The sequence below is a fragment of the Longispora urticae genome (assembly GCF_053902585.1).
Window position 1 is genome coordinate 226,843 of record NZ_JAQZSH010000022.1, and the last position, 55,561, is coordinate 282,403.

Genomic DNA, 55,561 nt, shown 5'->3' on the forward strand with positions numbered 1-55,561 from the left:
CTGTACCGAGGCCAACCGCAGGGTGCGACGAACCCCCGTAGGCAAGGCGTTCGTGTCAACCTTCTTCTCCGGGTTCGACATGGGCCTGTCGTACCACAACCCCGACCGGCCCCCGCAGTGCTTCGAAACCATGGTCCGAGACTCCGGGATACCTGAGCTACTTCACCGCCAGTGGCGTTGGAGTTCCTACCGGATGGCCGTACGGGGCCACAAGCACATCACCCGAGCCCTGAGGGCGAACACGCCCAGGAAGCCGGCCAGGGTCAAGGTCAACGCGAGGAGGCAGCGCCGTGGTTGACGTTGACGTGGATGAGCTACGCCGCCTCATCCTTGCGCCCTTCCCGCCAAAAGAAGGGTGGGTCGTCGTCCCGTGCGGAGACGAGAAAATTCCGCTTTGGTGCGCCGACCAGCCAAGCGCCCTCGACCTGTGGGAGGGCCTGAAGGAAGCCAGGCCCGACGCCCGCATGGGCCTAGTGAAAAACGGCCTCTACTTTGACGCCACCCCAGGAGCCAAAAACTACATCTGCCCGTACTGCGGCAAGGCTTCAGCGCACCCTGAGGACCTAGCTAACCGCTACTGCGGCAAGTGCCACACGTTCGAGGACGGCCTAACCCCGCTCCGCCGATTTGTGGACGAAGCCCGGGAGTGTGAGGCGTGACCGAGAAGACTAGACAGGTTCAGCGGAAACAGATCACCCTTGACCTGCCAGTAGAGACACGTGGTCCCCTGGCGAGCTTCCTTAAGGGCCTAGCCCTGCGGCGAATCTACGACCAGGTACCGACATCCCACTGCAAGGGCCTGTGTCACGAGACGTGCAACAACATTCCTGCCCAGGCGATCGAAACTGAGCGGATCTTCAAGAAGCACGGCATTCAACTCCAGCCCATGGGACAATGCCCGGCGCTGACCGAAGACAAGAAGTGCGGCGTGTACGAAGACAGGCCCTTGGTGTGCCGCCTATGGGGGTCATCCACGTACGACACGCTCAGATGCCCCCACGGGTGTGAGCCTGATGAGTGGCTCACGCGGGAAGACTGTTTCCTGCTGCTGTCTGCCGTGCAGTACCTCGACGGGAAACTCACCCTCGCAGAGTTTGAGCACGTCAACGCGAACATGCTCAAGAAGAAGCGGGAGGAGGAGAACTTCACCAGCCCGCAAGAGTTCCTCGACAAGTTTGCCGAGCAGGTGAAGGACATGCCTGGAGTTGAACGGCGGGCGCTGGGGAAGTTCCTGCAACAGCAAATGCCGAAGAAGTGACCCCCCTAGGGTCGGCTTCGCCTCCCCTACCCCCCCAGCCTCGACCGCCTCCAGCGGGGAGAGGACTAGCCGGCTTCTCTCTAACCCCCCTGACCCCCCACAGTAGTACCCCACCCCGTGGTCAAGGAGGAAATAGATGGGATTAAACAACCTGCGCGACGGTACCGACACCGAGCCCCGATCGCTCACCTTCTGGTCGCGCTCAGGGCCAGGAGACGGCTTTCCCAGCCGGGTCGTGTTCGTCGGCATCAGCCCCAGCGGGAAGTACATGGTCAGTGCCGCCGACCAGCAGGAGGCCGAAAACCCGAAAGGCAAGCCGCCCTTCCCCATGCGGAAAGAGCTGTTCCACAAGTTGTACACAGCTGAACATGACATAGCCACACCGGCCGAGCTTGAAGAAGAGCCCTTCTGGCCACCGCTGAACACCGGGGGACAGCAATGATCCGAGTACTCATCGGGATCGACACCGTAGCCGAAGCCGAATGGCACCCCCACGCCTACATCTCAACCCACAAGTGCGACGGGTGCGGTGGTACCCAATACCTACCGGACCCGCATCGGGGAGTGCTCAACAAGTTTGAGCTGGCCCTGTGGTGCACCTACTGCGTCATCACGTACGGCGGGGTTGAGGAAATGAAGCAGTACCACATGGAACGGGCCTGCCCCGACTGCGCTCACGCGCTCATGCACGCCGCCGGGATATGCGAAACCAGCGATTCCCTCAACTAGCGTGTCGGCACCCTACCGCCCAGCCAAGGCGTAGGGTGCCTCACCTATCCATCGACGTGAGGGAGGAACGTGGGGGGCTGGCAAGTACTGAGAGCAGACGGCACAAGCACGACGGTACTCAAAGAAGACGGCAGTACGGAGCGGGTACACATGGCACCAGTCAAGGAACCTCAGGCGGCGCTGTTCCAGGCGCCACCCGAACAGAAGAAGAGAACCACCACCGCCGAGCGAAACAAGGAAGCGCTTGATCGGGCGGCAGGGTTCACGATCACAGACCTACTCGAACTCGGCCAGAGGCCCAAGGCGTTCACGTCTGCGGAAGTCGCAACGTTCGTTCTCGCCAAGCAGAAGCACCCGCAACAGATCCGAGTCAACATCACCCCGGAACTCGCGGCGCTACTGCTGAAGAAGACGAAGAAGAACCGGCCCATGAAACTGCGGTACGTGGCCGGGCTTGTGCGAGTCCACGTCGAGGAGGGGCACAAGCTCATCCATGCGGGTGTAGCCCTCGACGTCAAGGGAAACCTGACCGACGGCCAGCACCGGCTACAGATGATTGTCGACGCGGACAAGGCCGCCGAGATGTTCATTGCGGTCGGCATGCCCTTGTCGGCGTTCAGCGTGACGAACATTGCCTTGGCCTGGTCCTTGGCGGATCACCTCGACGCAGCCGACGAACAGAACTGCCTACAGCTCGCCAGTGCCCTACGACTCCTGTGGGTCTACGGGCAAGAAATGGCCGGGGAAGACCCGCGCAAGCCCAGCATTGACGAAGCGCTACTCCTCCTCGCCGCCAACCCCGACATCCGGGATTCCGTCGTCAGGGGTGCCGCCGTATCGGGCCGGGCAACCTGCTATGCCACTGCCGCCCCGCTCTCCGTCATGTCCCACCTGATCTACACGGAACACGGGGACATTGAGCTGTGGCAGCGGTTCATGGATGGGGTTCAGGGCATCGGGGTAGAAGCCGGCTCGCCCATGGCCACCCTGAACAACGCACTGAGGAAGGCAATGCGGTACTACGAAGGTTCCGGCAAGGAGCGGCTGGGGCTCTCGCCCCGGGAAGTCCTGGCCTGGCTGATCCTCGCGTGGAACGCCACGATCCTGGAGAAGCCCTTCCGAACCATCCGGTGGGAGCGGGCTGACGCCATACCCCGCATCGTCGGCAGGCCCGGCAAGCAGTAGAAGGGTAGGGAGAGCCCTGCCGACCCAATAACGGCAGGCCCCTCCCTACACTCACCAGGATGACAAACCTGAGCGCGGTGGTCCAGGAAGCCCCCCCGGTAGTTGCTGCGTCAACGGGCCTGTCAGGGGGCACGGTGGTAGTAGCCGTCATCGTGGCCGTCTTCCTGGCCTCCGCCGCGCTCTTCGCCTACGGCTGGTGGGTGAAACGTCGGGGTTAGTTGAGCCTCGACCACAGGGTGTGTAACATCACTGTCCGTGGGGCTGGCCTCATTGGTAAGTCGCAAGCTAGCCCAGTCACCTGGGAGTCGAGTTTCCAGCCCCACACCCTTAGGCAGAGCCGGAAGCACTGCCTAGCTCCCCGAGTAGTCGGGGGTGTACCGGTTCACAAGACTGTCAGGCATCCAGTCGGGCAGTGTTCTCCGCACACGCGGAGGTAGCACGACGCAGGGCGGCCAGGGTACCGGCCAACCTGAGGATCGCAACAAACACGCGATATGTTCCGCACCTCTGTCTACCGGCAGAGTTGGCCCCGAGATACGCGGGGCACAAGAGCTAGGCCCCCAGCCTCTACCGGTTGGGGGCCTGCTTCTATTTATGGGCAAAACTGGACATAGGTAGCTATCGACAGATCCAAATTTGACATCCAGGGATGTCTCTGAGTTTCATATAGTGAACCATAAACGATCTACGTTTCCGCAGGTCACAGCTAATGCCGATACAACACCGGTATGCGGAAACGCCTCCGCCTTCGCCTCCCCGCCCTCAGCGGGCCAAGACGTTAGATCAAGATCTCACTACGTCCCGGGCTTGCGCCCGAACAGGTGCACGGGAGTGCCGACCTCGGTCATGCTCCACAGCGCCTTCGAGTCCTCCGCCAGCATGTTCACGCAGCCGTGCGAGCCGAACGCGTCGTGGATGTAGCTCGGCGTGTCGTGGAAGCCCATGCCGTCGGTGAAGTGCTGGAACCGGAGCAGGTTCACCTTGTACGGCACCGACCACTCCGGGTTGTTCTTCCGGGTCAGCTCGAACTGGCCGGCCGGCGTCTGGAACCCGCCGCCCATCCCGGTCCGCACGACGGTCGGGCCGAGGACGACCGCGCCGTCCCGCATAGCCCAGACGGTCTGCTGGGTCAGGTCGACGCAGATCGTGAGACCCGCGCCCGCCTTGCACAGCGCCGGGTCGAACGCGGCGATCCGGCGGGCCACCTTCGCGGTCAGCGGGCCGGGCCGGCCCGAGGTCGGCCGGATGTCGTACCGGGTCTGGAACGCCCTGATCGCGGCGCAGTCCCCATCGGACTGGAAGCCGTCGGCGTCGATCGCGCCGTAGCCCCCGATCCGGACGAGGATGTCCTCGACCTCCTTCTGGTGCTCACCGACCTCACAGCTGCCGGTGTTGCCGCGCACGGGCGGCTCGGACGGGGCGGGTGACGGACTGGCCGACGGCCCGGCGGACGGGCTCACGGGGGGCTCGGAGCCCTCGGCTGCCTTCACCGCCACGTCCTGGAACCGCGGGGTGGCCTGGGCGGGGCTCAGCGCGTACGCCGTCGCCGTCCCGAGCAGCACCGCGGTGAGGGCGCCGGCGAGGATGGCCAGCGCTCTCGTTCGTACACCCATTGTGTTTTCCTCCCCGTTGTGGGTCTGCACCAATATGACGCTAAGCGGTGCCCCACTGGTTGCCGCGGAGTCCGAATTCTTTCGGCGGATTCGCGACTGACCACGTTACCCGGGCCCCGCAAGGTCCCCCGGGGCTGTGACAGACTGACCGGACAGGTGAACTAAGGAGTCAGCATGGGTAACGCCCACCAGCCGGCGCACGCGCAGCAGCCCGGTCGCAAGTCCGCGGTCGTCAAGGACGGGCACCTGCCCCTCAACGAGCTCCTGTTCGACCGTGCCGGGGCCCCGTCGCCGTTCGGGGAGGACGTGGAGTTCCCGCTGCCGGTGGACGGCCTGTCCTACACCCACCCGCACGAGGGCTCGGCTCCCACCCACTAGTGGTGACCCGCCCGCTGGTCGGATTCGACCTGGACATGACCCTGATCGACAGCCGGCGCGGCATCGGCGCGGTCTACCACCAGCTCAACGCGCGGTACGGGCTGAGCATCGACGTGGACCTCGTCGTCGGCCGCCTCGGCCCGCCCCTGCAGTGGGAGCTGGCGCACTGGGTGCCCGAGGACCGGGTCGAGGAGATGGTGACCGCGTACCGGTCGCTGTACCCGGAGTACGCGATCCCGGCCGTCGACCTGCTGCCCGGCGCCCGCGAGGTCCTGGAAGCCACCACCCCGGTGGTCATCACGGCCAAGAACGCGCCCCAGGCCCGCCTGCACCTGGAGTACTTCGGGCTCCAGGTCACCCATGTCGTCGGCCTCGCGTGGGGCGACGGGAAGGCCGACGCGCTCCGCGAGCACCGCCCGGTCGCGTACGTGGGCGACCACACCGCCGACATGGCGGCCGCCCGCAGCGCCGGGGTGCCCGCGATCGGGGTCACCACGGGGCACTGCACGGCGGACGAACTCCGCGCGGCGGGCGCTGACCTGGTGCTACGAGATCTCACTTGGCTGGACGCGGCGACCCTGGATAGCCTTAAGGGCCCTGTTATCCGCAAATGAAGTGTGAGGTCCCGCTGTGCCCACCGGTCGCGTGAAGTGGTACGACGAGGGCAAGGGATTCGGGTTCCTCACCCGGGACGAGGGCGGCGACGTCTTCGTGCACAAGGCAGCCCTGCCGTCCGGTGTCGCCGCGCTGACCCCCGGCCAGAAGGTCGAGTTCGGGATCGTGGAGAGCCGCCGGGGCGACCAGGCGCTGCAGGTGAAGATCCTGGAGTCGCCGGTCTCGCTGACTGAGCTGCGCCGCCGGTCGCCGGAGGAGCTGCACAGCCTCATCGAGGACATGATCAAGGTGCTGGAGTCCAAGGTCCAGCCGGACCTCCAGCGCGGGCGGTACCCGGACAAGAAGTCGGCGGCCAAGTTCGCCGAGGTCGTGCACGCCGTGGCCAACGAGCTGGCGGTCGGCTCGGGGAGCTGAAGCTCCCCTAGCGCACCGAACACTCCGGGATCAGACCGGCGGCCGAGGCCCTGCCCAACAGGGCCTCGATCGCCGCGTACCCCTCTTCCCCGAGGTCCTCGGTGAACTCGTTCACGTACAGGTCGATGTGCTGGGCGGCCACGTCCGGGGACAGCTCCTGGGCGTGCGCCATCACGTAGTCCTGGCTCGCCGCCGGGTACGCCCACGCGTGCCGCACCGACGCGCGCACCCACTCGGCCGCCCGCTCCGGGTCCACCCGGTCCCGGTGCGCCAGGATCGCGCCCAGCGGGATCGGCAGCCCGGTCTCGCCCTCCCACCACTCACCGAGGTCGGCGAGGGCCACCAGGCCGTGCTCCTGGTAGGTGAAGCGCGCCTCGTGGATGACGAGTCCGGCGTCCCACCTCCCGGCGGCCACCCCGGGCATGATCTCGTGGAAGGGCACGACCGTGATCTGGTACTCCGTCTGCGCCCACAACCGGAACAGCAGGTACGCCGTCGTCCGGTCGCCCGGCACCGCCACCGTGCGCGGGGTCACGCCGGGCCGGGTCACCACGAGCGGTCCGCAGCCCCGGCCGAGCGCCCCGCCACACGGCAGCAGCCGGTAGGAGTCGAGCAGCCAGGGCAGGGCGGCGTAGGACACCTTCACCAGGTCGTACTCGCCGGTCGCCGCCGAGGTGTTCGTCACGTCCACGTCCGCGAAGGTGACGTCCAGGCCGGGCGCGCCGGGGACCAGGCCGTGCGCGAGCGCGTGGAACACGAAGGTGTCGTTGGGGCAGGGCGAGTACGCGACCTTCACTTAGAGCTCCTTGAATGCCGTGGTCAGCGCGGCGAAGGCCACCCCGAAGCGCCAGGTCGAGGTGTCGCGCGGGCCGATCAGGTTCGAGATCGTTCTCAGCTCCCCGAACCGTACCCCCGCGAGGTGCGCGGCAGTCGCGACCCCGAAACCCTCCATCGCCTCGGCGAGCGCGTCGGGGTGCCGGGCGGCGAGCTCGCGGGCGCCGGCGGCCGTACCCGTCACGGTCTGCAGGGTGAGGATCTCCCCGAACCGGACGACGGGTCCGGAGAGCGGGCCGGCCGCCGACGCCCCCAGGGTCAGCTTCTCGGCGGCGAACCACGACGTGCCGAACCCGAGAGTCTCGATCGGCAGGAAGCCGTCCGGGGACTGCGCGCCGAGCTCCGCGGCGACCGCCCGGGTACCGACCACGACGTCCCCGATGTCCGCCCGCCCCGCGAATCCACCGGCGATCCCGGCGCTGATCACCCGGTCGTAACCGCCTCTGGCCAGCAGCGCGGCGGTGCCCGCGGCGGCGGCGGCGATCCCGACCCCGACGGGGTACACCTCCAGGTCACCGGACGCGGCCCGGACGGCGGCGGCCTCGGCTTCGACGGCAGTGACGATCAGGGTTCGCATGATGCGAGAATAGGCGGGTGACCAGCGCAGTAATTCGTTCCCGCACCCGCTCGGCCCGAATTGATCAGGTCTGCGCGGATGCCACGGACCTTGCCCGTGACGCCCTTTTGGCATCGATTCCGGAGGCGGCCGACAGCGTCGGCAAGCACACCGAGGCCGTCGCCGACGGGGAACGCCTCGTCACCCACTTCTACGAGTGCCTGCTCGCCGGCTACCGCGGCTGGTACTGGTCGGTCACCGTCACCCGGATCTCGCGCAGCAAGCACGTCACCGTGTGCGAGACGACCCTGCTGCCGGGGGCCGACGCCCTGACCACCCCCGCGTGGGTGCCGTGGAACGAGCGGCTCCAGCCCGGCGACGTCGGTGTCGGCGACCTGCTGCCCACGGCCCCGGACGACGACCGCCTCGCCCCGGCGTACGTGCTGTCGGACGACCCCGCCGTCGAGGAGGTGTCCTGGGAGATCGGCCTCGGCCGGCCCCGGGTGCTGAGCCGGACGGGCCGCCTCGACGCCGCCCAGCGCTGGTACGAGGGCGAGCACGGCCCCAACGCCCCGATCGCGAAGGCCGCCCCGGACAGCGCCCAGTGCGCCGGCTGCGGGTTCTTCCTGCCGCTCGCCGGCCTGCTCCGCCAGGACTTCGGCGTCTGCTCGAACGAGTACGCGGCCGACGACGGCAAGGTCGTGTCCGGCGACCACGGCTGCGGCGCGTTCTCGGAGCTGTTCGTCGAGGCCCAGGCCGAGCCCGAGCCGACCCCGGGTCCCGCCTATGACGACTCTGCCCTTGACGAGCTCTGAGCACCCGGCGGGTCCGACCGGGCCCGCCGCCCAGGCAGCCCCGGGCGGATCCGCCGCCCACGACGAGCTGGCCGGCCGCCGGCAGGCCATCCTCACCGCGTGGCGCGACTCACCGACCCGGTTCCGGGAGGACGCCAACGCGGAGGAGGACCTGCTGCACGGCGGGTACGCCGACCGGCTGCTCGTCGAGCTCCTCACCAACGCGGCCGACGCCGGCGCGACCACGGTCCGGATCCGGCTGGACGGCGACACGCTCAGCGTCGCCAACGACGGGGAGCCGCTGACCGCCGCCGGGCTGGACGCGCTCACCTCGCTGCGGGCGTCCAGCAAACGGGAGGACGACTCCACGGGCCGGTTCGGGGTCGGCTTCTCGGCCGTCCTCGCGGTCACCGACGAGCCGGAGATCCTCTCCACCACTGGTGGGGTGCGCTTCTCGGCCCGGGAGACCGCCGCTATAATTTCCGATATTCCGCATATACGTGCGGAAGCGGAGCGACGGGGCGGTGTACCCGTCCTCCGTCTACCTTGGCCCCCCTCGGGCCCGCCCGCCCAGGGCTGGACGACCGAGGTCCGCCTCCCCCTCCGCGAGCCCGCCGCGATCGAGGCCGTCCTGGACGACTTCGACCCGGCCCTGCTGCTCGCCCTCGACCTCGCCCGGGTGGACCTGCCCGGCCGGGTGATCGAGAAGGCCGAGGAGGAGAAGCACTGGCGGACCGCCCGCCGCGACGGTGTCCTCGACCCGGCGCTGCTGGCCGACCGGCCCGCCGAGGAGCACGTCCGGACGCACTGGTGGGTGATCGCCGCCATCGACGGCGCGGCCCCCGACCAGGTCGTGCACGCGCCGACCCCCAGCTCCGAACGGATCAGCCTGCCGGTCCGCCTGATCGGCACGTTCCCGTTGGACACGACCCGCCGGCACATCCCGGCGAGCCCGCTGACCGACTTCCTGATCGGCCAGGCCGCCGACGCGATCGCGGACCTGCTGGTCGGTGACGCGGACGGTCCGGCCCGCGAGCTGGCCGCCGTCCTGGAGGGCGGGTTCCCGGCGGGCGCGTTCGACGCCGCGCTGCGGGACCGGCTGACGGCCACCCTCACCGAGCGGCCGTGGCTGCCGGGCGGGCACACGCCCCGTGACGCGATCGCCGTGCCGGACGCGGTCGTCGGGCCGCTGGCCGAGGCGGTGGACGGGGTGCTGCCCGTCGGCTGGTACCAGATCAAGGGTCTGGCGAAGCTCGGGGTCCGCCGACTGGCGACCGCCGAGATCGTCGACCTCGTCTCCGGACTGGGCCGCGAGCCCGCCTGGTGGCGTTCTCTCTACAGTGGCCTGGCCGACGCCGACCCGGGCGAGCTGGGCGCGCTGCCCGTGCCGCTCGCCGACGGCCGCACCGTGACCGGCGCGAAGGGCCTGCTGCTGCCCGACGAGGACCTGCCGGACGTGTCCGCGCTGGGCCTGCGGGTGGTGCACCCCGACGCGGTGCACCCGCTGCTGGAACGGCTCGGCGCGCGGCCCGCGGCCCCCCGATCGGTGCTGACGGACGACTTCGTGCGCGCCGCCGTCGCCAACTCCTACGACAGCGAGGACCCGGCCCCGATCGCCGACGCCGTGCTCGCCCTCGTGGCCGCCGCCGGGCTGGCGCCGGGGGAGGAGCCCTGGCTGGCCAAGCTGGCGCTGCCGGCCGAGGACGACGGCGAGTGGTACCCGGCGGACAACCTGCTGCTCCCCGGCGGTCGGCTCGCGGCCGTGGTCGCCCCGGACGCCCCGTTCGGGTACTGCGACCCCGAGCTGCTCACCTCCCCCGTGAGCGACGAGACCCTGATCGCGGTCGGCGTGCTCGACACGTTCGCCGTGGAGACGCAGTCCGAGGTGCTCGTCGCCGACTTGGACGAGCTGCACCTCGACGGGGCCGCCGAGTGGGCCGCGACCTGGGGCCAGGACGCCCTGATCGAGCACCTCGTGGCGCTGCGCGACCTGGAGTGGGTCGACGACTGGGCCGGCGCGCTGCCGCTGCTCCTCGAACACCGCCAGGCCCTCGTGCAGCCGTGCCGGGTCGTCCTGGAGGACGGCAGCAGCATGACCGTGCCGTCGTACTCGAAGTGGTGGCTCGGCCAGCAGCCCGTCCTCAACGGCCTGCGCCCCCGGGAGACCACGACGTCCGAGGCGCTCGTCGGCCTCTACGAGCTGGCCACCCCCGCCGCCGCCCTGCTCGGCGCGTGGCCGTCCGTGGAGGCGATCCTCGACGACCGCGACGCGTGCGCGGACCTGCTCGACCGGCTCGGGGACCCCGACCGGACGGCGACCCCGGAACTGCTCGCGGACATCTACGGCCGGATCGCGGCCGCCGACTTCGGGCTCGAACCGCCGGCCATGGTCCGGGTCGCCCCCGATCTCGTGGTGCCGGCCGGGGACGTCGTCGTGGTGGACCAGCCCTGGCTGCTCGACCGGCTCGGCGACCGGCGTCCGGTCCTCGGCGGGCTGCCGGTGGCGGACCTGCTGGACGCCCCGCTGCTCAGCGAGCTGTAGCGCGGATCCCCGCCCGGCCCGGGCCTGTGCCGGCCCGGGCGGGGGATACCAGCTTCCGGGGCGGCCCCGCCGTTCGCGCGGACGGGGGTGCGCGCCCGGCGTAGGGTGCCGGTATGGAGCACGAGGAGGCCGGGCGCCCGGCCGCCGTCACGGAACTGCTCGCCGCCGACGGCCCGGTGGCCGCGATCCGCAAGGTCGCCGCGCAGTGGATCCCGGGTCTGACCGCGATCCTGGGGCTGTTCGGGATCGGCGGGGCCCTGATCGGCAAGGACACCCTGACGGCCCTGCCGGGGTGGGCGCGGATCGCGGTGGGCGTCGCCGTGGGCCTGGCGGTGCTCCTGGCGGCCGCCGCGCTGTTCCTGGGCTACCGGGTGGCCTACGGCTGGCCGGACCCGAAGGACGACCCCGAGGAACTCCTCGCCTGGTACCGGGCCCGCGACGAGCAGCCGGGAGAGATCGTCGCCCAGTTCCAGCGGGCGGTACTCGCCACGGTGGCCGCGCTCGCCGCCCTCGTGGTCGGACTCGGGCTGCTCTGGTTCGTGCCGCCGACGGAGAAGGGCGGCACCCAGGTCCGGGTGACCCGGACGGACGAGTCGGACGTGTGCGGGGCGCTGCTGGCCTCGAAGAACCCGACGTCGATCCGGATCCGGCGCACCTCGGACGGCAGGGTGGTGTCGGTGCCCGTGGCCAAGATCGCGGCGATGAACCCGGCGGACAGCTGCTAGGAAGGCCGCCCGGCGCCGGAGGCCCGGCGCTCGCCCCGGTCGTGCCGGATCATCGTGAGCAGTCCCGGGATGCCGATCAGCACGCCGGCCACGCAGATCCCGACCCAGTGCCGCGGCCCGTCGAACACGAGCACCCCGAGCCCGCCGAGCGCCCACAACACCATTCCGGCCACGGCGAACGGCACCGTCCGGATCTGCAACGGCTGGACTTCCTCGCGGGTCGACACGCCCCCAGGGTACTGGTCCGGCCCACGGGTGCGGGCCGGACCAGCGGGCTCAGACCCGGTACCCGTTGACAGTCTTGACGGTTGTGACCTGGTTGTTGAGTTTGTACGTCTGCTGCGACACGCACGTCGCGTGCCGGTCCGGGCGCGGCACCCCGAGCGTGTAGGCCGCCTCGCCGACGAACGAGTCGTCCAGCCGCAGCCAGGACACCCCGCCGGCGCCGACCGTCATGACGGTGGCCGCGTCGAGGAGGTTCATCTTCGTGACCAGCCGGTTCGCCTCGTTGACGTCGGTGTAGCCGTTGATCGAGAACCGCTTGCTGTCCCGGACCACCGACGGCTCGACCCCGAGCCGGGTCACGATCGACTGGTCGGACCAGCTCGCGACCAGCTCGTCGTGGTTCTCGCCGTCCGTCCACGTGTGCGTGGAGTCGTTCGTGACCGTCTGGTCGACGCTCGTGGTGACCTGGCCGCGGCTGGTGTTCAGCACGCCGGTCGCCGCGAAGCGGTGGCCGGCCGACACGGTGACCTTCTTGTCGGCAGCGGTGACCACGTTCTTCACCGGGTAGTCGTTCACGCTGGTCACGGAGCCGGTGACCGGGGCGGAACCCTGCCAGGAGAGCACGTTCGTCGGCACGTCCCAGCCCGACTGGCCCTCCGGCACCCCGACGACCCGGACCGCCAGCCGGTGCGGCTGCCCGTCGGTCAGCTGGCCGATGAACGGGCCCAGGTCATAGGTCAGCGGGCGGACGTTGAACGCCCGGGGCGCGGGGACCGCGTACCACAGGAACGGGTTGCCCCAGCCGCCCGTGTAGATGTGCGGGTACGGGGCCGCGATGCCCGCCAGCTTCCCGTCGACCAGCACCTGGACCTCCCGGTACGGGCCGGAGCCGTAGGCGCAGGAGTACGCCGCGTCCGCCGGGGCGACCGAGTACCAGAACTCCTCGCAGCCGCCGCCCGACCCGGTCGCGTACACCTCGGCGACCAGCCGTTCCGTGCTCTTCGGCAGGGTCACGGTGCCCACCTGGTCCGTACCCTCGCGGTGCAGGTCCGCCAGCGGCTGCACCGTGTGCGCCGGGTTCTTCGCCTTCCCCGCCGCGTAGAACGTCAGGTCCACCGTGATGTCCAGGATCCCGGTGTACGTCTCGTTGACCACGTTGCCGATCAGCATCCACACCGGCTGCGGGCTCCGGAACAGCGCCGAGTACGCCGTGACGTCCTTCTCGACCTTCCACTCGATCCCGTCCGCCGACGGCTCCGGCGTGGACGTCTTGAAGATGGTCACCCCGCCCATCGACATCGCCCCGAGCCGGTCGAACTGCCGGCCCTTGACCGCGCCGTGCATGTCGAGCACGACCTTGCCCCAGTCCCCGGCACACCCGGCCGGCGGCTGGTACGTACTCGTATAGGGGTCGAAGTTCACGAACTTGTGCGTCACCACCCGCACCGTGCACGAGGGGCCGGCCGGCCGCTCGATCGCGGGCGTCGCGGTGGTCGGATCGTCCCAGTCGGTACCGAACTCGCCCGGGGGAGCCGCGTACGCGGCCGTCCCGCTCATCCCCAGGGCCAGAACAGCACTCATGATCATGAGTAGCTTCTTCATCCCGACAACCTGGCAGCTCCCACCGGCCACCACAAGACCCGATGACGGGACAATCCGACCCGCCCGGCAGGATGACCGGCATGAACGCCCTTGACCGGTACTTCGAGATCAGCGCCCGAGGCTCCACGATGGGCCGCGAGGTACGCGGCGGCCTCGCCACCTTCTTCACGATGGCCTACATCGTCGTCCTCAACCCGCTGATCCTCGGCAAGGCCGTCGACGCGGACGGGGCCACCCTGCCCATCGCCGCGCTCGCCGCCGCCACCGCGCTCGTCGCCGGGGTGATGACCCTCCTGATGGGCGTCGTCGCGCGCTTCCCGCTGGCCCTCGCCGCCGGCCTCGGCGTCAACGCCATGGTCGCCTACGAGCTCGCACCCCACATGACCTGGGCCGACGCCATGGGACTCGTGGTCATCGAGGGCGTCATCATCGCGGTACTCGTCCTCACCGGACTCCGGGCGCTCATGTTCCGCGCCGTACCGGTCCAGCTCAAGAACGCCATCGGCGTCGGCATCGGCCTCTTCCTCACCCTGATCGGCTTCGTGGACGCCGGCTTCGTCCGCTCCTCCGGCGTGGCCACGCCCCCGATCGGGATGGGCATCTCCGGCAAGCTGCTCGGCTGGCCCACCCTCGTCTTCGTCGTGGGCCTGCTCGCCCTGCTGGTCCTCGTCGTGCGCAAGGTCCGGGGCGCCATCCTGATCGGCATCCTCGGCACCACCGTCCTCGCCATCGTCGTCGAGAGCCTCGCGCACGCCGGCAGCGTCGTCGGCAACCCGCGCGGCTGGCAGCTCAACGTGCCCAAGCTGCCCACCAATATCATCGACAGCCCCGACCTGAGCCTGCTCGGCAAGTTCGACCTGTTCGGCTCCTGGGAACGCGCCGGCCTCGTCGTCAGCGTCATGTTCGTCTTCACCCTGCTGCTCACCGACTTCTTCGACACGATGGGCACCATGGTCGCCGTCGGGGCCGAGGGTGACCTGCTCGACAAGGAGGGCAACCCGCCCCGGTCGCAGCAGATCCTGCTCGTCGACTCCCTCGCGGCGGCGGCCGGCGGCGCGGCCAGCGTCTCCTCCAACACGTCCTACATCGAGTCGGCGGCCGGCGTGGCCGAGGGCGCGCGGACCGGCTTCGCCAACCTCGTCACCGGCGCCCTGTTCCTGCTCGCGATGTTCTTCGCGCCGCTCGTCACCGTCGTGCCGTTCGAGGCGGCCACCACCGCGTTGGTCGTCGTCGGGTTCCTGATGATGACCGGGGTACGGTCCATCGACTGGACCGACTACGAGATCGCGGTACCGGCGTTCCTCACCATCGTCCTGATGCCGTTCACCTACTCGATCTCCAACGGGATCGGGGCCGGCGTCGTGTCGTTCGTGCTGCTCAAGCTCGTCCGGGGCAAGGTCCGGGAGGTGCACCCGGTGCTCTGGGCGGTCGCGGCCCTGTTCGTCGTCTACTTCCTCCGCGGCCCGATCGAGTCCCTGACGGGGATGTAGCGCGCGGGCGGCACCGGCGGCGGTGGTCGGACCGGGCGGGCCCGGTGCGGCTTCCGGCCGGGGCGACGGCTCGGGGGGAGCACGCCACCGTCGCGCCGAGGGCGACGCCTGGCTCAGACGGGCAGGACCAGGCCCGCGTGGGTGAGTTCCTCGGTGACCCGGAGGCGCTCCAGCTCCAGCTCCACGCCCACCACCGTGTCCAGCTGGTGATACACGGCCAGCGCCCGGCACGCCTCGCGCAGGTGCTCGTCGTAGGAGATCCACAACGCCTCGCGGCGCAGCTCCGCCCGCCACAGCGCGGCCCGGCGCAACGTGTCCTCCGACGGCGAGGCGATCTCCACGTCCTCGGAGTCCACCTCCAGTTGCCGGGCCAGGCGTTCCAACTCGACGGACTCGCGCTCGGAGCGCTCCAGCTCGGCCAGCTCGGTGGCGACCGAGACGGGGGAGCGCAGGGCCTCGGTGATCCGGCGCAGCTCGGCGGCGGTCTCCTCGATCGGCGGGTGCCGGGGGGTGGGTTCCTGGCCGGGGAGCCGGTCCATGACGTCGCCCGCGTACCCGGCGAGGTCGTCCGCTCGGACGACCAGCCAGGCGATCAGGATCGGCGTCGCTGCCAGTGTTGTCAGGGCGACGCCGACTGTCACGTAGTGAAGGGCGGCCACGTTCCCCAGGCTAGGCCGCTACCGGCCCCGCCGCCACCCGATACCCTGCCAGCCTGCCGCCCGGACCACAGCCCGGGACCGGTCGGGCCACCTCGCGACCGATGCCCGACAGGTCGATGGGCCGACCGTCGACCCATGGCCGTCCCGGCCGGTGCGGGCCACCGCCGGATCGGCATCGTCCGGCACGGCATCGCCCGCGAGGGCTCCGTCACGAGCCCCAGCGCCGGGCGCGTGGCCCCAGCGCCGGGCGCGTGGCCCCCCGGAAACCGGACTCCGGGCCCGACAACGCCTACCGGCAGGTCACTGGGTGCCGGCCTCCATCAGCGCCCGCAGCGTCGCCGCCCCGCCCGGATCCCCCGTCACGGTCACCGCGTCGTCCCCGACCCGCCGCCACAGCCACAGCAGCACGTCCGAGGGCTCCCAGGAGATCGTCGTGGCGGCCTCCCCGGGCCCGGCCTCCACGAGAACCCCCTTCGTGGTGGGCCTGACCAGCCAGGACCGGCCTCCGGCGCTCACCTCGACGGCGGGGGCGTCGACCAGCGTGTAGTCCTCCGGCCACTCCGTCGACGTCCAGGCCAGGAAGACCGTCAGGGCCTCGTCGATCCCGTCGACCGCCAGATCGGCCGCGACCGGGGTGACCTGACCGGCGGCCAGCTCCGCGTCGACCCGGTGCACGGCGGCCTCCTGGGCCATCCGGCGCATCCAGAAGCCGACGGACTGGTCCGGCCCGTACCACGTGTAGGCCGGGTCCTCCGGCGCGCGACCCGCGAACTCGGCGGCCAGCTCGTCGTGCGCCCGGACCAGCTGCGCGAGCGCGGGCTCGGTCGAGAGGTCCGGCGGCCAGCCCTCGGGGTGGTGGCCGAGGCGCAGGCACTCGACCTTGTGCAGGTAGACCATCGCCACGTGCCGGACCAGGTCCTCGACGGTCCAGTCGGGACAGGACGGCACCCGCGCGCCGAGGTCGGTGGCGACGGCGGTCAGTCGGGCCGTGTCGGCGGCGAGCCGGTCCCGGTAGTCAACGAATTCCATGACCCGACCCTGCCACGCGGGTACGACAACTAGCGGGCGAACCGGCCCAGCAGGGCGCGCCCCGGCAGTACCGACACGCTCAGCTCGTCGACATCGGGCTCGGCGAACCGCAGCGTGGGCCACGGCCGGGCGGCGAAGCTGACCTGCACCCCGCGGACCCGGATCCGCACCGCGAGCGCCACCAGCGCGGTCACGATGGACGCCAGCCCGCCGACCCAGATGCTGGACCGGGCGCTGACGTGCTCGGACAGCCACCCGATGATCGGGGCGCCGATCGGGGTCGTCCCGGCGAAGACGAGCATGTAGAGCGACATGACCCGGCCCCGGTACTCCGCGGGCACGCCCATCTGCACGCGCTGGTTGCACGCCTGCGCGAAGTAGACCATGGCGAACCCGGTCGGGAAGAGCAGCACGACCATGCTCAGGTACGTCGGCGCGAAGCCCAGGATGGTCTCCAGGATCCCGAACGTGAGCGCGCCGCCGAGGATGACGTACACGGAGGGCCGGGCGTCGCGACCGGTGCCGGCGAGCGCCCCGCACAGCGCGCCGAGCGCGAGTACGGAGGTGAGCAGCCCGAACGACGCGGCCCCGTTGTGGAAGACCGTCTTGGACATGATGGCGAGGGTGAGCTGGAAGTTGTAGCCGAGCATCGCGATCACGCCCATCAGCGCCATGGGCAGCATCAGGTCGGGCCGGCGGCGGACGTAGGCGAGCCCGTCGCGCACGTTGCCGGGCTTCTTGGCCGACAGGGTGCGGTACAGGTCGGCGGACTTCATCATCAGCAGCCCGACCATGGGGCCGGCGTACGTGAGCGCGTTGAGGACGAAGACCGGGCCGGTGCCGAGCCAGGCGATGCACAGGCCGGCGAGCGCGGGGCCGACGATCCGGGCGGTGTTGAACGTGGCGGCGCTCAGGGACAGCGCGTTGGGCAGCAGGTCGGCGCCCACCAGTTCGCTGGCGAAGGACTGTCTGACGGGTACCTCGACGGCGTTGACCGCCCCGAACACGGCCGCGAAGACGAACACGTGCCACAGCTGGGCCCCGCCGCTGATCACGAGGATGCCGAGGGCCGCGGCGAGGACGGCCCACGCCGCGTTGACGGCGATCAGGAGTTTGCGCTTGTCGAGCCGGTCGGCGAGCTTGCCGGCGTACAGGGTGAAGACCAGGATCGGCAGGAACTGCAGCGCGGTCACGACCCCGAGCGCGGTGCCCGAGTTGTCGGAGAGCTGGAGCACCAACCAGTCCTGGGCGACGATCTGCATCCAGCCGCCGGTGAGGGAGATGAACTGTCCGACGATGAAGAGTCTGTAGTTGCGTATCCGAAATGAGCGGAACACGAAGTGGTGCGCCTCCTACGTAGATGGTGCTTACGTGGGATGGCTCAGCCTTCAGCTCCGGGCGATGCGCTCCAGCAGCTCAGCGGCCTTGCTCAGGGCCTCGCGTTCCTCGGCGGTCAGCTCGGCGAGTCGCTCGGCGAGCCAGGCGTCCCGGGCTCGCTGGTTGTCGCCGAGCAGGCTCCGCGCCGTCTCGGTGGTCGCCAGGATGACCTGACGTCCGTCGGTCGGGTGCGGGGTCCGCTGTACGAGGCCCCGTTCTTCCAACTTGGCGATGACCTTCGTCATCGTCGGCGGTTGGACCCGCTCGGTGTCGGCGAGTTCGCGAGGGGTCAGCGCGCCGGCCAGGTCGAGACTGGTCAGGGCGGAGAGCTGACTCGGGGTGAGCTCGCTGATCGGGCGGGCCCGACGCAGGCTGCGGTTGAGCCGCATGATCGACTGCCGCAGGGATGCGGCGAGGCGTGCCTGGTCGTCTGTTGGCCGAACCATCACAGTCGTTAGCCTATCTCATTAGTTTGGCTAACGACCTGTGATGATCCGCACTGGTTGAAGGGTTGTGGGGCCACTGGTCAGGACGTTCCGCCGTTGGCCGTGGGGGCGCTGCCGAACAGGACGTCGTCCCAGCTGGGCAGCTTCTTGCGAGGTTTGTCCCCGGAGGCCGGATCGGCGACCGACGGCGTGGCCGACTGCCGGCGCGGCCGGAGCACGGCGAGCGACGGCACGGCCGGCACCTCCTTCGGCGCGTCCATGTCGTCCTCGGCGAACGCCGACACCGACAGCTTGCCGGGCGCGGTCGGCGACTGCTGCCGCGCGGCCGGCTCCAGGCTGCGGCCCGGCCGCTCGAGCGGACGCTCCAGCGAGGCGAGCAGCGCGTCCCGGCCGGCGCGGATCGGGTCGGCGCCCTGGGCGAGCTGGTCCGCCGGCCGCAGCGCGCGCGGCGGCGGCCCCGCCGGGTCGTGCCCGTGCCGGGCCGGCTCGGGGGCCGGCTCCTGGCCGAGCAGCGGGGCGGGGCGCTCCGTGCACAGGTAGTGGGACATGTCGTCGGACGGGATGACGACCTGACGGGCCTTGTCCAGCTCCCAGACCGCCTGCGCCGTCGCCTTGCCGCTCGGCCACGTGGCGATGACCCGCCAGGTGCCGTCCTCGCGCCGGTAGGCGTCCCAGGAGACCTTCTCGGCGTCGACGCCGTGCTTGCCGAGGCGCGCGTCGACGACCTCGGCCAGGGACGCGCCCCGGTCGGAGGTGCGCAGCCGGGTACGCCGGGCGTGCTGGGCGAGCATGGCCCGCTCCTGCAGGACGGGACCGGCGTAGCGCAGGACGCGGTCGACCGGGACGTTGGCGACGCGCGCCACGTCCTCGGCGGACTCGCCGCCCCGGATCCGGGCCTGGATGTCGCGGGGGGACAACGCCGTCTGGGCACCCATCGCCGGGCTGGCCGGGTGGGTGCGCAGCGCGTTGCGGTCGTGCCGCAGCGCGGACGTCATCTGGTCGTCGATGGGGAGCGCCAGCAGTCGGCCGACCTCGTCGGCGAGCACCAGCGCCTGGCCGTCCTCGGAGAGGGCGACGAAGCGTACCGGCCGCATCGCGATCCTCCGTCCCGTCGGGGCGCCTGTCTGGACACCGTACGACGAACGATAGCGGCTCTGTGCGAGGCACGCCGGGGCAATCTAAGAGACGAGTACCTCAAAAGGGGGTAAAAAGCGAGCACCGGCACGCTCTACAGCGTGCCGGTGCCGGAAAAATTACAGTCCTGCGAGCACGAAGTCGATGCACTTCGTCAGTGCCTCGACGTCCGCGGGCTCCACGCTCGGGAACAGCGCGACCCGGAGCTGGTTGCGGCCGAGCTTGCGGTACGGCTCGGTGTCCACGATGCCGTTCGCCCGGAGCGCCTTGGCCACGGCCGTCGCGTCCACGCTGTCGTCGAAGTCGATCGTGGCGACCACGTTGGACCGCAGCGCCGGGTCCACGACGTACGGCGTCGCGACCGGGGAGGCGTCCGCCCAGTCGTAGAGCACGCCGGCCGACTCGGCGGTCCGCTTGGCGCACCACTCCAGCCCGCCGTTCGCGAGCATCCAGTCGGTCTGCTCGGCGGCCAGGAAGATCGTCGCCAGCGCCGGCGTGTTGTACGTCTGCTCCAGGCGGGACTGCTCGATCGCCGTCACCAGGTCGAGGAACGCGGGGATGTAGCGGCCCGACTCCTTGATCTCGAAGGCGCGCGCGACGGCGGCCGGCGACAGGACGGCGATCCACAGGCCGCCGTCGGAGCCGAAGCACTTCTGCGGCGCGAAGTAGTACACATCGGTCTCTGCGATGTCGACCGCGAGGCCGCCGGCCGCCGAGGTGGCGTCGACCAGCAGCAGTGCGCCCTCGTCGGCGCCCTCGACCCGCTTGATCGGCACCGCGACGCCGGTGGACGTCTCGTTCTGCGGCAGGCAGTAGGCGTCGATCCCGGCCTCGGCGACCAGGGTCGGGGCGCTGCCCGGGTCGGCCTTGTGCACGGTCGGCGAACCCAGGAACGGCGCCGCCTTCACCGAGGACACGAACTTCGAGCCGAACTCGCCGAACGACGCGAACTGCGCGCGGTCCCGGATCAGGCCGAACGTCGCGACCTCCCAGAACGCGGTGGTGCCGCCGTTGCCGATCACGACCTCGTAGCCCTCGGGGAGGCTGAACAGGCTGGCCAGGCCGCGGCGGAGCCGGGCGACCTCGTTCTTGACCGTGGCCTGCCGGTGGGAGGTGCCGAGGAACGTGGTCGCCACGTCCGCCAGGGCCGCGACGGCCTCGGGGCGGACCTTCGACGGGCCGCAGCCGAACCGGCCGTCGGCGGGCTTGAGGTTCTCGGGAATGATCACAGGACAGCGTCCTTCCATCGGGTGATCTTGCGCATGCCCGGCGACGCTGCCGTGTCCGACCAGACTATCCCAACGAAAAGGGGCCGCCCGAGGGCGGCCCCTGAACGATCGTTCAACGCAGCCTAACGGGCGATCACGTCGAAGCCCTCGACGTCGGACGGCTTGCGCGGCGCGGGGCCGACGTAGGTCGCCGACGGCCGGACCAGGCGGCCCAGCTTCTTCTGCTCCAGGATGTGCGCGCTCCACCCGGCGACCCGGGCGCAGGTGAACATCGAGGTGAACATGTGCGCGGGGACCTCGGCGAAGTCCAGCACCACGGCCGACCAGAACTCGACGTTCGTGGCCAGCACCCGGTCGGGCTTGCGGGCGTGCAGCTCGGCCAGCGCGGCCTTCTCCAGGGCCTCGGCGACCTCGAAGCGCGGCGCGTTGAGCTCGCGGGCCGTGCGGCGGAGCACGCGGGCGCGCGGGTCCTCCGCCCGGTACACCCGGTGGCCGAAGCCCATCAGGCGCTCGCCCCGGTCCAGGACGCCCTTGACGTACGCGTCGGCGTCACCGGTGCGCTCCACGCCCTCCAGCATCTCCAGCACCCGGGAGGGCGCGCCGCCGTGCAGCGGGCCCGAGAGCGCGCCGATGCCGGAGGAGATACAGGCGGCCGCGTCCGCGCCGGTGGAGGCGACGACGCGGGTGGTGAAGGTCGAGGCGTTCATGCCGTGCTCGGCGGCCGAGATGAAGTACGCGTCGACGGCCTTGACGTGCCGCGGGTCGGGCTCGCCCCGCCAGCGCTTCATGAACCGCTCCACGATCGTGGCGGCGGTGTCGATCTCCTTCTGCGGGACGGCCGGCAGGCCCACCCCGCGCGCGGACTGCGCGACGAAGGACAGCGCGGTCACCGACACGCGGGCGAGGTCGGCGCGCGCCTGCTCGTCGGAGATGTCGAGCAGCTGGCCGAGGCCCCAGTACGGCGCGAGCATCGCGACCGCGGACTGGACGTCGACCCGGATGTCGCCGGAGTGGACCGGTACCGGGAACGGCTCGGCGGGCGGTAGCCCGGGCCCGAACTTCCCGTCGACCAGCAGGGCCCACACGTTACCGAACGACACCCGACCGATCAGGTCTTCGATGTCGACGCCGCGATAACGCAGCGCACCGCCTTCCTTGTCAGGTTCGGCGATCTCGGACTCGAAGGCGATGACACCCTCTAGCCCGGGCTTGAAGTCGGACATTAGTACTCCCAGGATCCGTACGCCATATATGACGGATGTCCGGGACGCGCGCCTCCGGCCCGAGTCCGTGCGCCCGGTGGCCCCACCCACCGGTCTGGCGGGTGGCGACCATCAGTAGTGCCTTGCGCGACATCTTGGACCCTCGGAGGGGGTCATGGGGTAAAACCACTCCGGGATGTGGCGAGTGCCTCACTTTTTCAGCCAATGGGCTGGTCCCCTGACAGGATATGCGGGTGATAGGTGACACTGCGGCAAATCTGGCTGCGATGCGGCAGGAGTACGGCGATCTTCCGTTGAACGAAGCTGACCTGGCAGAAGACTGGCCGAGTCAGTTCGCGGCGTGGCTCGACGTGGCCCGGAGGACCGGGGTGGACGAGCCCAACGCGATGGTGCTGGCCACCGCCGCGCTCGACGGCCGGCCGTCCGCGCGCTCGGTGCTGCTGAAGTCCATCGACGACCGGGGCTTCGTCTTCTTCACCAACTACGAGTCGCGCAAGGGGCTGGAACTGCGCGACGACCCGCACGCGAGCCTCGTCTTCCCGTGGTACGCGCTGCACCGGCAGGTCATCGTGTGCGGCGACGTCGAACGGGTCACCCGCACCGAGACCGAGGAGTACTTCGCGAGCCGCCCCCGGGGCGCCCGGCTCGGCGCGTGGGCCAGCCGGCAGTCCGAGGTCATCTCCGGCCGGGCCGAACTGGAGGCCGCGTGGGATGCCGCCGAGCACCGCTGGCCCGAGGAGATCCCCGCCCCGGACCACTGGGGAGGCTTCCGCGTGGTGCCGCAGACCGTCGAGTTCTGGCAGGGCCGGCGCAGTCGGTTGCACGACAGGTTGCGGTTCCGGCACAGCGCCGCGGGCTGGCTGGTGGAGAGATTGTCACCATAGCTTCAACTGAGGGTTTTGTCGGGTCTCGTGGCGCGCTATGGTCGCGGACTATGGAGTGGTCCATCGCCGCCGGCGATCAGCGCGCAGTGGTGACCGAGGTCGGTGGTGGCCTGCGGTCCTACTCGGCCGGTGGCGTCGACCTCGTCGACGGGTACCAGGAGGACGCGCTCTGCCCGTTCGCCGCCGGCCAGGTGCTCGCGCCGTGGCCGAACCGGGTGCGCGACGGCCGCTACACCTTCGCGGGCGTGCCCCGGCAGCTCCCCCTGAGCGAGCCCGACTGGCACAACGCCATCCACGGCCTGGTCAACTGGGTGCCCTGGCGCGCCGTGGAGGTCGCCGAGGACGCGGTGACCGTGGAGTACGACCTGCCGGCGTCGCCCGGCTACCCGTTCCGGCTGCTGCTGCGGACCCGCTGGTCGGTGGGGCCGGAGGGGCTCCGCGCCGAACACCACGCGACCAACACGGGTACCGGGCCGGCGCCGTTCGGCCTGGGCGCCCACCCGTACCTGCGGATCGACGGGGTCCCGATCGACGACGTGGTGCTGCGGCTGAGCATGCGCTCCCGGCTCCTCACCGACAGCCGGCTGCTCCCGATCGGGGCGGCCCGGGTCGACGGCTCCGACTACGACTACACGGCCGGCCGCCGGCTCGGCGACACCCGGCTGGACACGACGTTCGGGCTGCCCAGCCGCGACGAGCAGGGCCGGATCCTCGGTTCCCTGACCGCCCCGGACGGCAGGTCTGTCACCCTGTGGGCGGATCAGTCGTTCCGGTGGCTCCAGCTGTACACGGCGGACGGGCTCCCGGACGGCCGGCACCGGCGTTCCGTGGCCGTCGAGCCGATGACCTGTCCGCCCGACGCGCTGCGGTCCGGGCGGGACCTCGTGACCCTCGCGCCGGGCGAGCAGTGGCGCGGCACGTGGGGCATCGTGGCGAGCGATAGTCTCAGTACGTGATTTTCAAAGCGGTCCGCGACGGCAAGCCGTATCCGGAGCACGGCCTGAGCCTCAAGGACTGGGCCGAGATCCCGCCGCGCCCCGTGCGGCTGGACCAGCTCATCACCACCAAGCGCGAGCTCGGCCTCGACCGGCTGCTCGCCGACGACTCGACGTTCTACGGCGACCTGTTCCCGCACGTGGTGCGCTTCCAGGACGCGTTGTACCTGGAGGACGGGGTGCACCGGGCGCTGCGGGCGGCCCTGCAGCAGCGCACGACGATCCACGCGCGGGTCCTGGAGCTCTAGCCCCCGGGTCGCACGCGGCGCGCACCCGGCTCCGAGCGGTCCGGGCTAGTGCACGCTCACCTGGATGTCGCGGCCCTCCTCGTCCGGCTCCACCGGTTCGGCCGTCCGCTGCCCGAACCGGTGCAGGAACGCCGGCCGGGGACCCGCCGCGATGACGGCGGCGGCGAGCAGCAGGATGCCGAGGACCGCGCAGAACGCGCCCGGCTGGGCGACCAGTTCCGGAGTCAGGTTCCCCGGCCGGACGGGGCTGTCGAACTCGCCCAGGCCTACCGGGTCGAGCTGGCGTTGCAGGCTGAGATAGACGTTGAGCATGGAACCGAGCACGTAGACCGTGACGCCGGCGGCGGCGAGCCGGGCCGCGCCGTTCAGCCGGCCGGCGCTGTTCGCGGCGGTGACCGCGAGCGCGATCAGGGCGAAGACGCCGAGCCCGAAGACGAAGCCGTCGGCCAGGGCGCTGCGGGACAGCATGCTCACCAGGCTGCCCAGGCCCGCCCCGGTGCCGGCGGCCATCGTCTTGCCGTCCAGCTCGACGGAGAGGTTGGGCAGCAGGCTGGCGGCGGTGACCAGCGCGATCCCGAGGGCCGCGAGGATCACCGTGGTACGGAGCCGGGCCCGGTCGGGCGCCGCGTCCTCCTCGTACCCATCAAGATCGTCTTCTGGGTCCAGGTCGGGCGCGGACCACGCCGGCCCCGACGTCGAGGCCGTCCCGGCGGGCCCGGATGCCGGCCCCGCTCCGGGCAGGTGGAATTCGGGCAGCTCGGCGGGGGTACGGCCGAGGCCGTCCGGACTGGTGCTCATAGTGGCCCATGATGCCTGACCGGCAGCCGATACGGTGGCCTCATGACTGACGCCATCGAGCTGCTCGCCCTCGAATCGCTGTTGACCGCCGAGGAGCGCGCCTTCGCCGACAGTGTGCGCCGGCTCGTCGACGACCAGGTCCGCCCGCACGTCGCCGAGTGGTACGAGAGCGGCAGCGCCCCCGTCCGGGAGCTCGCCCGGGAGCTGGGCAAGCTGGGCCTGCTCGGCGCCCACCTCACGGGCTACGGCTGCGCGGGCGTCTCCGCCGTCGCGTACGGCCTGTCGTGCCTGGAGCTGGAGGCCGGCGACTCGGGGGTCCGGAGCCTGGTCAGCGTGCAGGGTTCCCTGGCGATGTTCGCGATCTGGAAGTTCGGCTCCGAGGAGCAGAAGCAGCAGTGGCTGCCCCGGATGGCGGCCGGCGAGGCGATCGGGTGCTTCGGCCTCACCGAACCCGACCACGGGTCCGACCCGGCCGGGATGACGACGCGGGCCGTCCGGGACGGGGACGACTGGCTGCTCACCGGTACCAAAATGTGGATCACCAACGCCCCGGTCGCCGAGCTGGCCGTGATCTGGGCGCGGGTCGAGCAGGGCATCACCGGGTTCGTGGTGCCGCTGGCCGAGCCCGGCGTGACCGTGAACGAGATCCACAACAAGATGTCCCTGCGCGCGTCGGCCACCGGCGAGCTCGTCTTCGACAACGTCAGGCTGCCCGCCTCGGCCCAGCTGCCGGGGGCCCGGGGGCTCAAGGCGCCGCTGTCCTGCCTGACCGAGGCGCGGTACGGGATCGTGTGGGGGGCGCTCGGCGCGGCCCGGGACTGCCTGGACACCGCGATCTCCTACACCCGGAACCGGGAGCAGTTCGGCCGGCCGCTCGCCGGGTTCCAGCTCACCCAGGCGAAGCTCGCCGACATGGCCCTGGAGCTCCAGAAGGGGTACCTGCTGGCCCTGCACCTCGGCCGGCTCGCCGACTCCGGACAGCTCCAGCCGGAGCAGGTCAGCGTGGGCAAGCTGAACAACGTGCGCGAGGCGCTGGCCATCGCGCGGACGTGCCGGACGCTGCTGGGCGCCAACGGCATCTCGGGGGAGTACCCGATCATGCGGCACGCGAACAACCTGGAGAGCGTGCTGACGTACGAGGGCACCTCGGAGGTGCACCAGCTGGTGATCGGCCAGAAGCTGACGGGGCTGTCGGCGTTCGCCTGACTAGCGCAGGGCTTGGACGATGCCCAGCACGGCCAGGGCCATGACGGAGCCGGCGGCGATCAGGGCGGTGGGGAGCAGTAGCCGGGTCGGGTGCGGCACCCCCATCGCCGCCACCCGCCAGAACCCGACCCGCAACAACACCAGCCAGGTGATCACCACCCCTGCCAGCACCAACGGTTCGTCCCGGCACAACCGGGCCCCGAGCAGCGTCACCACCGCCGAGGTCAGCACGGTGCGCCGCCAGGCCAGCCGGGTCCGCTCGGGCTGCAACCCGCCGTCCCCGGCGAGCAGCCTCACTTCCCGAAACCCCCGGCGACGACCAGCACGATCAACCCCACCGCCCCCACCCCCAGCGACAGCGCCAACACGGCGGGGAACCGCTGCGGCGGCAGATCCTTCCCGGTGCGCATCGCGCGTTCGCACCGGATCCAGTGGTCCACGGCCCGCAGCGCGCACCCGCCGCCCAACAGGAGCAGCACCACCGCGATCACGGTCCGGACATAGGGGGCCGCTGGCGTGGTGACGAACTGGGCCGCGGCGAGCCCACCGCCCACCAGGGCCAGTGCCGTACGGAGCCAGGCGAGGAACGTACGCTCGTTGGCGAGGGAGAAGCGGTAGTCGGGAGTGTCGCCCGTCTCACGCACCTCATGGGGATCGAACCACTGTCGGATCTCGCGGAACACCGCACAATTATCGCTGTGCGCTATCTCATCCCTTTCGCGGAGTCCGCTGACCGGCTGTCCGACCTCGACGTCGAGGTGTGGGACGGCTCCACCCCACTACCCAGCGTGATCGATGATGTTGAGTTCTTCGTGCCGCCGTACACCTTCAACAAGGAGTACTACCAGCCCATCGCGGACATGCCCGCGCTCCGGGTCGTGCAGCTGCTGACCGCCGGGTACGAGCACGCGATGCACCTGATGCGCCCCGGGCTGCTGTTGGCCAACGCGCGCGGCGTGCACGACGCGTCGACCGCCGAGATGGCCCTGACTCTCACCCTGGCCGCGCAGCGCAACATCGCCGGCTACGTCCGCAACGGTGACCAGGGTAGATGGGTCCGCGACGAGCGCCCCTCGCTCGCCGACTCCCGGGTCCTGATCGTCGGCTACGGCTCGATCGGCGAGGCCATCGAGCGCCGGCTGGCCGGGTTCGAGGTGTCGGTGACGCGGGTGGCGCGGTCGGCGCGGGAGGGCGTACACCCCATCTCGGAGGTGTTGGATCTTCTGCCGGAGGCCGACATCGTCATCCTGATCACGCCGCTGACGGAGGAGACCCGGGGCCTGGTCGGGGCCGGGTTCCTCGCGGCGATGCGGGACGGCGCGCTGCTGGTCAACGTCGCGCGCGGCCCGGTGGTCGACACCGACGCGCTGCTGGCGGAGCTGACCTCGGGCCGGCTGCGGGCCGCGCTCGACGTGACCGATCCTGAGCCGCTGCCGGCGGACCACCCGCTGTGGTCGGCGCCCAACACCCTGATAAGTCCGCACATCGGTGGTCAGACGTCCGCTTTCTGGCCTCGGGGGCGGAAGTTGATCGAAGAGCAGATTCGCCGGTACGAGGCCGGCGAGCCCCTCACGAACATCGTCTGGCCCGCGTGATCTGGGCGTTACTTTTGGGGTGGGCGCCCTGGTGACGGCTACGCTCGACGCGGTTGGCAACGTCGCCAGCGGCAGCGGTGAGGAACAGCATGATCAGTGTCTTTGACCTGTTCAAGGTCGGTATCGGTCCGTCGAGTTCGCATACGGTGGGCCCGATGAGGGCTGCCCGGACTTTTGTGGGCGGCCTGAAGGCTGACGCACTCCTCGCCGACGTCGCCACGATCGACGCGCAGCTGTTCGGTTCCCTCGGTGCGACCGGTCACGGGCACGGCAGTGACAAGGCGGTGCTGCTGGGTCTGGCGGGCGAGGCCCCGGAGACGGTGGACACGGCGACGGCGGACGCCCGGGTGGCGGAGATCCGGGCGGCCGGGTTCGTGGAGCTGCTGGGCGTGCACCCGGCGAAGTTCGAGCTGACCCTGCACCGGCGCAAGTCGCTGCCGCTGCACCCGAACGGCATGCGGTTCACGGCCGTCGACGCCGAGGGCCACGTCCTGCGCGCCCGGACGTACTACTCGGTCGGCGGCGGGTTCGTCGTCGACGAGCACACCGGCCAGATCAAGGAGGACGACACCCCGGTCGCGTACCCGTTCAAGACGGGCGACGAGCTGCTCCGGATGACCAAGGAGTCGGGGAAGTCGATCTCGGAGATCATGATGGCCAACGAGCTGTCCTGGCGCTCCGAGGCCGACATCCGGGCCGGCCTGCTGCACATCTGGCAGGTGATGCGCGACTGCGTGCAGACCGGCTGCTCCACCGAGGGCATCCTCCCCGGCGGGCTGAAGGTCCGCCGCCGGGCGATGGAACTCAAGCGCCAGATGGAGTCCGAGCATTTCGTCACCGATCCACTCCGGGTGATGGACTGGGTGACGTTGTTCGCGTTGGCGGTGAATGAGGAGAACGCGGCCGGCGGACGGGTCGTGACCGCCCCGACAAATGGCGCGGCGGGAATCGTTCCCGCCGTCATGCACTATTACTGGCGTTTCGTTCCGGGCGCGACCGACGACGGCATTGTCAAGTTCCTGTTAACGGCGGCCGCGGTGGGTGTGCTCTTCAAGGAGAACGCGTCGATCTCCGGTGCCGAGGTGGGGTGTCAGGGCGAGGTCGGGTCTGCGTGTTCGATGGCCGCCGCCGGGCTCGCCGAGGTGCTCGGCGGTACCCCTGACCAGGTGGAGAACGCCGCGGAGATCGCGATGGAACACAACCTGGGGCTGACCTGCGACCCGATCGGCGGCCTGGTGCAGATCCCGTGCATCGAACGCAACGCCGTCGCCTCGATCAAGGCCATCACCGCCGCCCGACTCGCACTGCGCGGCGACGGCGACCATTTCGTCTCCCTCGACAAGGTCATCAAGACCATGCGGGAAACGGGGGCGGATATGAAGGTTAAGTACAAAGAGACCGCCCGCGGCGGCCTCGCTGTGAACGTTATTGAATGTTGAGCTAATCGGGGGATAGCCGACGGTCGACGTCCGGTCGCACAGTGTCGGGATGTCCACGGTTGGCCTCCAGAAGATCACGAAAGCCTTTCCGGACGGCACCGTCGCTGTCGACAACGTCAGTCTCGATGTCCGGGACGGCGAGGTCATGGTGCTGCTCGGTCCGTCCGGATGCGGCAAGTCCACCCTGCTCAGAATCATCGCCGGCCTGGAGGACCCGACCACGGGCCAACTCCTGATCGACGGCGAACCCGCGCTGGAGATCCCGCCCCGGGACCGGCACGTGGCGATGGTCTTCCAGGACTACGCGCTGTATCCGCAGCTCACGGTTGCCGGGAACATCGCCTTCCCGCTCCGGCTGGCCGGCGTCCCGGTCGAGGAGCAGAGCGAACGGGTCGCCGACGTCGCCGCGGCCCTCGGCATCGGCGACCTGCTGCACCGCAAGCCCAGCCAGCTCTCCGGCGGGCAGCGGCAGCGGGTCGCCATGGGCCGGGCCATCGTCCGCCGGCCCCGGCTGTTCCTGATGGACGAGCCGCTGTCCAGCCTGGACAGCGGGCTCCGGGCCGAACTGCGCGCGGAGATCTCCTCGATGGTGCGCGACCTGGGCGCGACCACGGTGTACGTCACCCACGACCAGGCCGAGGCCCTCACCGTCGCGGACCGGATCGCGATCATGCGCCGGGGGAAGCTCCAGGACGTGGGAACCCCCGCCGAGGTGTACGGCCGGCCGGCCACCATGTACGTCGCCGCGCTGCTCGGTACCCCGAAGATCAATCTCCTGGAGGCCGTGGTGCACGTGCACGACGGCAGCCGGGTCGCCCTGCGGCTCGGGGACCAGGAGCTCGACGTGCCGTGGGCCGACCTGCGCGCCCGGGCGCTGGCGCACTACCACGGGGAGCGGATCGTCGTCGGGCTGCGCGCCGAGGCGCTGGTCGCCGGGGGCCACGACCTCAGGGGCCGGGTCCGGTACGTGGAGCACCACGGCCACGAGTCCCTCGCCTACCTGGACATCGGCGCGTACGCCGTCGTTCTCGACGACCCGACCGGCCCGGTCACCGCGCCCCGCCTGCAGCGGGGCCTGCTCGACCGGTTCCGGAAGCGGCCCGCCACCCAGGCGGTCGCGACCACGCCCGAGGGCCGGCACACCCGCCGCCGGGCCGAGCTGGCCGTCCGGATGGGCGCCGCGCCGGACCTGCAGCCCGGGTCCCCGATGGGGATCGGCGTGCACATGGACCGGGTGCACTTCTTCGACTGGGCCGGGGCCCGGATCGATGTGGGCTGGCGCTGAGCCCGCTGGCGCCGAGGAGTGGGCGGCGCGCTGACCCGCGCCGCCCGCCGCTCCTTCGCGGAGGGGTCCGGCCGGGCCGAGAGCCGCGCCGGAAGCTGATCGCCCGCCGTGCCTACTTCGCGGAGGTGTCCGGCCGGGCCGGCGGCTTCGGGATCCGGGGGCTGATCCCGTGCTCGATGCAGATCTCCGCCGCCTCGCGGATCATCGCCTTCGCGATCGGGTACCGGCTCAGCTTCACGACCTTGCTCGCGATCGGCACGCACTGGTCGACGAGCTTGTAGCTCTGCGCCCGCCCCGGCGAGGTGTCGTGGATCCAGTAGAGCACCAGGCCCATCATCCCCAGCCAGGCCAGCTCGGGCAGCGTCTCCCGGAGCTTCGGGTCGATCTTCGTGCTCGCCCCGTACACCGCCTCGACCTGGATCTCGATGCTCGCGTCCCGGGCCTCGCGCGAGTCGGAGGAGAACGGGCTGAGCGGGCTGGCCGGGTCGGCGGCGGTGACGAAGAACTGCGCGGCGAACTGGTGGTACGGCTCCGCGACGTCGAGCCACGTCTTCAGGACCAGCCCGAGCCGCCGCGCCAGGTCGGTCTCCCCGACGAGGGCCAGGCGGGCGGCCACCAGGTGATCGGCCTGTAGCCGGTCGTAGAAGCCCTGGATGAGCTGTTCCTTGGAAGCGAAGTAGTAGTAGGCGTTTCCGACGGACACCCCGGCGGCCTCGGCGATGGCCCGCATCGTCGTCTTGCCGTAGCCCCGCTCCTGGAACAGCCGCATCGCCGTTTCGAGGATCAGGGCCCGGGTCGCGGCGCCTTTGCTATCCACACTGCTTGTCGTCACAGTCACTACCGTACTGGTCCGGATTCGTCCGCACCGCGAGCCTGATCTGCCCGGCCGCGGCGACGGCCGCCCTGGCCAGGGGTGCGGATCGCGGGTGGGCCAGCTTCAGGGCGGTGGACCGGTGCTCGGCCAGGGCCCAGAGGATGACCACCCAGGCGTTGGGGCCTGCGTACACGGCCCCGTGGTCGTCGACGACCGTCACGTCCTTGAGGGTCGCGGCCGGGTCGATGTCGGGGTAGCGCCGCCGGGCCTCGGGTGACCCGGCGGCGAGGAACTCGAGGGGTACCAGCTGGGCCTGCCTGACGACCCAGTCCCGGCACAGCCTGCAGAAGGAGCAGTGCTCGTCGTAGAGCACGGTGAGGCGGTCCATCACATCTGCGGGGCGGGCGGAGCCATCGGCGGGCGGAGCTGCTGCTGGGGCGGGTGGACCCGGGTCATCATCTGCGGGGGCACCGGCGGGGTCCGCTGGCCGTCGATGGCGCTCCGCCGGCGGAACTTGTTCAGCACGTACAGGTTGAACAGGTGCAGGACGCCGAGGACGAGGAGCACGGTGCCGACCTTGAGCGCGACGGCCTCGAAGACCTGGCGTTGGCCGTCGACCCGGTCGGTGAGCTTCATGAAGAGGGCGACGAACCCGAGGTTGAGCAGGTAGAACCCGACGACGAGCAGGTGGTTGACGGCCGAGCTGAGTTCGGTGTTGCCCTTGAAGACGTCGATCAGGAAGATCTTCCCGGCCCGGCTCAGGGTCTGGGCGACCCAGACGGTGAGCCCGATGCTGATCAGCAGGTAGGCGATGTACGAGATGACGGTGAGGTCCATGGCTGCACTCCAGACTTGAACGTGTTCAACAGGAGAGTAGACCCCTCTGTTGAACACGTTCAAGTCATCGACGTGAGACCTGGGTCACCCGGTCAGGAGTTGCGCACCTCGATCTTCCCCGCGCTCGTCTCCGCCTTGATCTTGTGCGTCGACGCCGGGTCGGTCTGCACCGTGATGTCGCGGCTGCCCGCGCTGGTCCGCGCGTCCACCGCGTACGCCGTGCCGGACGGCACCGCCACCGTCACCGACCCCGCGCTGGTCTGGACGTCCACGTCGTCGGGCACCACGGTGAACTCGGCGCGGATCCGGCCCGCGTCGCTGCGGATCTTCAGCTTCTTGGTGCCCATGGACACCGCCTCGACGCTGCCCGCGTTGGTCGCCAGGCTCACGTCACCGGTCAGCCCGGTCGCGTCCACGGGGCCCGCGCTGGTCTTGACGGTCACGGCGAGCGAGGCCGGGACGGTGACCTCGTACTCCACGCCGCAGTTGCGGACCCCGGAGCAGCCCTCGTCCACCAGCTTCAGCGTGCCGTCGACGACCGCGTGGGTCGCCTTGGGCTTGTTGCCGTTGAACCGGAGGATCTCCTTGACCTTGATCGACCCGGTACCCGCCCGGACCGTGACCGCCCCGGCCTGGCCCTGGATGTCGAGTTTGGTGACGTTCTCGGTCACCTCGTACGCGTTCTCCTCGCGGTTCTCGGTCCAGTCTTCCATCCCGCACGCGGACAGGGCGCCGACACTGAGGAGGGCGATCATGCCCACGGCCACGATCCTGAGCTTCGTCATGCCCACAGCGTGCCCGACTTCGACCCTGAGCGAATCGGGGACGCTCCCGGAGATTTACCCCTAAGGAGGATCGTGTGGCGGGGGCCACAGGTGGAACTGTGGACGACGCGTAGCCGACTATTAGTCCAACGGGGTCTAGGAAAGGTTCCAGAATCATGAAGCGTGCGCTGGTTGTCGCCGCACTAGCGTTCACGGGGTTGCTGGCCATCGCGGCTCCGGCCGCCGCGCACAGCACGTTGGAGGGCAGTTCGCCCACCGACGGTGCGATCATCAAGCAGCAGATCTCCGAGGTCAACCTCCGGTTCGACGAGGGGGTCGACGGCCGGTTCAGCACCGTGGTGGTCAACGGTCCGGGCGGCGTGTCCTACAGCGTCGGCGCCCTGAGCGTCACCGACAACACCGTCTCCCAGCCCGTGCACCCGCTGAAGTCGGGCGACTACAAGGTCGCGTGGCGGGTCGTCTCCTCCGACGGGCACCCGGTCGCGGGCGGGTTCGGCTTCACCGCCGCCATCCCGGGCGACCAGGAACCCAGCGAGGGCCCCAAGCCCGCGAAGAAGCCCACCGACGCGGACTTCGCCGCTCCGGGGTGGCTCTGGTGGGCCGCCGGGGGTGGCGCACTTCTCGCCATCGTGGCCCTGGGTCTGGTCCTCGGGAAGAAGAGGGGCAAAGTAAGCGCGTGACGTTGCGCAAAATCGGCCTCGTCGGCGCGTTCGGCGCCGTCGCGGTCCTTGTTCTTCTCTGGGTACTCGACACGGGCGGCGCGATCGCCTCCAGCTCGGTACCCGGGCTGCCCGATCCCGGCGACCTGGTGACCTACGGGCTGCCCGTCACCCGGGTCCTGCTCGACGTGCTCGGCGCCGTCACCGTCGGGTACGTGGTCGCCGCCGCGTTCCTCACCCCGGGTAAGGGGACGACGGTCGGCCCCGAGGGCTATCCGCTGCTCCGCCGGGCCGGCTGGCTCGCGCTGGCCTGGGCGGTCGCCGCGATCCTGCTCAGCGTGTTCACGGTCGCCAATCTGCTCGGCCGGCCCGTCGACGAGCTCAGTACGACCATGCTGTGGAGTTTCTGGACCACGGTCGTGATGGGCAAGGCGTACGCGCTCCAGATCGTGTTCGCCCTCGTCCTGTGTCTCGGCTGCCGGCTGGTGCTGTCCCGGACCGGCGCGGCCCTGCTCTCCGTACTCGCGCTGGTCACGGCCCTGCCGCCCGCGTTCACCGGGCACGCCGCCGGGGCCGGGAACCACCAGGTCGCGGTCACCGGCATGGCGCTGCACATCGCCGGGGCCGTGCTGTGGCTCGGCGGGCTCGCGGCACTGCTGGCGGTCCGGAAGACGGCGGCGCTGCGGGTGGCCGCCGGCCGGTACAGTCGGATGGCTCTGGGGTGTTTTGTTCTGGTTGTCCTCTCCGGGGTGGCCAACGCCGCGATCCGGCTCGGCACCTGGGGCGAACTGTTCGGCAGCCCCTACGGCCGCCTCGTGCTCGCCAAGGTCCTCGGCCTCGGCCTGCTCGGCGCGTTCGGCGTCGCGCACCGCGGCTACGCGCTGCGCCGGCTCGCCGACCGGCCCTCGTTCTTCCGCCGCCTCCTGGCCGGCGAGCTCCTGGTGATGGCCGCCGTGTTCGGCCTCGCCGTCGGACTGTCGCGCACCCCGACGCCCGTGCCGACCAACCCGATCGACCCCGACCGCATCACCGACCTGCTCGGCTTCGAGATGCCGCCCGCCCCGACCCTCGGCTCGATGTTCGGCGGGTTCCTGCCCGACCTGTTCTTCATCACCGTGGTCGCCGCCGGGATCGGGTTCTACCTCGCCGGCGTCTGGCGGCTGCACCGCAACGGGGTGCGCTGGCCGATCGGGCGCACCCTGTCCTGGGTCGGCGGCCTGCTGCTGCTCGGCGCGATCACGAACCTCGGCCTGGCCAGGTACGCGTACGTGCTGTTCAGCGCGCACATGATGCAGCACATGATCCTGTCGATGCTGATCCCGATCATGCTGGTCCTGGGCGCGCCGCTCACCCTGGCGCTCCGGGCGCTGCGCCCCTCCGGGCCGGCCGGCACCGCGGCGGATCCGCAGCCGGCCGGGGACGGTGCCCCGCGCCCCGCCGGTGACCGGGGCCCGCGCGAGTGGCTGCTGCTCGCCCTGCACAGCCGGGTACTGAAGTTCTTCACCCACCCGGTCGTCGCGCTGTTCATCTTCGTGGTCAGCCTGTACGCGCTGTACTTCAGCTCGCTGTTCGCGACCCTGATGGGTAGCCACCTCGGTCACCTGGCGATGCTGACCCACTTCATCCTCGCCGGCTATCTCTTCTTCTGGGTGATCATCGGCATCGACCCCGGCCGTCGACAGGTCAGCCACCCCGTCCTGATCCTGATCCACTTCGGTGGGATGGTGTTCCACGCGTTCTTCGGCGTCATCCTCATGCAGGCCCAGACGCTGATCGCCGACGACTGGTTCAGCGTCGTCCGGCCGCCCTGGATGACGGACCCGCTCGCGGACCAGTACCTCGGGGCGGGGATCACGTGGAGCTTCGGCGAGATCCCGAGCGCGATCGTGTTCGTCATCCTGGTCATCCAGTGGATCCGGGCCGACGAACGCGAACAGCGCCGGCTCGACCGCGCGGCCGACCGGTCGGCGGCGGGCGGGGAGGACGACGAATGGGTGCGGTACAACGAGTACCTGAAGTCACTACCGAAAAGTTGATCCCACCGAACCGACAGGGTCTGCTCCGCCTGCCGGCCCAGTGGATGTAACGAAGTATCGAGGTTTGTGCATGAAGAGGAACCCAAGATTACCTTAAGGGTCTCTAAAGGCCATTCACGCTCGGTGTGAACAGAGAATCGTTAAACTCCGACAATATGGGCGGGCAGGAGAGTGCCGGGGAACGGCACCGCGGTCGACTGGTCATCGCACTGTGCATCGCGCTGGGAGTTCTCGTCCTCCAGGTGATCGGCTACCTGGTCACCAACAGCCTCGCCCTGCTCGCCGACGCGGGCCACGTGCTCACCGACGCCGGCGGGGTCGCCCTCGCGATGGCCGCGATCTGGTTCGGGAAACGCGCCGCCGGACCCCGACATTCATTCGGTTACTATCGGGTGGAAATTTTCTCCGCCGTCATCAACGCCGTCATTCTCACCGTCATCGCGGTACTGGTGTTGATAGAGGCATACAAGCGAATATCCGACCCGCCGGAAGTCGCCGGATTGTCCACTCTGGCATTCGCGAGCGTCGGACTCGCGGCCAATGTCGTCGGACTGCTGCTGCTCCGGGGCGGCCAGAAGGAGAGCCTCGCGGTCCGGGGCGCGTACCTCGAGGTGCTCGGGGACCTGCTCGGCTCCGTGGCCGTGATCGCCGCCGCGGTCGTCATCATCTTCACCGGCTGGCGGTACGCGGACCCGATCGCCTCCGCCGTCATCGGCCTGATGATCCTGCCCCGCACCTGGTCCCTGCTCCGCGACGCCGTGGACGTGCTCCTCCAGGGCGCGCCCAAGGGGCTGGCCGTCGAGTCGGTGCGCGCCGAACTGCTCGCCGTCGACGGGGTACTCGACATCCACGACCTGCACGTCTGGGAACTGACCAGCGGCATGCCGGTGCTGTCCGCGCACGTCGTGGTGTCCTCGATGACCGACGGCGGGGCGGTGCTCGACGGGGTCGCGGCCAGGATGGGCGACGCGTTCGACATCCGGCACAGCACGTTCCAGCTCGAACCGGTCGGGCATCTCGACCACGAGGCCCCGGCACACCCCTGAGACGCGGGACGGGTACCCGGAGTACCCCCTGAAATGCGGGTTTGCGCAGCTGCGGTCGCGCCGGGATCTCCGGAATCGGAGAGGAACTGTCGTACCCGGTCAGATACTGGACGGATGACTGTGCTCCTCGCCATCGGTACCGGGAAGGGGCTGTTCCTCGCCACCAGCGAGGACCGGCGCACCTGGGAACTCACCGGACCACACTTCCCGATGACCGGGGTCTACTCGGTCGCCATCGACACCCGCGCCGGCCGCCCCAGGCTGCTCGCCGGCATCGACAGCTCGCACTTCGGCCCCAGCGTCGCCACCAGCGACGACCTCGGCGCGACCTGGCAGGAGCCGGACACCGCGCCCATCGCGTTCCCCGCCGACACCGGTGAGGCCCTGCGCCGGGTCTGGCAGCTCACCCCGGGCACCGCCCCGGACGAGGTCTACGCAGGTACCGAACCCTCCGCGCTGTTCCGGTCGGCCGACGGCGGCCGGTCGTTCGAGCTGGTTCGCGCCCTGTGGGACCACCCGCACCGCCCGGAGTGGGGGGCAGGCTTCGGCGGCCAGGCCATCCACACCGTGCTCCCGCACCCCACCGATCCGGCGTCGATGCTGGTCGCGATGTCCACCGGCGGGGTGTACCGGACGGCGGACGGCGGCGGGTCCTGGGCCCCGAGCAACACCGGCATCAAGGCGTACTTCCTGCCCGACCCGTGGCCCGAGTTCGGCCAGTGCGTGCACAAGGTGTCCCGCAACCCCGACCGCCCGGACCAGTTCTTCGCCCAGAACCACCACGGGGTGTACCGGTCCGACGACGCCGGCGCCACCTGGCAGTCCATCGCGGACGGCCTGCCCAGCGACTTCGGCTTCGCGATGGTCAACCACCCGCACCGGCCCGGCGTGATCTACAACTTCCCGCTGGAGGCCGACGCCCGCCGCTGGCCCCCGGGGTACCGGGCCCGGGTCTACCGCTCCGAGAACGAGGGCCAGACCTGGTCCGAGCTCGGCGCCGGCCTGCCCGACACCGCGCACTACGGCACCGTGCTCCGCGACGCCCTGTGCTGCGACGACGCCCCCACCGCCGGGGTGTACTTCGGCACCCGCAACGGCGAGGTCTACGGCAGCGCCGACGAGGGCGACACCTGGAACCTGGTCGCCTCGCACCTCCCCGACGTGCTCGTCGTCCGGGCCGCGTCATGGGGGTGACGGTCCTGGTGCCCGGGGTGCTGCGCGCAGAGGCCGGCGGGGCGTCGCACCTGCCGGCCGAGGCGGGGGAGCTCCGCGACGTGCTCGACGCGTTGGGGCGGGAGTTTCCGCTGCTGGAGCGGCGGGTCCGGGACGAGCAGGGTGCGATCCGGCGGTATGTGAACGTGTATGTCAACGGGGAGCCGGCGGGGTTGGAGACGCCGGTGCCGGACGGGGCCGAGGTGCAGGTGCTGCCGTCGGTGGCGGGCGGCTGAGCCGTGTCGAGGTAGCCCTTAATTTCATCCGCTAATCTACCCAACCAAGGTCCTTGTTATATAGTTTGCGGCTGTGGTTAGGTAGATTAATGCGAAGTTTCATGGCCATCGACCGTTTGATCGGTCGCGTGCCGTCCGGAGTCGTGACCCGGCTCAGCGCCATCGACGTCGGGCGCGGGTCAGAGGGGCTGTACCGGGATCGGTTGCCCGGGGTCCTCCGTGAGCTCAGCCACCAGGCCCGAGTCTCCAGCATCACAGCCTCGTCGGCGATCGAGGGGATCATCGTCCCGGAACCTGGCCGTGCCGAACGCATCATCGCCGGCCAGGCCCAAACCCTGCGGACTCGGAGCGAACAGGAACTCGCCGGCTACCGCGACGCGCTGGACTACCTCTTCCAGCAGGACTGGCGTCCGCTCAACGTCGGGTTGCTGCTACACCTGCACCGGCTTCTGTTCGCGCACACCTCGGCCGTTGGGGGCACCTTCAAGGCTCACGACAACGTGGTGGTGGACCGTGCCCCGGATGGCACACTCACGGAGCGGTTCCGTCCTGTCCCGGCGTCCCGGACAGAGTTTCACATCCACGAGCTCGTCGAGCACTACCGGACCGCTGTGGCAACAGGTGAGCACCATCCGGTACTGCTGGTCGGGGTATTCGTGCTGGATCTTTTGGTCGTGCACCCGTTCGAGGACGGCAACGGTCGGGTCGCGCGGGCGATCACGAATGCCCTGTTGGCTGACGCGGGCTACACCGTCGCGCGGTACGTCAGCCTGGAGCAGGCCATCGCCGACTCTGCTGATGCGTACTACCAGGCGCTGTTGGAATCCACCCACGGTTGGCACGACGACGAGGTCGACCCCTGGCCCTGGCTGTCGTACTTCGTCAATATCCTGGCCGGCGCCTACGGTCTTTTCGCCCAGCGTGCTGCCGCCGACCGGTCCCAGGGCTCCAAACAGGACCGCGTCCGCGAGTACGTCGAGCGTCATGCCCCGGCCGTCTTCCGTGTCGCCGACATCCGGGCCGCACTGCCAGGAGTCAGTGATCCCACCATCCGGTTGGTGTTGGACCGCCTCCGTCAGCAGGGCGTCATCGCCGCAGACGGGGTCGGCCGGAGTGCGGTATGGGTGAAGTCCGCTTCGTGAAGGAGCTCCCGGGCGGCTGGGTCAGCGGGTCGGGAAGGTGGCCCGGCGGGCGGCGCGGCGGAGGGTGCGGAGCATGACCGGGGCCGTGACCAGGACCAGGACGGCCGTGGTGAGCGCGCGGCCCACGTCCCAGCCCAGGGACGTCGCCAGCATGTAGCCGAGCAGCCGCACCAGGTTCTCGCCGATCGGCGCGCCCGGCACGTAGGAGATGCTGCTCAGGCCGGCGCCCGTGCCGAACGGCCAGAACGACAGGTTCATGATCAGGCCGTAGCCGAGGCTGGCGAGGGCGGCGTACCCGGCGAGGAGGAGCGGTTCGAGCCGGCCGCGCAGCCGGGGCAGGAGTCCGGCGCCGAGACCGAACCAGGCCGCACCCAGCATCTGGTACGGGAGCCACGGGCCGACCCCCGCCGTGAGCAGCGCGGACGTGAACAGCGTGGTGCTGCCGAGCACGAAGCCGAAGCCGGGGCCGAACACCCGGCCGCCCAGGACGAGCAGGAAGAACACGGTCTCGATCCCGGCGGTACCGGCGCCGAAGGGGCGCAGGGCCGCGCCGGCCGCCGACAGCACCCCGAGCAGGGCCACCGCCTTCGCGTCCATCCCGCCCTCGCTGATCTCGGCGAGCACCACCGCGAGGATCAGGGGCAGCAGCAGCGCGAACACCCAGGGCGCGTCGACGCCGTGCGCGAGGGTGGACTCCGGGCTGATGACGAGCGGCCAGCCGACGGCCCCGAGCCCGAACAGGCTCGCGAGCACGATGGTCAGCACGGACCGGCCCCGCAACCGGACCAGCACCCGGGGCCGCACCGGACCGGTTGTCACGGGTTCACCTGGGCGAGGGCCGTCGCGACCGACTCGACCGTCAGGTACCCGGGAAGGATCTTCGAGACCTGGGGAGCGAACACCGGGGAGGCCGTCACCACCTCGGCCGTCGGCCCGTCCGCCACGATCTCCCCGTCGGCGAGGACGACGACCCGGGTCGCGTACTCGGCGACGAACTCCACGTCGTGGGTCGTCACGATGATGCCGTGGCCCTGGGCGGACAGGTCGGCGAGCAGGGTCGCGAGCGCCGTCTTGCCCGGGTAGTCCAGGCCCCGGGTCGGCTCGTCGAGCAGGAGCAGCGCGGGGCTGGCGGTGAGCGCGATGGCCAGTACCAGGGAAAGGCGTTGTCCTTCCGAGGCGTCGCGGGGGTGCAGCGCGTCGGGCAGGCCCGGGGCCAGCCGGTCGAGCAGGGTGCGGCAGGTGCCCGGGGCCGCGCCGGATTCGAGGTCGGCCTGCGCGCACTCCTCGGCGACGGTTTCGAGGTAGAGCAGGTCGGTGGGCTGCTGGGGGACGAGGCCGGCGAGCTTGCGGCGGCGGGCGGCCTTCAGGGCGCGCGGGTGTTCGCCGTCGACGGTGACGGTGCCCGCGTCGAGGTCGCCGGTGCCCTGGATGCCCCAGAGCAGGCTGGACTTGCCGGCGCCGTTGCGGCCCATGATGGCGAGGCGTTCGCCCCGGGCGAGGGTGAGGTCGACGCCGGCCAGGGCGGTGGTGTCGCGGTAGCGGAGGGCGGCGCCGGTGACGGTGAGCAACGGGGACCCGGCCCAGGGGCCGACCGGGCGGCCAGGGGATCCCGCTGCCGGCGCGGACCCGGGGGAGACGGCCCCACCCGGCGCGGGTACCGGGGTCGTGCGGGCCAGCCGGCGCGCGTCCCGGATCGACACCGGCCGCGTCGCCCACCCGAGCACCCCGCCCAGCCGCACCACCGGCGGCGCCACCTCCGACTCCGCCAGCACCTCCCCGGGCGCCCCGGCCAGCCCCGAGGGCAGCAGGACGACCCGGTCGGCGTACTGCACGACCCGTTCCAGCCGGTGCTCCGCGAGCAGCACGGTCACCCCGAGGTCGTGCACGAGGCGGTGCAGCGCGGCGAGGACCTCCTCGGCGGCCCCCGGATCCAGCGCCGAGGTCGGCTCGTCGAGGACGAGGACGCGGGGGTGCGCGGTGAGGGCCGCGCCGATCGCGACCCGTTGCTGCTGCCCGCCGGAGAGTTGGGCGAGCGGCCGGTGCCGCAGGTCGGCGAGCCCGAGCAGGTCGATGGTCTCCTCGACCCGTTTGCGCATCACGGGATTGGCCAGGCCGAGGGACTCCATCGAGTACGCCAGCTCGTCCTCGACGTGGTCGGTGACGAAGCCGCTGACCGGGTCCTGCCCGACGTAACCGACGAGGTCGGCGAGTTCGCGCGGGGGGAACAGCCGGGTGTCGCGGCCGGCCACGGTCACCCTGCCGGTCAGTTCGCCGCCGGTGAAGTGCGGGACCAGGCCGTTGACGCACTTGAGCAGCGTCGACTTGCCCGAGCCGGTCCGGCCCGCGAGCAGGCACAATTCGCCCTCGGGCACGTGCAGGTCCACGTCCGCGATGGTCGGCCCCGGCGCGTCCGGATAGGTCACGGTCACGGACTCGAAATCGATCATCGGGTACTCCGGGGAGACAGCCACGCGGGTGCCAACGCGCACAGCACGCCCAACGCGGGGAGGGCCGGCAGTCCCGGCATGGCCAACGGCACCACGGAGGGAGTGAGACCGGTGGGGAACGCGTACACGCCGACGATCGCTAGCAGTCCACTGAGGACGACGCCGTACTCGCGCCAGCCCCAGGTGTCCGGCCGGTACCGGCTCCGGGTCACCCGCCGCCCGCCGAGTACCAGGCCGCCGACCGCGAGGCCCAGCCCGAGGACCAGGATCGGGCCGCTGACCAGCACGGGACTGCGGCCGTCGAGGAGCGCGTACAGCCCGAGGCACGCGCCGAGCAGGCCGACCAGCACGAGGGCCCCGGTGAGCCGGTGCGCCGGTCCGCGCCGGCCGTAGCCCCGGGAGTCCATCGCGGCGGCCAGGGCGAGGGCCCGGTCCAGGGCGTCGGTGACGACGGGTACCAGGATGGCGCGCGCCCGGCGCTTGGTGTCCCCGCGCAGCGCTCGGGCCCGGCGGATCTGCTTCACGCTGGCCACCAGCTGCGGGGCGACCGTGAGGCCGACGACCACGGCGACGCTGACCTCGTACAGGGCGGCGGGCAGGATCCGGAGCAGCCGCTTCGGGTTGGCCAGGGCGTTGGCGGCCCCGATGCAGCCGAGCAGCACGGCGAGCCGCAGCCCGTCGTAGAACGAGGCGACCAGGCCCTCGGCGGTCACCGGGCCGCCGAGCCGGATGCCCTGCGCCCAGTCGGGCAGCGGGATCCGGGGCAGGGTGAACACGACGTGCGTGCCGCCGTACCCGCCGAGGAGGGCGTGGAACCCGAGCCGGAACGCGATGGCGACCAGCCCGAACCGGAGGAACACCTTGTACGAGTCGGCCCACGGCTCCCCGGAGCGCCGGGCCGCGACGACGTAGCCGGCGACCGCCAGCGCGAGCAGCAGCAGCCACGGGTTGGTGGTCCGACTCGCGGCCGTACCGAGCGCCAGCGCCCACAACCACCACGCGCCGGGGTGCAACCTACTGGGCACGGCGACGCTTGACCTGCCAGAACGCGAGCCCGCCGAGGACGAGGACCGCGAGCAGGCCCAGCTGCCAGGGGAGCCCGGCGGATTTCTCCGACTTCGGGGTGGCCGCGGCGGGGGTGGGGGTATTCGACCCGGGCACGGTGGCCGGCGCCCCCGAGGGCTCCGGGGTAGCGGCGGCGCTGGGGCCCGCCGAGGGTGCCGCTGACTGCGGGCCCGGTGCGGTGGTGCCACCCGGCTGCGGGTGCCCGGGGCCGGCGGTCGGCGCGGGCGGCACGGGTACCGGGGGCGGCGGGGGAGCGGGCGCGGCCGGGGGCGCGATGCCGGGGCGGCGGCCCGCGCCGAACGCCCAGCCCTCGACGCTGCCGGCCGGCGGGTCGTAGCTGCCGGCGCCCTCGTCGCTGTATGTCCACGAACCGCCCGGCTGGGCGTGGTAGTAGGCCCAGTAGGCGTCCTTGGGCGCGCCGTTGCACGGGTCGGGCCGGCTGTTGAGCTGGCAGATCAGTCCGGCCTGCCGGGGCACGAAGCTGTAACCGAACCCGGCCGACTCCAGTGCCTGGAGGCCGGTCCCCGGATCGCCGCCCGCGCACCGGGTCTGGACGCCGCCGCCCAGGGAGCCGAAGTCCACGACGACGGTGACGCCGGAGCAGGCGGCCCGCGCCGGGGCCGCCGGGACGACGACCGCCGCCGCGACCAGGGCCGCGGCGGCGAGCAGTCGTCGGAGGGTCACGCCGAGCGCCGACGCCGGGCCAGGGCCACGGTGCACGCGCCGAGGGCCAGCATGGCCGCGCCGGCCCAGGCGAGCAGCGACGCGGGCGAGCCGGTGACGGGCAGGACCGGGCCGGCGGTCGGGGTCGGGGTGGCGGTGGCCGGCACGGTGCAGTCCAGGCTCGGCGCGGCGGCCGCGATGTCCTTGTTGCTGACCGTGTTCAGCGAGCCGTTCGCGAGGCCGAACAGCGCGCCGGCCGTGGCCCGGGGGGCCTTGCCGGCGGTGAACGTGCCGTCGAACGTGATCGCGCCGCGCTGGTCGGCCGGACCGGCGCACCCGATCTGGAGGCCGGTCAGGTAGGTGGTGGCCTTGGTCGCGGCGGCGGTGCGCTGCCCGGTGCGCAGGGCGGCCAGGGCGTTGCCGGTGCTGTTGGCGTTGACCGGGTTGTCCTTGTCCGGCACGGCCGCGCCGGAGGTGAACCCGCCGTTGGCCTGCTGGCGGGCGGTCAGCCAGTCGAGGGCCTTGCCGGCCTCGGTGGACTTCCCGGCGGCGAACAGGGCCTGCACGACCAGCCCGGTCGCGTCGACGCTGCCGGTGCACGTGGGCTGCGCGAAGTCCTGCGGGAAGCCGCCGTCGGGGCACTGGCTGCCGACCAGGAACTCCACGGCCTTGGCGGGGGCCTTCCCGGGGGTACGCTGCAGCGCGATCACGGCCAGCGACTGGCTGAACGTGTTGCTGTAGTTGCCGTACTCGGACCTGTCGGAGTAGCGGCCCGAAGCCTCCTGGAGCGCGGCCAGCTCGGTGAGCAGCTTCCGGCCGCCGACCGCCTCCGGGTCCTTGCCCTGGGCGAGCGCGAGGAGCGCGAGCTTGGCGTGCGCGCCCGCGTAGGACTCCTTGGCGCCGTCGCCGATGTAGTTCGCGACGCTGTCCGGCTTGACCAGCCACGCGGTGGCCTTCGCGGCGGCGTCGCCGGCCACGCCCACGGCGTCGAAGGCGAGGACCGCGTCGATGGTCAGCCCGGCGTCGTCGTAACCGGAGGACTGCAGGCGCTCGCCGTCCTTGAGCTGCGTGGTGAGCCACCCGGCCGCGGCCTGGTTCGCGTCCTTGGTGACGGGTGCCGCCTGGGCGGGGGCAGCGAGGCCGAGGCTGAGGGCCACGGCGGCGACCGGTACCAGAAGGGTTCTGCGCACGAGGGGGCCTTTCTGTCCGGGTCCATGATGGATCCCGGTGCCCCGGGCGCCACCCCGTAGACCGCGACGGGAGGGATGCGACGTGACCGGCGGGTGCTCGGGCTCTACCGTTGCGGGTCAGCGCCGGAGTTTCACCGGACTTTCCCCACGCGGTCACGTGGTGCTGCTGTGGGTCAGTGTTCCGAGCCCGGCATACCCGTGTCAACCAGGCATGTTGTGGATCACGTCCCCGCCCTGGCCATCGACACCGCTGCATATGCGTCCACAATGCCAGGGTTGCCTACTTTGCCGCATTTACGGCGCTGGAAGAGCAGATGCGACGGCGGGGCCGGCTCCGTGGGCCGCGCGGTGGCGGTGAGGATCTGCCGGGTCCGGGCCAGGTCCCCGACCAGCGCCGGGTTCGCCGACCACATCAGGGCCACCACCCCCGCCACGAGCGGCGCCGACATCGAGGTGCCGAACGCGGTGCCGTAGCCGCCGCCGGGCCGGGCGAGGACCACGTCGGTACCCGGAGCGAGAATGTCCGGTTTGATCAGCGGCCCGACCGGTCCCTGGCTGGAGTACGGCGCGACCTGGTCCTGCTCGTTCGTGGCCCCCACCGTGACGACCTGCGGATACGTGGCCAGTGGTTCGGTGATGCTCCGGCAGAACGGCCCCGAGTTGCCGGCCGCCGCGGTCACGAACACCCCGGCGGCCTCCAGGGCCCGGGCCGCCGGGTACAGCGACTGCGGGTCACAGCCCTCCTCGTCCGTGCAGTCCCACGAGTTGGTGAGGATCCTGGCCCCGCGCGCCGGATCGCCCCGGAACGGGTCCCCGCCCGCCGGGAACGGCGCGAACACGAACTGGAGGCAGTCGAGGTGCAGCCCGGGGCTGGCCATGTTGCGGGCCGTGTTCGAGCAGCCGATCCACTGCGCGTCGGGGGCCACGCCGACCCCGCCCCGGCCGACCGCGAGGCTGGCGGTGCCGGTCCCGTGGCCGTCGAGATCGGTGGGCCGCGCGGAGTGGTACCAGGGGTCGTACCAGGAGTCGGGCCCGCCCCGGTAGCCGTCGGCGAGCGCCGGGTGGGTGGCGTCGGCCCCGGTGTCGACGTGCCCGACCAGGGTGCCCGCGCCGCGTACCCCGAGGTCGCGCCAGACCCGGTCCGCCCCGATGGCGCGGATGTCCCAGGTGGGGCCGTCGGGCGGGCCGAGGGTGCCGCCCGCCGGCGCGCCGCGCTGCCAGATCGGGCGGAGCCGCTGGCTGATCAGGACCCGGGCGACGTCGGGGCGGGCGGCCAGCCGGAGCCGCAGGACGGGGCCGCCGTCGAGTTCGATGGCGTTGACCAGGTAGTACGGCGTGAAGGGGATGTGCCGGTCGCGCAGGGTCCCGCGCAGTTCGGCCTGGCTGGCCTCGGCGGTGTCGACGAGCTTGCGGTGCACGGCGGCCGGCCCGGACAGGCCCCCGAGATCCGCCTGCGCCTTCATGATCACGAAGAGCCGGTTGCCGTAGAAGTCGGGGTTGCCGAGCAGGGTGTACGCGCAGCCGGCGACCACGGTCATCACCAGCGCGGCGGCGAGCCCCCGCTTCAGGGTGCGGGGCAGCACGAACGCGGCCATCGCCGCCAGCGCCAGGGAACACAGCGCGGACACGATCCCGTAGAACAGCACGTCGGAGAACCCGAGGACGAAGTTCAGCTCCTCGGGGTCCACGAAGGCCAGCGGTCCGAGGGCGGCGATCGCGACCAGCAGCCAGGTGTGCCGCAGCCGGGCGGCGACATAGCCGAGCGGCGGCAGGACGAGCAGTTCGAGGATGTTGACGCCGAACGCGCCGACCCCGGCCGCCAGCACGCACAGCGCGACCCCGGCGACGGTGCCCGCGACGAGCTGGTCGGGGCCGTACGCGGCCCAGAACCGGCCGTCGAGCACCGACCGGGCGAGCGCGCCGGTCGCGATGCCCGCGAGCACCGCCATCAGGGTCTCCAGCCGCCCGCCGAGCGCCCCGAACACCAGCCAGGGCAGCAGGCAGGTGAGCCCGACGGCGACCGCCCAGCCGCTCGGCCGGCCCTCGGGGCTCGTCCAACCCCGGAACAGCCGCACCCCGAAGGCGACCAGGCCGGTGATCACGGCGAGAGAACCCAGGGACAGTTCGTCGTGCGGGATGGGTACGAGCCGGGCCAGCCCCATCAGAGCCAGCGCCGCGGCGGCGGTCGCCCAGATCTGGCCGGCCATCCGGGCGGGCGCGGTCCGGCCCCGCTGGGACAGCAGCTCCGCCGGCGCGAACACCAGCACCGCGTTGACCAGGCAGAGCATCGCCCACACCCAGGACGGCGGGCGGGGCAGGCTGAGCGCGGCCGGGATCTCGTCGGCGATCCACCCGCCGATCTGGAGGACGCCGGTGACCAGGACGGCCCAGACCCCGACTCCCCGCATACGCGACATTATCCGCGTCGCAGCGCCACCACCGGCAACGTTCGGCCAGTCTCGACGATCCACGCCTCGATCCCGTTCACGGCGAGCAGCACGGCCGTGGCGAGCGCGGCGGTGCCGAACTGCGGCAGGTACGGCGCGGCGAACGCGAGCCCCACGCACACCAGCGCGCCGCCGAACCGGGGCCACAGGGCCGCGCCGAACATCCGCCACCGGGCGTAGCAGAACCCGAACAGGTAGAGCGCCACCCCGGGGGCCAGCAGGAGTTCGGCCGTCTTGTGCGGCACGTCGAACGGGTGCCCGACCGTCTTCTTCAGCCCGACGGCGATCAGGATGATGGCGAACACGTACCCGAAGTGCGCGACGCTGAACACCTGCCGGACGATCCGGGCCTGCACCGGGTCGGTCTCCAGCGCGTGCCGGACGGCGGGCGCGCCGTAGTGGAAGTACGTCCACCACAGCCCCACGGTCAGGACCAGCGCCAACGGGATCGTGGCCCAGTCCGAGGGCGCCCCGGTGGCCTGCCCGCCCACGGCCACGATGCTCTCGCCGAGCGCGATGATCACGAACAGCCCGAACCGCTCGGGCAGGTGCGAGGCCTCGTACCGGTGCCCCTTGACCTTGGGCCGGAACACGAACGGCCCGACGAACGCGGCCAGGAACCAGAACCCGAGCCGCCAGGGCCCGTCGAGGAGCGCGCCGACCACGTACAGCGGGCAGCTCACCAGCAGGGTGACCGAGAACGGGTCGAGGTGCCGGGCGCCGGTGATCCGGATCGCGGCGAGCCAGAGCAGCAGCCGGAGCAGGGCGTAGAACCCGACGAGGGCCAGCCCGCCCCACCGGCTGAACCCGTGCGGCGCGGCGACGGCCATGCCCAGCCCGCAGCCGGCCAGCGCGAACAGGGTCAGCCGACCGCGCGCCCCGTCGAGCCGGGCGCCGGTGAGGTTGCCGAGCAGGGTGACGCCGACCCAGCCCCACCACAGCGGGGCGAGCAGGAGCAGGGCCTCCAGGACGGCCACCGGGCCCCGGGCGGTGGCGAGGACGCCCGCGATCTGGGTGACGGCGAAGACCCAGACCAGGTCCAGGAAGAGCTCCGCCCACGTGACGCGCTGCTCGGTGAGATCCACTCGAAGATCATTACCGTGGATCCGTTCCAGGGCAAGGCGTTGCCGTGCCCTGGCGTCAGTTCACCGCGAACGTCTGCTTGGTACTGACCCGGCCGTCCGCGTAGCAGAGCTCGAAGCCTTCCTTGGCGGTGTCCCGGTTGATCCACATCCGGCACTCGGTCCCCGCGGGCGGGCTCGTCGTCTGGTCGGACGGCAGCCCGTCGCTCCCCATCAGTTTCTCGGCCTCGGAGCGCGTCTGGCCCTCCTGGACGCTGTCGTACGCGCTGCGGGTCGCGGTCGCCTTGTCGAAGAACTTGTAGAACACGAAGGCGCCGACGCCGCAGCAGATCAGGAGCACCACCAGGCCGATGATGAGGGCGATCACCCATTTCTTCATTTCATCAAGTTAAGTCCTCATTGCCCAGCCTCGGGGTCAATTGACCGAGAAGGTGATCCATGGCCGCCCGGTCCCGGGTGACCTCCGGGACGATGTCCGGTGCGGCGGCCCGCAGCTCCACCCAGCCCAGATACGCCGCGTACGCGACCACGCCCTGCCGGCGGGCCGCATCGGCCGGCATGCCCAGCTGCTGGTAGCACTCGGTCAGGTAGCCGATCCGCCGCTCGGTGACCCGGCGCAGCACCGGCCCGACGACCGGGTCGTGGGCGTGCGCCACGATCGACGGTTCGAGGTACACGTCGGACGGGCGGCGGTCCCGGAGCGCCTCGTGCAGCAGGGTACGCAGCCGGTCGAGGGGGTCCCTGATCCGCTCCATGGCCGCGATCATGTCCTCGGTGGCGAGCTGCTCCCAGAGTTCGAGGGCGGCGACGAGGAGGGCCTCGCGGTCGGTGAAGTGCCAGTAGAAGCTGCCCCGGGTCGCGCCCAGCACCTTGGCCAGCGGGTCCACCGCCACCGCCCCGAGGCCGCCCCGGCACATCGCGTCGAAGGCCGCATGAGTCCAGTCTTCCCTGGTCAGCCTGCGTTTAACCATGAGCCATACAGTACTGTATGGTTTTCCGTACACTGGTGTATGGAACGGAGTACCCCCATGATGATCTCCGGTGGGATCGCGGCCGTGGCGCTGGCGCTCGTCGCCGCCCTGCACGTGGTCTGGGCCTTCTCGCCGTGGCCGCTGGCCAGCCGCGCCGACTTCGCCCGGCTCGTGGTCGGCGTCCCGGAGGCCGGGCTGCCGTCCCGCCCGCTCACCCTCCTGGTGGCCGGCCTGATCGCCGTCGCCGGCTATCTGGTCGCGGCCCGCGCGGCCCTGCTCCCCGAGTTCGGACCCTCCTGGGCCTACGGGGTTGGCGCCTTCGTCGTCGCCGGAGTCCTCGCCCTGCGCGGCGCGGCCGGGCTCGTGTCCTCGGGGATGCGCGGCGGGGCGGCCCCGGACTTCAACCGCCTCGACCTGCGGTACTACTCCCCACTCTGCCTGCTGCTGTCCGGCCTGACCCTCTGGGCGGCCCTGCCCGCAGGCACCTGAACCCCGACCAGCGCAGCGAGTGTCGCGCTTGCCCCAACCTCGCCGTGACATGCGTGGGTCGTAGCGCGCAGCGCACGCCGCGAAGCCGTCGCTCCGGCTCATGCGGCGGGCGTCAGCCCCGCCGCATGAGCCGCGCGACGGCGGAGAGCATCTCGTCGGCCATCTCATCCGCCTTCCCCGTGGTCGCGCCCTCGTGCATGCAGTGCCGGGCGTGCCCGTCGAGCAGGCCGAGGCCCACCTTGTCGAGGGCGGCCTGGATGGCGGAGATCTGGGTGAGGACGTCGATGCAGTACCGGTCCTCCTCGACCATCTTCTCGATCCCGCGGACCTGGCCCTCGATCCGCCGGAGTCGCGCGAGGAGCTGGTTCTTGGTGGCGGTGTACCCGCGGGTGGGGGTGGTCATCCCCCCATACTACCCATACCCCCCGGGGGGTATTGACCCCGCGAATCCCCGGTCGGCGGACCTGGACAGGCCCGCCGACCGGGGACGCTCGCGCTACTTCACGCCGTACGCGCGGACGATCGTCTGGGTCACCGAGGCGCCCTTCGGGTCGTCGAGGGCGACCCGCAGCGACACCCACTTCCCGGCGGCCGGCCGGTTGTCGACCGTCACCGTGCCCCCGCGCACCCCCGTCGCGACCCAGGTCACCCCGTCGTCGTAGGAGACCTCGGCCTTCCGCAGCGTCACCCTGCCGGGGGTGTACCCGGCCTGGCCGACGGCGCCGACCGTGAACGCGAACCGGTCAACCGCCGGAGCGAGGTTCAACAGGTCGACGGGTACGTCGTACGTGGGCCAGAGCAGCGGCACCGGGGTACCCGCGTCGCCGGTCGTCCGCGCCGAACGGAACCGGAACTCCGTCGTGCAGGCGAGGAACATCTCCCAACCGGTGTGGAACGGCGGCCCCGGGTTGAAGCGCTGGGTGTCCACGACGAGCCGGAAGTCGGCCGCCGCGGCGGGCACCTCCCAGACCCCGGCGGGCCAGCCGGTGCTGCCCAGGTCCTCGCCGTCCCGGTACAGGGTGGCGTTGCCGATGTCGCCGAAGTTGCCGTACCCGTTGTGGCCGGGTTGCGCGTCCGACCAGCTGGACAGCGCCGCGCCGATCAGGTTGCCCTGCCGTTCGCTCGCCAGGCCCAGCCTGCCGTCCGGGGTGTGGTTGATCCCGGAGCGCATCGGACCCTTGTACCAGGACTCGTCGCGCTTCTCGCCCGGCTGGTACGTCCGGGGCACGTCCAGCAGGACCTCGCCGAAGAAGCCCTGGCTGGCCGCGCCGTGCACCCACGCCGAGCCGGGGCTGTAGTACGCGGTGCGGGTCCTGCCGGTCGCGACCGTCTCGCCGCCCCCGATGAAGCCCGCGTCGGCGAGGTGCGGTCGGCGGACCGACAGGAAGTCGTCCAGCTGGCCGGCGACCCGCTGGCCGTGCCACCGCTCGGTGACCCTGGCGAGCTGGCGTTCGCCGATCCAGTGCCAGGGCAGCGGGGACACCGCCCGGTCGTCGACGAACGCCAGGTTGTAGACGTAGGGGCTGTCGGCGGTGGCGGTCCAGCTCACCCTGCCGGCCCGGCGCAGGGCCTTCTCCTCCGCGAGGCTGACCGTGTAGCCGGGGACCGTCGCGCCCCGGGCGCCGTCGGCCCACCGGCCGAGCTGGCCCTCCCTGCCGAGGAGTACGGCGGTCACCCCGGCCTGCGCGGCGGCGTCGAGCACGTCGCCCGCGTACCCGTCGGCGGGCAGGTGCACGATGGCCACCTTGCCCTTCGCGGCGGCCAGGTCCTCGACCGTGCCAGCCCCGCCGTCCACCAGGGCCGAACCGCCCCGGCCGTCGAGCTTGGGCGCGCCGGACACCGGGACCGGGTCGACCTTCAGTCCGTCGGCGCGCAGGTCGAGCTCGGGGGCGTACATCCGGAGGAAGGTGCCCAGCTCGAAGCCGCCCTTGCGGACCGGCGACGTCGGCGACGTGTACAGCTCGCGCACGCTCGCCCGGGTGGACACCCCGCCGCTGATCGTCCACCGGTCGTCCCACCAGCGCCCGTACTGCAGCAGCGCGCCGCCCATCTCCACCGGCTGGTCCGCCCCGAACGTCCGCACCTTCGTGGTGCGCCGCGCGTCGTAGACCAGCGTGGTGTCCTCGTGCAGTTTGATTTCCGGATCGCCCAGGTAGGCGACGGAGTACGGCAGCCCGTCGGCCACGTCCGGGGTCGCGATCATCGTGTTGATCGAGTAGGTACCCGCCCGGAGCCGGAAGGTCTCGGTGTCGGAGCCCAGGTAGCGCCGCTCACCGGCGGCCACGTCGGTGCTGATCACGTCGAGGAAGCTCGGCGACGCGGGGGCGGCCCCGAGCCGGTCGGCGAACTTCACCGTCAACGTGACCGACTTCGGTTCGAACCACGCGCCCACGGCGGTGCTGACCGTGACCCCGGGCCCGGTGGCCGTGACCCGGCCGCCCAGCTCGCCGAGGCTCTCCTCCTTCAGCCGCACCCCGGGGTCCACGGTCACCGGCACGGTCGCGGTGCCGTGCGCGGGGACGGTCACGCTGGTCCGCCCGAGCCGGACGAGCCGCGCCGGCACCGGTCGGCCGTCGACGCCGACGAACCCGTCGGCCCTCAGGGCCAGGGTGACCGGGACGTCGCCCAGGTTGCGGTACGTCAGGTCCTTCGTGACCGGCTCGAGCCCGTCCTGCGGCCACACGAACGCGCCCATGTCCAGTGTGGAGTCGACGATCAGCATCTGGCCGATCGCGCGCGGGATGTTGACGACGCCCGCGCCCTGCTCGTACACCGTGCCGCCGCTCTTCGCGCTCGACATCAGGGTCGCCTTGCGGTCCTGGGCGCTCAGCTCGGGCCGGCTCTGGGCGAGGATCGCCGCCGCGCCCGCCACGTGCGGGGTGGCCATCGAGGTGCCCGACATCGCCCGGTACGCGTTGCCGCCCCAGCTGCCGGCCGCCGCCGCCATGATGTTCACGCCGGGGGCCGCGATGTCCGGCTTGACCCGGTGGCTGCCGAGGACCGGGCCCCGGCTGGAGAAGTTCGCGGTGGTGTCGTCCCGGTCGACCGCGCCGACGGTGAGCACGCCCGCCGCGCAGCCCGGCGAGTTCACCGTCTCGCGGTGCCCGGCGTTGCCGGCGGCGATCACGAACAGGGACTTCGACTGGGCGGACAGCCGCTCGGCGGCCATCGACATCGGGTCGGTGCAGTCGGTGGACTCGGCCGAGCCGAGGCTCATGCTGACCACGTCGGCGCCCTGGTCGACGGCCCACTCCATGGCGCTGATGATCCAGGACTCCTGGCCGGAGCCGCCGTCGTCGAGTACCTTGCCGACCAGCAGCGTCGCGCCGGGGGCGACACCCTTGCGCAGCCCGCCGGAGGCCGCCCCGGTGCCGGCCACCGTCGAGGCGACATGGGTACCGTGCCCGTTGCCGTCCTCCGGGCTGCCGTTGTCGGTGAAGTCCCGCGCGGCGGACACCCTGCCGGCCAGGTCCGGGTGGTGCGAGTCGTAGCCGGTGTCGAGGACGGCCACCGTCGTACCCGTGCCGTCGTAGCCGGCCGCCCAGGCCTGCGGGGCGCCGATCTGCGCGGTACTGCGATCCAGGAAGCCCTTGACCTGCTTGTCCAGCCAGACCTTGCCGGGGGCGGCCCGCAGTGCCGGGGCGGTGAACGACGTCCAGAACGTGCCGTCCTTGGCGGCCTCCACCGCCGACGCGCCCACGGAGGGCAGCGCGCGGCCGGCGGGTGCCGCGCCCCGGGCCAGGGTGCCGCCGGTGACGATCAGCGGGGTCGTCCTCCGGTGCGCGTCGTCGTAACCCTGCGCGACGAGCCCGGTGACGTTGAACAGTTCCTGGTCGAGCCGGCCGGCCCGGACCAGGTCCGCCGCCCGGTCCGGGACGAGGTAGACATTCCTGCCGACCGTGCGGGTCGTGTACCCGCCGTCGGCCCGGTCGGCCGGGACCAGGTACGCCGACCCGTCCGCGCCGACCACCGCCCGGTCGCCGGTGATGAGGGTGACCATGGAGCCGGTCTTCGGAGCCGGGGGCGGGGTGGCCGCCGCCGCGGCGGGGACTGAGGCGCTGAGCGTGGCGGCCGTGATGCCGAGGGCCAGGGCCGCTGCCAGGGGAGAGGGGCGCATGCGTCCTTCCGGGGGGTGCGAAGGGTGCTGACTGGGCGTAACCCTGGCACTTTGGCGTCACAATCTGAACACACTGCTTGTGACGTATTTACGCCCTGACTCATACTCGCCAGGTGACGACCCCGCTGGGCGTACTGGGGCTCGACGCCCTGGCGGAGGACACGTACCGGGGCCTCGTGGCCCTGCCCTCCGCCACCGCCCCGCACCTCGCACAGCTCCTCGGCCGGGACACCGGCGAGATCCTGCACGCCCTGGAGACCCTCGCGGCCCGGGGCCTGGCCGCCCGCTCCGGCGGGGACCGCGACCGGTTCGTGGCCGCGCCGCCGACCGTCGCGCTCGGTACCCTGCTCGGCCAGCGGCACGACGACCTGCGCCGCGCGGAGCTGGCCGTCGCGGCCCTCGCCGAGGAGCACCGGCGCGCGGTGGCCGGCCGGGCGATCAGCGACCTGATCGAGGTCATCACCGGCGTGGACGGGGTGCGGCACCGGTTCGACCAGATCCAGCGGTCGGCGCGGGAGGAGGTGCGCGCGTTCGTCACCTCGCGGCCGGTGGCGGTGCACCGGGAGGAGAACGCGGCGGAGGACGTCGTTGTGGAACGCGGCGTGCGGTACCGGGTGGTGATGGAGCGCGCCGCCCTGGAGGCCCCCGGCGAGGCGGAGGCCGCGTTGGCGTCCCTCGCGGTAGGCGAGGAGATCCGGGTGGTGGAGAAGCTGCCGGTCAAGCTCATCATGGCAGACCGGGAACTCGCCCTCGTGTCACTTCCGGCAGACCCGCACGGCGAGCCCGGCGCGGTGATGCTGCACGCCAGCGGCCTGCTGGAGGCGCTGATCGCCCTGTTCGAGGGCACCTGGGCCCGGGCCCGGCCGCTGCGGCCCTCCGACAGCGGCGTGCTGGCCCCCGAGGACGCCCGGATCCTGTCCCTGATGCTCGCCGGCCTGACCGACCGGTCGATCTCGGTGCACATGGGACTGTCGATGCGCACCGTGCAGCGCCGGGTGCACTTCCTGATGGAGCTGGCGGGCGTCCAGACCAGGATCCAACTCGGCTGGTACGCGGCCCGCGAGGGCTGGGGCTGACGAGCCCTACGGGTCGGCTCGGCGCTCCCCTAGGGGCGCTGTCCGGGGGATAACCGATGTTCCGGGGTGCGTCGGGGAACAACGATCGATGTATGTCCTCCCTCAAGCCCGGCCGCAGGTGGCCGATCTACCCGGTGCGCGCGCTGTGCGTGCTCCTGGTGGCCCTGGTGCTGACCCAGGCGGCCCTGGCCGGCGGCTTCATCAGCGGCAACGTGCGCCTGCTGGGCCTGCACAGCGCCAACGCGATCCTGGTCTTCCTGGTCGCGACGGCCCTGGTGCCCTGCACCCTTCTCCTGCTCACGGCCGGCCGTGGCCCGTGGTGGCCGGTACCCGTCTCGATCGGGCTCTGGATGTTGGTCGTCACCCAGCTCGGCCTCGGCTACGCCCGCGTCGTCAGCGGCCACATCCCGCTCGGCGTGTCGATCCTCGGCCTGCTCGCCGGCCTGACCGTCTGGTCCTTCAGCTACCGTCCGAAGTGGATCAGCTCGTGATCGGCCGGCGCGGGGTGCTCGGCCTGGTCGGGGCGGCGGGCGTCGCGACCCTGACCGGTTGCGCGGTCGACGGCCCCGGCACCGGGCAGGTGCTGGCCAGCGCCGCGCCGATCCCGCCGCCCTTCAAGGTGCCGCTGCCGATCCCGCAGGTCGCGAAGACCGTCCGCCGCGACGACACCACCGACTACTACGAGGTGGTGCAGAAGGTCGCCAGGGTCGAGATCCTGCCGGGCAGCAGAACCACCGTCT

General features: G+C 71.3%; 58 protein-coding genes and 1 riboswitch (1 of these 59 cut by a window edge). Of the genes, 28 read left to right on the plus strand and 30 right to left on the minus strand.

The window, feature by feature from the left end:
• Nucleotides 1-290: 290 nt before the first annotated feature.
• The 4 genes from PT931_RS13705 to PT931_RS13720 all read left to right on the plus strand — a co-directional run bounded on the left by PT931_RS13705 (nt 291) and on the right by PT931_RS13720 (nt 3,172).
• Nucleotides 291-659: a hypothetical protein gene (locus PT931_RS13705; RefSeq protein ID WP_456246105.1), complete on the plus strand. Its 369-nt coding sequence runs from the start codon at nt 291-293 to the stop codon at nt 657-659.
• Nucleotides 656-1,258 (plus strand): YkgJ family cysteine cluster protein, encoded by a 603-nt coding sequence (locus PT931_RS13710; protein ID WP_456246106.1) that lies wholly within the window; start codon nt 656-658, stop codon nt 1,256-1,258. Before PT931_RS13705 ends, PT931_RS13710 begins: the two co-directional genes overlap by 4 nt.
• Before the next feature lie 136 nt (nt 1,259-1,394).
• On the plus strand, nt 1,395-1,700 hold the full coding sequence (locus tag PT931_RS13715; RefSeq protein WP_456246107.1) for a hypothetical protein: 306 nt from the start codon (nt 1,395-1,397) through the stop codon (nt 1,698-1,700).
• A gap of 437 nt (nt 1,701-2,137) precedes the next feature.
• Nucleotides 2,138-3,172, plus strand: coding sequence for a hypothetical protein (locus tag PT931_RS13720; protein ID WP_456246108.1), 1,035 nt, complete (start codon nt 2,138-2,140; stop codon nt 3,170-3,172).
• A 794-nt stretch (nt 3,173-3,966) separates the two neighbouring features.
• Here the strand turns inward: PT931_RS13720 and PT931_RS13725 are convergent.
• Complete coding sequence (locus tag PT931_RS13725) at nt 3,967-4,785, minus strand: L,D-transpeptidase family protein (protein ID WP_456246109.1); 819 nt, start codon at nt 4,783-4,785, stop codon at nt 3,967-3,969.
• A gap of 174 nt (nt 4,786-4,959) precedes the next feature.
• Between PT931_RS13725 and PT931_RS13730 the strand changes: the two genes are divergently transcribed.
• From PT931_RS13730 to PT931_RS13740, 3 genes are read left to right on the plus strand one after another with little or no spacing between them, the layout of a single operon-like run.
• Nucleotides 4,960-5,163: a hypothetical protein gene (locus PT931_RS13730; RefSeq protein WP_456246110.1), complete on the plus strand. Its 204-nt coding sequence runs from the start codon at nt 4,960-4,962 to the stop codon at nt 5,161-5,163.
• 2 nt (nt 5,164-5,165) lie between these two features.
• On the plus strand, nt 5,166-5,777 hold the full coding sequence (locus PT931_RS13735) for an HAD family hydrolase (protein WP_456246111.1): 612 nt from the start codon (nt 5,166-5,168) through the stop codon (nt 5,775-5,777).
• A gap of 16 nt (nt 5,778-5,793) precedes the next feature.
• Complete coding sequence (locus tag PT931_RS13740) at nt 5,794-6,192, plus strand: cold-shock protein (protein ID WP_363725424.1); 399 nt, start codon at nt 5,794-5,796, stop codon at nt 6,190-6,192.
• A gap of 7 nt (nt 6,193-6,199) precedes the next feature.
• Here PT931_RS13740 and PT931_RS13745 read toward each other — a convergent pair whose 3' ends face one another.
• Together PT931_RS13745 and PT931_RS13750 are read right to left on the minus strand one after the other, a co-directional pair.
• Nucleotides 6,200-6,988, minus strand: a complete 789-nt coding sequence (locus PT931_RS13745; protein WP_456246112.1) for a 1,4-dihydroxy-6-naphthoate synthase — start codon at nt 6,986-6,988, stop codon at nt 6,200-6,202.
• Nucleotides 6,989-7,606, minus strand: coding sequence for a futalosine hydrolase (locus PT931_RS13750; protein ID WP_456246171.1), 618 nt, complete (start codon nt 7,604-7,606; stop codon nt 6,989-6,991).
• Between the two features lie 14 nt (nt 7,607-7,620).
• Here PT931_RS13750 and PT931_RS13755 point away from each other — a divergent pair, with 14 nt between their 5' ends.
• The 3 genes from PT931_RS13755 to PT931_RS13765 all read left to right on the plus strand — a co-directional run bounded on the left by PT931_RS13755 (nt 7,621) and on the right by PT931_RS13765 (nt 11,643).
• A complete protein-coding gene (locus PT931_RS13755; protein WP_363725428.1) occupies nt 7,621-8,397 on the plus strand; it encodes a DUF3027 domain-containing protein in 777 nt (258 codons plus the stop codon).
• Nucleotides 8,369-10,918 carry a sacsin N-terminal ATP-binding-like domain-containing protein gene (locus tag PT931_RS13760; protein WP_456246113.1) on the plus strand — a complete coding sequence of 850 codons (2,550 nt, stop codon included), beginning with the start codon at nt 8,369-8,371 and terminating at the stop codon, nt 10,916-10,918. The genes PT931_RS13755 and PT931_RS13760 overlap by 29 nt, the downstream gene beginning before the upstream one ends.
• A 113-nt stretch (nt 10,919-11,031) precedes the next feature.
• Entirely contained in the window at nt 11,032-11,643 is a 612-nt protein-coding gene (locus PT931_RS13765) for a hypothetical protein (RefSeq protein WP_456246114.1), read from the plus strand.
• On the opposite strand, the gene PT931_RS13770 is transcribed toward PT931_RS13765, so the two are convergent.
• Together PT931_RS13770 and PT931_RS13775 are read right to left on the minus strand one after the other, a co-directional pair.
• A complete protein-coding gene (locus PT931_RS13770; RefSeq protein WP_456246115.1) occupies nt 11,640-11,870 on the minus strand; it encodes a DUF2530 domain-containing protein in 231 nt (76 codons plus the stop codon). The genes PT931_RS13765 and PT931_RS13770 overlap by 4 nt on opposite strands.
• A gap of 49 nt (nt 11,871-11,919) precedes the next feature.
• Nucleotides 11,920-13,470 carry a peptide-N4-asparagine amidase gene (locus tag PT931_RS13775; protein ID WP_456246116.1) on the minus strand — a complete coding sequence of 517 codons (1,551 nt, stop codon included), beginning with the start codon at nt 13,468-13,470 and terminating at the stop codon, nt 11,920-11,922.
• 71 nt (nt 13,471-13,541) lie between these two features.
• On the opposite strand from PT931_RS13775, the gene PT931_RS13780 reads away from it, so the two are divergent.
• A complete protein-coding gene (locus PT931_RS13780; RefSeq protein WP_456246172.1) occupies nt 13,542-14,960 on the plus strand; it encodes an NCS2 family permease in 1,419 nt (472 codons plus the stop codon).
• A gap of 113 nt (nt 14,961-15,073) precedes the next feature.
• On the opposite strand, the gene PT931_RS13785 is transcribed toward PT931_RS13780, so the two are convergent.
• The 7 genes from PT931_RS13785 to PT931_RS13815 form a co-directional block, all read right to left on the minus strand.
• Nucleotides 15,074-15,619: a hypothetical protein gene (locus tag PT931_RS13785; RefSeq protein ID WP_456246117.1), complete on the minus strand. Its 546-nt coding sequence runs from the start codon at nt 15,617-15,619 to the stop codon at nt 15,074-15,076.
• 300 nt (nt 15,620-15,919) lie between these two features.
• Entirely contained in the window at nt 15,920-16,648 is a 729-nt protein-coding gene (locus tag PT931_RS13790) for a maleylpyruvate isomerase family mycothiol-dependent enzyme (protein ID WP_456246118.1), read from the minus strand.
• Nucleotides 16,649-16,677: 29 nt separating this feature from the next.
• Nucleotides 16,678-17,985 (minus strand): MFS transporter, encoded by a 1,308-nt coding sequence (locus PT931_RS13795; protein ID WP_456246119.1) that lies wholly within the window; start codon nt 17,983-17,985, stop codon nt 16,678-16,680.
• A 51-nt stretch (nt 17,986-18,036) separates the two neighbouring features.
• Complete coding sequence (locus PT931_RS13800; RefSeq protein ID WP_456246120.1) at nt 18,037-18,471, minus strand: MarR family winged helix-turn-helix transcriptional regulator; 435 nt, start codon at nt 18,469-18,471, stop codon at nt 18,037-18,039.
• A gap of 80 nt (nt 18,472-18,551) precedes the next feature.
• On the minus strand, nt 18,552-19,565 hold the full coding sequence (gene sepH, locus PT931_RS13805; RefSeq protein WP_456246121.1) for a septation protein SepH: 1,014 nt from the start codon (nt 19,563-19,565) through the stop codon (nt 18,552-18,554).
• Between the two features lie 159 nt (nt 19,566-19,724).
• Nucleotides 19,725-20,852, minus strand: coding sequence for a phosphoserine transaminase (gene serC, locus PT931_RS13810; RefSeq protein ID WP_456246122.1), 1,128 nt, complete (start codon nt 20,850-20,852; stop codon nt 19,725-19,727).
• A 104-nt stretch (nt 20,853-20,956) separates the two neighbouring features.
• Nucleotides 20,957-22,057 carry a citrate synthase 2 gene (locus PT931_RS13815; RefSeq protein WP_456246123.1) on the minus strand — a complete coding sequence of 367 codons (1,101 nt, stop codon included), beginning with the start codon at nt 22,055-22,057 and terminating at the stop codon, nt 20,957-20,959.
• A 227-nt stretch (nt 22,058-22,284) separates the two neighbouring features.
• Between PT931_RS13815 and pdxH the strand changes: the two genes are divergently transcribed.
• From pdxH to PT931_RS13830, 3 genes are read left to right on the plus strand one after another with little or no spacing between them, the layout of a single operon-like run.
• Entirely contained in the window at nt 22,285-22,941 is a 657-nt protein-coding gene (gene pdxH, locus PT931_RS13820; protein ID WP_456246124.1) for a pyridoxamine 5'-phosphate oxidase, read from the plus strand.
• Nucleotides 22,942-22,991: 50 nt separating this feature from the next.
• On the plus strand, nt 22,992-23,897 hold the full coding sequence (locus tag PT931_RS13825; RefSeq protein WP_456246125.1) for an aldose 1-epimerase family protein: 906 nt from the start codon (nt 22,992-22,994) through the stop codon (nt 23,895-23,897).
• Nucleotides 23,894-24,184 carry a type II toxin-antitoxin system VapB family antitoxin gene (locus PT931_RS13830; protein ID WP_456246126.1) on the plus strand — a complete coding sequence of 97 codons (291 nt, stop codon included), beginning with the start codon at nt 23,894-23,896 and terminating at the stop codon, nt 24,182-24,184. Before PT931_RS13825 ends, PT931_RS13830 begins: the two co-directional genes overlap by 4 nt.
• Before the next feature lie 45 nt (nt 24,185-24,229).
• Here PT931_RS13830 and PT931_RS13835 read toward each other — a convergent pair whose 3' ends face one another.
• Nucleotides 24,230-24,982, minus strand: a complete 753-nt coding sequence (locus PT931_RS13835) for a hypothetical protein (protein WP_456246127.1) — start codon at nt 24,980-24,982, stop codon at nt 24,230-24,232.
• A gap of 42 nt (nt 24,983-25,024) precedes the next feature.
• On the opposite strand from PT931_RS13835, the gene PT931_RS13840 reads away from it, so the two are divergent.
• A complete protein-coding gene (locus tag PT931_RS13840; protein ID WP_456246128.1) occupies nt 25,025-26,188 on the plus strand; it encodes an acyl-CoA dehydrogenase family protein in 1,164 nt (387 codons plus the stop codon).
• Here the strand turns inward: PT931_RS13840 and PT931_RS13845 are convergent, their stop codons facing one another.
• On the minus strand, nt 26,189-26,485 hold the full coding sequence (locus PT931_RS13845; protein ID WP_456246129.1) for a DUF202 domain-containing protein: 297 nt from the start codon (nt 26,483-26,485) through the stop codon (nt 26,189-26,191).
• Nucleotides 26,482-26,871 (minus strand): YidH family protein, encoded by a 390-nt coding sequence (locus PT931_RS13850; RefSeq protein ID WP_456246130.1) that lies wholly within the window; start codon nt 26,869-26,871, stop codon nt 26,482-26,484. Before PT931_RS13850 ends, PT931_RS13845 begins: the two co-directional genes overlap by 4 nt.
• A 15-nt stretch (nt 26,872-26,886) precedes the next feature.
• Between PT931_RS13850 and PT931_RS13855 the strand changes: the two genes are divergently transcribed.
• The 3 genes from PT931_RS13855 (at nt 26,887) to PT931_RS13865 (ending at nt 30,507) form a co-directional block, all read left to right on the plus strand.
• On the plus strand, nt 26,887-27,783 hold the full coding sequence (locus tag PT931_RS13855) for a 2-hydroxyacid dehydrogenase (RefSeq protein ID WP_456246131.1): 897 nt from the start codon (nt 26,887-26,889) through the stop codon (nt 27,781-27,783).
• 89 nt (nt 27,784-27,872) lie between these two features.
• Nucleotides 27,873-29,222, plus strand: coding sequence for an L-serine ammonia-lyase (locus PT931_RS13860; protein WP_456246132.1), 1,350 nt, complete (start codon nt 27,873-27,875; stop codon nt 29,220-29,222).
• A 49-nt stretch (nt 29,223-29,271) separates the two neighbouring features.
• Complete coding sequence (locus PT931_RS13865; protein ID WP_456246133.1) at nt 29,272-30,507, plus strand: ABC transporter ATP-binding protein; 1,236 nt, start codon at nt 29,272-29,274, stop codon at nt 30,505-30,507.
• Nucleotides 30,508-30,619: 112 nt separating this feature from the next.
• Here the strand turns inward: PT931_RS13865 and PT931_RS13870 are convergent, their stop codons facing one another.
• The 4 genes from PT931_RS13870 to PT931_RS13885 form a co-directional block, all read right to left on the minus strand.
• Nucleotides 30,620-31,339 (minus strand): TetR family transcriptional regulator, encoded by a 720-nt coding sequence (locus PT931_RS13870; RefSeq protein ID WP_456246134.1) that lies wholly within the window; start codon nt 31,337-31,339, stop codon nt 30,620-30,622.
• Nucleotides 31,317-31,709 (minus strand): thiol-disulfide oxidoreductase DCC family protein, encoded by a 393-nt coding sequence (locus PT931_RS13875; RefSeq protein ID WP_456246135.1) that lies wholly within the window; start codon nt 31,707-31,709, stop codon nt 31,317-31,319. Before PT931_RS13875 ends, PT931_RS13870 begins: the two co-directional genes overlap by 23 nt.
• The gene (locus tag PT931_RS13880) at nt 31,709-32,158 is read right to left on the minus strand and encodes a hypothetical protein (RefSeq protein WP_456246136.1); all 450 of its coding nucleotides are present in this window, start codon (nt 32,156-32,158) and stop codon (nt 31,709-31,711) included. Before PT931_RS13880 ends, PT931_RS13875 begins: the two co-directional genes overlap by 1 nt.
• A 92-nt stretch (nt 32,159-32,250) precedes the next feature.
• The gene (locus PT931_RS13885) at nt 32,251-32,943 is read right to left on the minus strand and encodes a DUF4097 family beta strand repeat-containing protein (protein ID WP_456246137.1); all 693 of its coding nucleotides are present in this window, start codon (nt 32,941-32,943) and stop codon (nt 32,251-32,253) included.
• A gap of 155 nt (nt 32,944-33,098) precedes the next feature.
• On the opposite strand from PT931_RS13885, the gene PT931_RS13890 reads away from it, so the two are divergent.
• From PT931_RS13890 to PT931_RS13915, 6 genes are all read left to right on the plus strand, one after another.
• Nucleotides 33,099-33,623, plus strand: a complete 525-nt coding sequence (locus tag PT931_RS13890; RefSeq protein ID WP_456246138.1) for a copper resistance CopC family protein — start codon at nt 33,099-33,101, stop codon at nt 33,621-33,623.
• The gene (locus PT931_RS13895) at nt 33,620-35,638 is read left to right on the plus strand and encodes a cytochrome c oxidase assembly protein (protein ID WP_456246139.1); all 2,019 of its coding nucleotides are present in this window, start codon (nt 33,620-33,622) and stop codon (nt 35,636-35,638) included. Before PT931_RS13890 ends, PT931_RS13895 begins: the two co-directional genes overlap by 4 nt.
• 155 nt (nt 35,639-35,793) lie before the next feature.
• Entirely contained in the window at nt 35,794-36,684 is an 891-nt protein-coding gene (locus PT931_RS13900; RefSeq protein WP_456246140.1) for a cation diffusion facilitator family transporter, read from the plus strand.
• A gap of 114 nt (nt 36,685-36,798) precedes the next feature.
• Nucleotides 36,799-37,878, plus strand: a complete 1,080-nt coding sequence (locus PT931_RS13905) for a WD40/YVTN/BNR-like repeat-containing protein (RefSeq protein WP_456246141.1) — start codon at nt 36,799-36,801, stop codon at nt 37,876-37,878.
• Nucleotides 37,869-38,132 carry a MoaD/ThiS family protein gene (locus tag PT931_RS13910; RefSeq protein ID WP_456246142.1) on the plus strand — a complete coding sequence of 88 codons (264 nt, stop codon included), beginning with the start codon at nt 37,869-37,871 and terminating at the stop codon, nt 38,130-38,132. Before PT931_RS13905 ends, PT931_RS13910 begins: the two co-directional genes overlap by 10 nt.
• Nucleotides 38,133-38,233: 101 nt before the next feature.
• Nucleotides 38,234-39,274: a Fic family protein gene (locus PT931_RS13915; RefSeq protein ID WP_456246143.1), complete on the plus strand. Its 1,041-nt coding sequence runs from the start codon at nt 38,234-38,236 to the stop codon at nt 39,272-39,274.
• A gap of 21 nt (nt 39,275-39,295) precedes the next feature.
• Here PT931_RS13915 and PT931_RS13920 read toward each other — a convergent pair whose 3' ends face one another.
• The 9 genes from PT931_RS13920 to PT931_RS13960 all read right to left on the minus strand — a co-directional run bounded on the left by PT931_RS13920 (nt 39,296) and on the right by PT931_RS13960 (nt 49,139).
• Nucleotides 39,296-40,093 (minus strand): ECF transporter S component, encoded by a 798-nt coding sequence (locus tag PT931_RS13920; protein ID WP_456246144.1) that lies wholly within the window; start codon nt 40,091-40,093, stop codon nt 39,296-39,298.
• Nucleotides 40,090-41,721: an ABC transporter ATP-binding protein gene (locus PT931_RS13925; RefSeq protein WP_456246145.1), complete on the minus strand. Its 1,632-nt coding sequence runs from the start codon at nt 41,719-41,721 to the stop codon at nt 40,090-40,092. Before PT931_RS13925 ends, PT931_RS13920 begins: the two co-directional genes overlap by 4 nt.
• Nucleotides 41,718-42,746 (minus strand): CbiQ family ECF transporter T component, encoded by a 1,029-nt coding sequence (locus PT931_RS13930; protein ID WP_456246146.1) that lies wholly within the window; start codon nt 42,744-42,746, stop codon nt 41,718-41,720. The genes PT931_RS13925 and PT931_RS13930 overlap by 4 nt, the downstream gene beginning before the upstream one ends.
• Nucleotides 42,736-43,470, minus strand: a complete 735-nt coding sequence (locus PT931_RS13935) for a hypothetical protein (protein WP_456246147.1) — start codon at nt 43,468-43,470, stop codon at nt 42,736-42,738. The genes PT931_RS13930 and PT931_RS13935 overlap by 11 nt, the downstream gene beginning before the upstream one ends.
• Nucleotides 43,467-44,639 (minus strand): LPXTG cell wall anchor domain-containing protein, encoded by a 1,173-nt coding sequence (locus PT931_RS13940; protein WP_456246148.1) that lies wholly within the window; start codon nt 44,637-44,639, stop codon nt 43,467-43,469. Before PT931_RS13940 ends, PT931_RS13935 begins: the two co-directional genes overlap by 4 nt.
• 83 nt (nt 44,640-44,722) lie before the next feature.
• Nucleotides 44,723-44,795: riboswitch (adenosylcobalamin-variant (AdoCbl-variant) riboswitch) on the minus strand.
• Nucleotides 44,796-44,860: 65 nt separating this feature from the next.
• Nucleotides 44,861-47,047 carry a S8 family serine peptidase gene (locus tag PT931_RS13945; RefSeq protein ID WP_456246149.1) on the minus strand — a complete coding sequence of 729 codons (2,187 nt, stop codon included), beginning with the start codon at nt 47,045-47,047 and terminating at the stop codon, nt 44,861-44,863.
• 8 nt (nt 47,048-47,055) lie between these two features.
• On the minus strand, nt 47,056-48,171 hold the full coding sequence (locus PT931_RS13950) for a low temperature requirement protein A (protein WP_456246150.1): 1,116 nt from the start codon (nt 48,169-48,171) through the stop codon (nt 47,056-47,058).
• Nucleotides 48,172-48,226: 55 nt separating this feature from the next.
• Nucleotides 48,227-48,547: a hypothetical protein gene (locus PT931_RS13955; RefSeq protein WP_456246151.1), complete on the minus strand. Its 321-nt coding sequence runs from the start codon at nt 48,545-48,547 to the stop codon at nt 48,227-48,229.
• 4 nt (nt 48,548-48,551) lie between these two features.
• Complete coding sequence (locus PT931_RS13960) at nt 48,552-49,139, minus strand: TetR/AcrR family transcriptional regulator (protein WP_456246152.1); 588 nt, start codon at nt 49,137-49,139, stop codon at nt 48,552-48,554.
• Nucleotides 49,140-49,178: 39 nt separating this feature from the next.
• Between PT931_RS13960 and PT931_RS13965 the strand changes: the two genes are divergently transcribed.
• Nucleotides 49,179-49,628 carry a DUF3995 domain-containing protein gene (locus PT931_RS13965; RefSeq protein ID WP_456246153.1) on the plus strand — a complete coding sequence of 150 codons (450 nt, stop codon included), beginning with the start codon at nt 49,179-49,181 and terminating at the stop codon, nt 49,626-49,628.
• Nucleotides 49,629-49,740: 112 nt separating this feature from the next.
• Here the strand turns inward: PT931_RS13965 and PT931_RS13970 are convergent, their stop codons facing one another.
• Together PT931_RS13970 and PT931_RS13975 are read right to left on the minus strand one after the other, a co-directional pair.
• Nucleotides 49,741-50,031, minus strand: coding sequence for a metal-sensitive transcriptional regulator (locus PT931_RS13970; RefSeq protein WP_456246154.1), 291 nt, complete (start codon nt 50,029-50,031; stop codon nt 49,741-49,743).
• Between the two features lie 93 nt (nt 50,032-50,124).
• Nucleotides 50,125-53,745, minus strand: coding sequence for a S8 family serine peptidase (locus tag PT931_RS13975; RefSeq protein WP_456246155.1), 3,621 nt, complete (start codon nt 53,743-53,745; stop codon nt 50,125-50,127).
• 113 nt (nt 53,746-53,858) lie between these two features.
• Between PT931_RS13975 and PT931_RS13980 the strand changes: the two genes are divergently transcribed.
• From PT931_RS13980 to PT931_RS13990, 3 genes are all read left to right on the plus strand, one after another.
• Nucleotides 53,859-54,821, plus strand: coding sequence for a transcriptional regulator TrmB (locus PT931_RS13980; protein WP_456246156.1), 963 nt, complete (start codon nt 53,859-53,861; stop codon nt 54,819-54,821).
• 92 nt (nt 54,822-54,913) lie between these two features.
• On the plus strand, nt 54,914-55,312 hold the full coding sequence (locus tag PT931_RS13985; RefSeq protein ID WP_456246157.1) for a hypothetical protein: 399 nt from the start codon (nt 54,914-54,916) through the stop codon (nt 55,310-55,312).
• Nucleotides 55,297-55,561, plus strand: partial view of a multicopper oxidase family protein gene (locus PT931_RS13990; RefSeq protein WP_456246158.1) — the beginning only. It continues 1,268 nt past the right edge of the window; 265 of the gene's 1,533 nt are visible here — the first part of the coding sequence; its start codon is at nt 55,297-55,299; its stop codon lies off the right edge, out of view. The genes PT931_RS13985 and PT931_RS13990 overlap by 16 nt, the downstream gene beginning before the upstream one ends.

What these genes read in the sequence shown, in the direction of transcription:
- PT931_RS13975 (WP_456246155.1), bottom strand. Translation starts at nt 53,745, where the DNA reads ATGCGCCCCTCTCCCCTGGCAGCGGCCCTGGCCCTCGGCATCACGGCC.
- PT931_RS13815 (WP_456246123.1), bottom strand. Translation starts at nt 22,057, where the DNA reads ATGTCCGACTTCAAGCCCGGGCTAGAGGGTGTCATCGCCTTCGAGTCC.
- PT931_RS13765 (WP_456246114.1), top strand. Translation starts at nt 11,032, where the DNA reads ATGGAGCACGAGGAGGCCGGGCGCCCGGCCGCCGTCACGGAACTGCTC.
- PT931_RS13715 (WP_456246107.1), top strand. Translation starts at nt 1,395, where the DNA reads ATGGGATTAAACAACCTGCGCGACGGTACCGACACCGAGCCCCGATCG.
- PT931_RS13825 (WP_456246125.1), top strand. Translation starts at nt 22,992, where the DNA reads ATGGAGTGGTCCATCGCCGCCGGCGATCAGCGCGCAGTGGTGACCGAG.
- PT931_RS13790 (WP_456246118.1), bottom strand. Translation starts at nt 16,648, where the DNA reads ATGGAATTCGTTGACTACCGGGACCGGCTCGCCGCCGACACGGCCCGA.
- PT931_RS13860 (WP_456246132.1), top strand. Translation starts at nt 27,873, where the DNA reads ATGATCAGTGTCTTTGACCTGTTCAAGGTCGGTATCGGTCCGTCGAGT.
- sepH (WP_456246121.1), bottom strand. Translation starts at nt 19,565, where the DNA reads ATGCGGCCGGTACGCTTCGTCGCCCTCTCCGAGGACGGCCAGGCGCTG.
- PT931_RS13945 (WP_456246149.1), bottom strand. Translation starts at nt 47,047, where the DNA reads ATGCGGGGAGTCGGGGTCTGGGCCGTCCTGGTCACCGGCGTCCTCCAG.
- PT931_RS13965 (WP_456246153.1), top strand. Translation starts at nt 49,179, where the DNA reads ATGGAACGGAGTACCCCCATGATGATCTCCGGTGGGATCGCGGCCGTG.
- PT931_RS13970 (WP_456246154.1), bottom strand. Translation starts at nt 50,031, where the DNA reads ATGACCACCCCCACCCGCGGGTACACCGCCACCAAGAACCAGCTCCTC.
- PT931_RS13720 (WP_456246108.1), top strand. Translation starts at nt 2,138, where the DNA reads ATGGCACCAGTCAAGGAACCTCAGGCGGCGCTGTTCCAGGCGCCACCC.
- PT931_RS13730 (WP_456246110.1), top strand. Translation starts at nt 4,960, where the DNA reads ATGGGTAACGCCCACCAGCCGGCGCACGCGCAGCAGCCCGGTCGCAAG.
- PT931_RS13885 (WP_456246137.1), bottom strand. Translation starts at nt 32,943, where the DNA reads ATGACGAAGCTCAGGATCGTGGCCGTGGGCATGATCGCCCTCCTCAGT.
- serC (WP_456246122.1), bottom strand. Translation starts at nt 20,852, where the DNA reads ATGGAAGGACGCTGTCCTGTGATCATTCCCGAGAACCTCAAGCCCGCC.
- pdxH (WP_456246124.1), top strand. Translation starts at nt 22,285, where the DNA reads ATGCGGGTGATAGGTGACACTGCGGCAAATCTGGCTGCGATGCGGCAG.
- PT931_RS13775 (WP_456246116.1), bottom strand. Translation starts at nt 13,470, where the DNA reads ATGAAGAAGCTACTCATGATCATGAGTGCTGTTCTGGCCCTGGGGATG.
- PT931_RS13905 (WP_456246141.1), top strand. Translation starts at nt 36,799, where the DNA reads ATGACTGTGCTCCTCGCCATCGGTACCGGGAAGGGGCTGTTCCTCGCC.
- PT931_RS13880 (WP_456246136.1), bottom strand. Translation starts at nt 32,158, where the DNA reads ATGGACCTCACCGTCATCTCGTACATCGCCTACCTGCTGATCAGCATC.
- PT931_RS13925 (WP_456246145.1), bottom strand. Translation starts at nt 41,721, where the DNA reads ATGATCGATTTCGAGTCCGTGACCGTGACCTATCCGGACGCGCCGGGG.
- PT931_RS13835 (WP_456246127.1), bottom strand. Translation starts at nt 24,982, where the DNA reads ATGAGCACCAGTCCGGACGGCCTCGGCCGTACCCCCGCCGAGCTGCCC.
- PT931_RS13725 (WP_456246109.1), bottom strand. Translation starts at nt 4,785, where the DNA reads ATGGGTGTACGAACGAGAGCGCTGGCCATCCTCGCCGGCGCCCTCACC.
- PT931_RS13780 (WP_456246172.1), top strand. Translation starts at nt 13,542, where the DNA reads ATGACCGGCATGAACGCCCTTGACCGGTACTTCGAGATCAGCGCCCGA.
- PT931_RS13840 (WP_456246128.1), top strand. Translation starts at nt 25,025, where the DNA reads ATGACTGACGCCATCGAGCTGCTCGCCCTCGAATCGCTGTTGACCGCC.
- PT931_RS13960 (WP_456246152.1), bottom strand. Translation starts at nt 49,139, where the DNA reads ATGGTTAAACGCAGGCTGACCAGGGAAGACTGGACTCATGCGGCCTTC.
- PT931_RS13760 (WP_456246113.1), top strand. Translation starts at nt 8,369, where the DNA reads ATGACGACTCTGCCCTTGACGAGCTCTGAGCACCCGGCGGGTCCGACC.
- PT931_RS13875 (WP_456246135.1), bottom strand. Translation starts at nt 31,709, where the DNA reads ATGGACCGCCTCACCGTGCTCTACGACGAGCACTGCTCCTTCTGCAGG.
- PT931_RS13910 (WP_456246142.1), top strand. Translation starts at nt 37,869, where the DNA reads ATGGGGGTGACGGTCCTGGTGCCCGGGGTGCTGCGCGCAGAGGCCGGC.
- PT931_RS13955 (WP_456246151.1), bottom strand. Translation starts at nt 48,547, where the DNA reads ATGAAGAAATGGGTGATCGCCCTCATCATCGGCCTGGTGGTGCTCCTG.
- PT931_RS13890 (WP_456246138.1), top strand. Translation starts at nt 33,099, where the DNA reads ATGAAGCGTGCGCTGGTTGTCGCCGCACTAGCGTTCACGGGGTTGCTG.
- PT931_RS13900 (WP_456246140.1), top strand. Translation starts at nt 35,794, where the DNA reads ATGGGCGGGCAGGAGAGTGCCGGGGAACGGCACCGCGGTCGACTGGTC.
- PT931_RS13985 (WP_456246157.1), top strand. Translation starts at nt 54,914, where the DNA reads ATGTCCTCCCTCAAGCCCGGCCGCAGGTGGCCGATCTACCCGGTGCGC.
- PT931_RS13915 (WP_456246143.1), top strand. Translation starts at nt 38,234, where the DNA reads ATGGCCATCGACCGTTTGATCGGTCGCGTGCCGTCCGGAGTCGTGACC.
- PT931_RS13800 (WP_456246120.1), bottom strand. Translation starts at nt 18,471, where the DNA reads ATGGTTCGGCCAACAGACGACCAGGCACGCCTCGCCGCATCCCTGCGG.
- PT931_RS13865 (WP_456246133.1), top strand. Translation starts at nt 29,272, where the DNA reads ATGTCCACGGTTGGCCTCCAGAAGATCACGAAAGCCTTTCCGGACGGC.